General features: G+C 42.5%; 43 protein-coding genes and 2 riboswitches (1 of these 45 cut by a window edge). Of the genes, 16 read left to right on the top strand and 27 right to left on the bottom strand.

Annotation, left to right across the window (positions count from 1 at the left end):
* From torA to IHV77_RS08690, 8 genes are all read right to left on the bottom strand, one after another.
* On the bottom strand, nt 1-1,916 hold the 5' portion of the coding sequence (torA, locus tag IHV77_RS08725; RefSeq protein ID WP_194811582.1) for a trimethylamine-N-oxide reductase TorA. It extends 580 nt beyond the left edge of the window; only the first 1,916 of its 2,496 coding nucleotides appear in the window; it begins with the start codon at nt 1,914-1,916; its stop codon lies beyond the left edge, outside the window.
* A 16-nt stretch (nt 1,917-1,932) separates the two neighbouring features.
* Nucleotides 1,933-2,068, bottom strand: a riboswitch (molybdenum cofactor riboswitch).
* A gap of 6 nt (nt 2,069-2,074) precedes the next feature.
* Nucleotides 2,075-3,193: a NapC/NirT family cytochrome c gene (locus IHV77_RS08720; protein ID WP_194811581.1), complete on the bottom strand. Its 1,119-nt coding sequence runs from the start codon at nt 3,191-3,193 to the stop codon at nt 2,075-2,077.
* A 244-nt stretch (nt 3,194-3,437) separates the two neighbouring features.
* Complete coding sequence (gene fucP / locus IHV77_RS08715; protein ID WP_194811580.1) at nt 3,438-4,724, bottom strand: L-fucose:H+ symporter permease; 1,287 nt, start codon at nt 4,722-4,724, stop codon at nt 3,438-3,440.
* Nucleotides 4,725-4,769: 45 nt separating this feature from the next.
* Nucleotides 4,770-5,417 carry an L-fuculose-phosphate aldolase gene (gene fucA, locus IHV77_RS08710; protein ID WP_194811579.1) on the bottom strand — a complete coding sequence of 216 codons (648 nt, stop codon included), beginning with the start codon at nt 5,415-5,417 and terminating at the stop codon, nt 4,770-4,772.
* 18 nt (nt 5,418-5,435) lie between these two features.
* Complete coding sequence (gene fucU, locus IHV77_RS08705) at nt 5,436-5,873, bottom strand: L-fucose mutarotase (protein WP_194811578.1); 438 nt, start codon at nt 5,871-5,873, stop codon at nt 5,436-5,438.
* Nucleotides 5,867-7,330 (bottom strand): L-fuculokinase, encoded by a 1,464-nt coding sequence (gene fucK / locus IHV77_RS08700; protein ID WP_194811577.1) that lies wholly within the window; start codon nt 7,328-7,330, stop codon nt 5,867-5,869. Before fucK ends, fucU begins: the two co-directional genes overlap by 7 nt.
* A gap of 55 nt (nt 7,331-7,385) precedes the next feature.
* Nucleotides 7,386-9,155: an L-fucose isomerase gene (fucI, locus tag IHV77_RS08695; RefSeq protein WP_194811576.1), complete on the bottom strand. Its 1,770-nt coding sequence runs from the start codon at nt 9,153-9,155 to the stop codon at nt 7,386-7,388.
* Nucleotides 9,156-9,383: 228 nt separating this feature from the next.
* Nucleotides 9,384-10,133, bottom strand: a complete 750-nt coding sequence (locus tag IHV77_RS08690; protein ID WP_194811575.1) for a DeoR/GlpR family DNA-binding transcription regulator — start codon at nt 10,131-10,133, stop codon at nt 9,384-9,386.
* Between the two features lie 124 nt (nt 10,134-10,257).
* On the opposite strand from IHV77_RS08690, the gene glmU reads away from it, so the two are divergent.
* Nucleotides 10,258-11,628 carry a bifunctional UDP-N-acetylglucosamine diphosphorylase/glucosamine-1-phosphate N-acetyltransferase GlmU gene (glmU, locus tag IHV77_RS08685; RefSeq protein ID WP_194811574.1) on the top strand — a complete coding sequence of 457 codons (1,371 nt, stop codon included), beginning with the start codon at nt 10,258-10,260 and terminating at the stop codon, nt 11,626-11,628.
* A gap of 44 nt (nt 11,629-11,672) precedes the next feature.
* Here the strand turns inward: glmU and accC are convergent, their stop codons facing one another.
* From accC to menB, 5 genes are all read right to left on the bottom strand, one after another.
* Nucleotides 11,673-13,019 carry an acetyl-CoA carboxylase biotin carboxylase subunit gene (accC, locus tag IHV77_RS08680; RefSeq protein WP_194811573.1) on the bottom strand — a complete coding sequence of 449 codons (1,347 nt, stop codon included), beginning with the start codon at nt 13,017-13,019 and terminating at the stop codon, nt 11,673-11,675.
* Between the two features lie 61 nt (nt 13,020-13,080).
* A complete protein-coding gene (gene accB / locus IHV77_RS08675; protein WP_194811572.1) occupies nt 13,081-13,554 on the bottom strand; it encodes an acetyl-CoA carboxylase biotin carboxyl carrier protein in 474 nt (157 codons plus the stop codon).
* Between the two features lie 336 nt (nt 13,555-13,890).
* The gene (gene aroQ, locus IHV77_RS08670; RefSeq protein ID WP_194811571.1) at nt 13,891-14,340 is read right to left on the bottom strand and encodes a type II 3-dehydroquinate dehydratase; all 450 of its coding nucleotides are present in this window, start codon (nt 14,338-14,340) and stop codon (nt 13,891-13,893) included.
* A gap of 57 nt (nt 14,341-14,397) precedes the next feature.
* Nucleotides 14,398-15,387: an o-succinylbenzoate synthase gene (gene menC, locus IHV77_RS08665; RefSeq protein WP_194811570.1), complete on the bottom strand. Its 990-nt coding sequence runs from the start codon at nt 15,385-15,387 to the stop codon at nt 14,398-14,400.
* Nucleotides 15,388-15,610: 223 nt separating this feature from the next.
* Nucleotides 15,611-16,468, bottom strand: a complete 858-nt coding sequence (menB, locus tag IHV77_RS08660; RefSeq protein ID WP_194811569.1) for a 1,4-dihydroxy-2-naphthoyl-CoA synthase — start codon at nt 16,466-16,468, stop codon at nt 15,611-15,613.
* A 160-nt stretch (nt 16,469-16,628) separates the two neighbouring features.
* Here menB and IHV77_RS08655 point away from each other — a divergent pair, with 160 nt between their 5' ends.
* The 3 genes from IHV77_RS08655 (at nt 16,629) to IHV77_RS08645 (ending at nt 19,427) form a co-directional block, all read left to right on the top strand.
* Complete coding sequence (locus IHV77_RS08655) at nt 16,629-17,198, top strand: DUF5358 domain-containing protein (protein ID WP_408635265.1); 570 nt, start codon at nt 16,629-16,631, stop codon at nt 17,196-17,198.
* A gap of 177 nt (nt 17,199-17,375) precedes the next feature.
* On the top strand, nt 17,376-19,034 hold the full coding sequence (locus tag IHV77_RS08650) for a phospho-sugar mutase (protein ID WP_194811568.1): 1,659 nt from the start codon (nt 17,376-17,378) through the stop codon (nt 19,032-19,034).
* A gap of 63 nt (nt 19,035-19,097) precedes the next feature.
* A complete protein-coding gene (locus IHV77_RS08645) occupies nt 19,098-19,427 on the top strand; it encodes a DMT family transporter (protein WP_194811567.1) in 330 nt (109 codons plus the stop codon).
* A gap of 74 nt (nt 19,428-19,501) precedes the next feature.
* Here the strand turns inward: IHV77_RS08645 and IHV77_RS08640 are convergent, their stop codons facing one another.
* The 3 genes from IHV77_RS08640 to IHV77_RS08630 all read right to left on the bottom strand — a co-directional run bounded on the left by IHV77_RS08640 (nt 19,502) and on the right by IHV77_RS08630 (nt 23,015).
* The gene (locus IHV77_RS08640; protein WP_194811566.1) at nt 19,502-20,566 is read right to left on the bottom strand and encodes a 4-oxalomesaconate tautomerase; all 1,065 of its coding nucleotides are present in this window, start codon (nt 20,564-20,566) and stop codon (nt 19,502-19,504) included.
* Between the two features lie 56 nt (nt 20,567-20,622).
* On the bottom strand, nt 20,623-22,086 hold the full coding sequence (locus IHV77_RS08635) for an anion permease (RefSeq protein WP_194811565.1): 1,464 nt from the start codon (nt 22,084-22,086) through the stop codon (nt 20,623-20,625).
* Nucleotides 22,087-22,274: 188 nt separating this feature from the next.
* Entirely contained in the window at nt 22,275-23,015 is a 741-nt protein-coding gene (locus tag IHV77_RS08630; RefSeq protein ID WP_194811564.1) for a GntR family transcriptional regulator, read from the bottom strand.
* Nucleotides 23,016-23,138: 123 nt separating this feature from the next.
* Between IHV77_RS08630 and acnB the strand changes: the two genes are divergently transcribed.
* The gene (acnB, locus tag IHV77_RS08625; protein ID WP_194811563.1) at nt 23,139-25,745 is read left to right on the top strand and encodes a bifunctional aconitate hydratase 2/2-methylisocitrate dehydratase; all 2,607 of its coding nucleotides are present in this window, start codon (nt 23,139-23,141) and stop codon (nt 25,743-25,745) included.
* An 82-nt stretch (nt 25,746-25,827) separates the two neighbouring features.
* Here the strand turns inward: acnB and IHV77_RS08620 are convergent, their stop codons facing one another.
* Nucleotides 25,828-27,366, bottom strand: coding sequence for a YjjI family glycine radical enzyme (locus IHV77_RS08620; RefSeq protein WP_194811562.1), 1,539 nt, complete (start codon nt 27,364-27,366; stop codon nt 25,828-25,830).
* A 193-nt stretch (nt 27,367-27,559) separates the two neighbouring features.
* Between IHV77_RS08620 and yczE the strand changes: the two genes are divergently transcribed.
* A complete protein-coding gene (gene yczE / locus IHV77_RS08615; protein ID WP_194811561.1) occupies nt 27,560-28,225 on the top strand; it encodes a membrane protein YczE in 666 nt (221 codons plus the stop codon).
* Here yczE and IHV77_RS08610 read toward each other — a convergent pair.
* The 5 genes from IHV77_RS08610 to IHV77_RS08590 all read right to left on the bottom strand — a co-directional run bounded on the left by IHV77_RS08610 (nt 28,175) and on the right by IHV77_RS08590 (nt 33,663).
* Entirely contained in the window at nt 28,175-29,209 is a 1,035-nt protein-coding gene (locus IHV77_RS08610; protein ID WP_194811560.1) for a glycosyltransferase family 9 protein, read from the bottom strand. The genes yczE and IHV77_RS08610 overlap by 51 nt on opposite strands.
* Nucleotides 29,209-30,465, bottom strand: coding sequence for an O-antigen ligase family protein (locus IHV77_RS08605; RefSeq protein WP_194811559.1), 1,257 nt, complete (start codon nt 30,463-30,465; stop codon nt 29,209-29,211). The genes IHV77_RS08610 and IHV77_RS08605 overlap by 1 nt, the downstream gene beginning before the upstream one ends.
* 69 nt (nt 30,466-30,534) lie before the next feature.
* Nucleotides 30,535-31,614 (bottom strand): class II fructose-bisphosphate aldolase, encoded by a 1,080-nt coding sequence (gene fbaA / locus IHV77_RS08600; RefSeq protein WP_194811558.1) that lies wholly within the window; start codon nt 31,612-31,614, stop codon nt 30,535-30,537.
* 62 nt (nt 31,615-31,676) lie between these two features.
* Nucleotides 31,677-32,840 (bottom strand): phosphoglycerate kinase, encoded by a 1,164-nt coding sequence (gene pgk / locus IHV77_RS08595; protein ID WP_194811557.1) that lies wholly within the window; start codon nt 32,838-32,840, stop codon nt 31,677-31,679.
* 100 nt (nt 32,841-32,940) lie between these two features.
* Complete coding sequence (locus IHV77_RS08590) at nt 32,941-33,663, bottom strand: ribonuclease T2 family protein (RefSeq protein WP_194811556.1); 723 nt, start codon at nt 33,661-33,663, stop codon at nt 32,941-32,943.
* Nucleotides 33,664-33,746: 83 nt separating this feature from the next.
* Between IHV77_RS08590 and IHV77_RS08585 the strand changes: the two genes are divergently transcribed.
* On the top strand, nt 33,747-34,007 hold the full coding sequence (locus tag IHV77_RS08585) for a YfhL family 4Fe-4S dicluster ferredoxin (protein WP_194811555.1): 261 nt from the start codon (nt 33,747-33,749) through the stop codon (nt 34,005-34,007).
* A 9-nt stretch (nt 34,008-34,016) separates the two neighbouring features.
* Nucleotides 34,017-34,181 carry a DUF1232 domain-containing protein gene (locus tag IHV77_RS08580; protein WP_194811554.1) on the top strand — a complete coding sequence of 55 codons (165 nt, stop codon included), beginning with the start codon at nt 34,017-34,019 and terminating at the stop codon, nt 34,179-34,181.
* Nucleotides 34,182-34,227: 46 nt separating this feature from the next.
* On the opposite strand, the gene IHV77_RS08575 is transcribed toward IHV77_RS08580, so the two are convergent.
* Complete coding sequence (locus tag IHV77_RS08575; protein ID WP_194811553.1) at nt 34,228-34,518, bottom strand: YfcZ/YiiS family protein; 291 nt, start codon at nt 34,516-34,518, stop codon at nt 34,228-34,230.
* 11 nt (nt 34,519-34,529) lie between these two features.
* Nucleotides 34,530-35,534: a tryptophan--tRNA ligase gene (gene trpS, locus IHV77_RS08570; RefSeq protein ID WP_194811552.1), complete on the bottom strand. Its 1,005-nt coding sequence runs from the start codon at nt 35,532-35,534 to the stop codon at nt 34,530-34,532.
* 152 nt (nt 35,535-35,686) lie between these two features.
* On the opposite strand from trpS, the gene hflD reads away from it, so the two are divergent.
* The 7 genes from hflD (at nt 35,687) to IHV77_RS08535 (ending at nt 42,559) form a co-directional block, all read left to right on the top strand.
* The gene (gene hflD / locus IHV77_RS08565; RefSeq protein ID WP_194811551.1) at nt 35,687-36,304 is read left to right on the top strand and encodes a high frequency lysogenization protein HflD; all 618 of its coding nucleotides are present in this window, start codon (nt 35,687-35,689) and stop codon (nt 36,302-36,304) included.
* 29 nt (nt 36,305-36,333) lie between these two features.
* Complete coding sequence (gene purB / locus IHV77_RS08560) at nt 36,334-37,701, top strand: adenylosuccinate lyase (RefSeq protein ID WP_194813266.1); 1,368 nt, start codon at nt 36,334-36,336, stop codon at nt 37,699-37,701.
* Between the two features lie 304 nt (nt 37,702-38,005).
* A complete protein-coding gene (gene eno, locus IHV77_RS08555) occupies nt 38,006-39,316 on the top strand; it encodes a phosphopyruvate hydratase (protein WP_194811550.1) in 1,311 nt (436 codons plus the stop codon).
* Between the two features lie 315 nt (nt 39,317-39,631).
* Nucleotides 39,632-40,051 carry a DUF2251 domain-containing protein gene (locus IHV77_RS08550; protein WP_194811549.1) on the top strand — a complete coding sequence of 140 codons (420 nt, stop codon included), beginning with the start codon at nt 39,632-39,634 and terminating at the stop codon, nt 40,049-40,051.
* Nucleotides 40,052-40,756 carry an HAD-IA family hydrolase gene (locus IHV77_RS08545; protein WP_194811548.1) on the top strand — a complete coding sequence of 235 codons (705 nt, stop codon included), beginning with the start codon at nt 40,052-40,054 and terminating at the stop codon, nt 40,754-40,756.
* Nucleotides 40,753-41,376 (top strand): hypothetical protein, encoded by a 624-nt coding sequence (locus IHV77_RS08540; RefSeq protein WP_194811547.1) that lies wholly within the window; start codon nt 40,753-40,755, stop codon nt 41,374-41,376. The genes IHV77_RS08545 and IHV77_RS08540 overlap by 4 nt, the downstream gene beginning before the upstream one ends.
* 1 nt (nt 41,377) lies before the next feature.
* Nucleotides 41,378-42,559 (top strand): glutathionylspermidine synthase family protein, encoded by a 1,182-nt coding sequence (locus tag IHV77_RS08535; RefSeq protein ID WP_194811546.1) that lies wholly within the window; start codon nt 41,378-41,380, stop codon nt 42,557-42,559.
* A gap of 327 nt (nt 42,560-42,886) precedes the next feature.
* Here IHV77_RS08535 and IHV77_RS08530 read toward each other — a convergent pair whose 3' ends face one another.
* Nucleotides 42,887-52,849 carry a YadA-like family protein gene (locus IHV77_RS08530; RefSeq protein ID WP_194811545.1) on the bottom strand — a complete coding sequence of 3,321 codons (9,963 nt, stop codon included), beginning with the start codon at nt 52,847-52,849 and terminating at the stop codon, nt 42,887-42,889.
* Between the two features lie 439 nt (nt 52,850-53,288).
* Between IHV77_RS08530 and rhlB the strand changes: the two genes are divergently transcribed.
* Nucleotides 53,289-54,539 (top strand): ATP-dependent RNA helicase RhlB, encoded by a 1,251-nt coding sequence (gene rhlB / locus IHV77_RS08525; RefSeq protein WP_194811544.1) that lies wholly within the window; start codon nt 53,289-53,291, stop codon nt 54,537-54,539.
* Nucleotides 54,540-54,653: 114 nt separating this feature from the next.
* Here the strand turns inward: rhlB and raiA are convergent, their stop codons facing one another.
* Both raiA and IHV77_RS08515 read right to left on the bottom strand, forming a co-directional pair.
* Nucleotides 54,654-54,974 carry a ribosome-associated translation inhibitor RaiA gene (gene raiA, locus IHV77_RS08520; RefSeq protein ID WP_194811543.1) on the bottom strand — a complete coding sequence of 107 codons (321 nt, stop codon included), beginning with the start codon at nt 54,972-54,974 and terminating at the stop codon, nt 54,654-54,656.
* Between the two features lie 950 nt (nt 54,975-55,924).
* Complete coding sequence (locus IHV77_RS08515) at nt 55,925-57,292, bottom strand: alanine/glycine:cation symporter family protein (protein ID WP_194811542.1); 1,368 nt, start codon at nt 57,290-57,292, stop codon at nt 55,925-55,927.
* Between the two features lie 82 nt (nt 57,293-57,374).
* A riboswitch (glycine riboswitch) is annotated at nt 57,375-57,493 on the bottom strand.
* Between the last annotated feature and the right edge of the window lie 178 nt (nt 57,494-57,671).

The following is a 57,671-nucleotide window of genomic DNA, read 5'->3' as shown; positions in this document are numbered from 1 at the left end:
TTCAATAACGGATCTTCACGAAATTCTCCGTAACGTACCCATTTCTTCGCTTTTTCATTTGCGGTAAAAGTAATAGGTTTATTCTCTTCCCAGAATTTCTCAAATTTTGGCATTAACACTCGGTTTTTACGGGCTGCATTAAATGCTGATTGGTAAAAATATTTCAGCCAATCCATTTCTGTTTTACCTTCGGTAAATAGGTCTTCCACCCCGGCTCGTTTTGCCAATTCTGCGAACACATCGTAATCACTTCGAGCTTCAAATTGCGGTTCCACAACCTTTTTCATCGGGAGAATATGCATCATTGAATAATCTCCCGTCATTGTTAAATCATTACGTTCATAACTTGTCGTGATTGGTAATACGATATCCGCCATACGGGCAGTCGGTGTCCAGTTAACTTCATTAACAATTATGGTTTCCGGTTTTTGCCATGCTTTTACTAACGTATTGGTATCTTGATGGTGTACAAACGGATTACCTCCGGCCCAATAAATTAACTTAATATCCGGGTAGGTAATTTCCGTACCGTTAAATTCAATCGTTTTACCCGGATTTAATAACACATCTGAGATACGGGCAAGCGGGAAACTGAGTTTAGCCGATTTTGATAACCAAGATTGCCCTGTATTTGACGTATCGTTATCCAATGTCGCAGACATAGCACCGATTACCCCTCCGGTTGTTGTCGGTACGCCGCCGTTAGAATAATGATAACTTAATCCGAAACCACCGCCTGGCAAACCTATTTGACCTAACATAGACGCCAGAGTAACCAACATCCAATGAGTTTGTTCGCCATGGCGTTGACGCTGCATTCCCCAACCCGCCATTAACATCGTTCGTTTCGATGAAAAATCATTGGCTAATTGACCAATAACTTCCGCAGGTACGCCACAAATTTCGGCTGCCCATTGTGCATCTTTAACTTGACCGTCTTCTTTTCCTAATAAATAACGTTCAAACTTATCATAACCGGTCGTGTATTTTTTCAGGAATTCTTTATCATGTTTGTCAGCAGCAACTAAAGTATGTGCAATGCCTAACATTAATGCTACATCAGTCGCCGTATGAATAGGAATCCACTCCGCACCAAGATATTCGCAGCTTTCGCTTTTAACCGGATCAATACAAATAATCCGTTTACCGGATTCTTTTAATTTTTTGAAATATTCCAACCCCTTTTGATCGGTTGCCGTCCAAGCGATACGCATCGTTGTAATCGGATTAGCTGACCACAACACAACTAATTCCGACGTTTCTAAAATCGTTTCCCAACTGGTTTGTTGTTCATAAACCTCAATCGTACCGAGAACATGCGGTATTATGACCTGAGCAGCACCGGTAGAATAGTCGCCTTTGTGTCCTACGAATCCTCCTGTCGCATTTAAATAGCGGTGCAACAGCGTACGGCTTGAGTGTAAAGAACCCGAACTTTTCCAACCGTAAGAGCCTCCGAATATATTTTCGAAGCCCCCTTCGGCTCGAACCCGTTTAAACTCTTTATCCACCAAATCCAGTGCCTGCTCCCAAGAAACCCGCACCCATTCATCATGCCCACGCAGGGTGGTATCACTCTTTCCGGGATTTTCTAAATAACCTTTACGCACCATAGGATATTTAATGCGGGTTTCACTATAAAGTTGATCAGCCACCACAGATTGCAATTCATTTTCTAATGCAGGAACAATGGCAGGGCCGGATTTAACCACTTTACCGTTTTCAACGACAACACCGAGCGGTCCCCAATGTGCGGCGGTAACAACCGTTGTAGATTCGGCTGCGACTGCAGAGGCGGAAGCTAACGCACCAATAACACCACCGTCAATCGCTCCACTTAATGAAATTCCGGCAGCGCCTAGTGAGGAATTTTTCAAAAAGTCTTTACGCTTCGTATTGATTTTGTCTTTTTTCATAATAGACTCCAGGTTTAAAGTTAAAATAAAGACCCTTTCTAAATACGAGTGGATAAACAATTTCTTGCGTATCCATGGAATAAGCGGAGCCTATTCTGGCTTACTACCATATCTTTCGACTTAGGCATATAAGCTCGGTGTCTTATGATTAAAAAATATTAGTGAGATGAACCGACCATATCTTTCCCATTACGTTGTAAGAAAATCGTTAAAGTACGTACATCATCAGCACTCATTGATGTACGATCTTTCATCGAATTTACGATGCCGATCCATTGATTAGCCGTATAGTGATCCGCATCAATTACCGCATGACAACCGCTACAATGGGTTTGATTTAAATTATTACCAAAATGATTCAATGCGGAAATATTGGCTGTTACCGCTTCTTTTGGCGCAATGATTTCCATTGTGATCGCATTCCATTCGGAATCAGTGACCGAATCGTGCACCGTTTTCACAACCTGTGCTTTATCTTTTACCTCATCACTAAGTAATGCCACCGTAATTCGTTTACCTAAATCCATATACATCACACTTTCAGCGCCGACTTGTTGCCAACCTTTCAAAAGTGCGGTCAATTTTCCATTCGTTTCTTTCCAATCGGTTAATTCGGCATAAGGCATTAAACGCACCTCACCACCTTGTACCGATTGAACCGATTTCATCGCTAATGCGTAAAGTGTCTTATCATGATTAGAAAATTCGCCGCCATGTTTCGTTAACTCATCCGCAGCGGCTGCATTATCGACTTCCATTTCCGGCATAAAATGCACTAATCCCTTATGGCAATCAATACAGGTTTGATTCGTTTCTTGTGCCAATTTATGCATTTTCCGTGCTGCTTCGGATTGTTCACTCAATTCCATGGCATCTGCACTGTGGCAAGATTTGCAAGTGGCTGAATCAGTCTCCTTCATCTCTTTCCAAACCCGTTGCGCCATCTCTGATCGATATTTTTCATAAACATCTTGGTTCGGCAATTTATCTGTGATGGTGTACCACAAATCTTTCAAAGCAATAAATTTAGCCTTAACATAATGCAAGCCGTCTTGCGGAACATGACAATCAGCACATTCTGCCCGAATGCCTTTAGCATTGGAAAAATGTGAACTGGCTTCCCATTCCGCTTTAGGCTGTTCCATAGAATGACAACTCAAACAAAATTCAGTGGAATTTGTCGCCTTCATTACTTGTTGCACCCCCAAAAGCACTACTGCCCCCACCCCCACAAAAATAAGTGCGGTTAAAACCGAAAAACTTTTTAATTTAGCCATAATCACTTCTCACTACTCTAGCAAAATATATTGATACCTCTAATTGAGTATTGGGATGATAACAAGATAAGGGATTTTTTGTGGATGAATGTATTGATTTGAATCAATAAAATAACTATTAAATTTAACGTAGTTTAATTTAAATGCCGTTGAGTAATGTTTACCCATAAAAATCCGCACCTTAATTTGTCGGTTCGGTTATCCGACTTTTGGGGTGCAGATTAAAGTGCGGTCAAATTCAAGTTTATTTATGTATTTTCCAAGTTCTGAAACCGTAGATGGCAATCATTACGAAACAAAGGAGAGGTAAGATAAAGGAAACATTCACTGCCGGCATTCCCATTATTGTTCCTTGGTCGATAAGCATTCCTTGTAACGGTGGCATTAATGCGCCGCCGACAATCGCCATCACTAATCCTGCCGCACCGAGTGTGGATTCTTCTTTTAGGTCGTTGAGCGCGATACCGTAAATCGTCGGGAACATCAACGACATAAAGGCTGAAGTAAGCACTAAGCAGTATAACCCTGCAACGCCATCAATAAAGATAACCCCTACTATGCTGAAGAAACCTCCGATTGCAAATAAGGTTAAAATAAATTCCGCTTTTAGATATTTCATTAGTGCGGTACTGATAAATCGACTGATAATAAAAATCCCCATTGCAATGATGTTGTAGTGCTGCGCTTCGGCTTTGGTAAACCCTAAACGTTCCGCATACTGAATGATAAACGTCCACACCATAATTTGAACACCGACATAAAAGACTTGCGCAATCACCCCTTCGCGATATTTGGCGTTTGCCGCTAAACGTTTAACTGCGGTGGAAAACGGAATTTTTGCCTCTTCTTCGATTTTGGTGGTCGGCATTTTAAAAAGAGCGATAACAATAAAAATACCGATAACCACCAAACCGAGAATAACATAAGGGTTACGGATAACTTCTAAGTCATGAGTTTTGATGACCGCTTTTTCCGCCGCAGATAGGGTATTAAAAATTAAACTACCATCCGCATTACGCTTATCCGATTCCAAGGCGGTCAAGACAAATTGTGAGGCAATAAACATCCCGCTAATTGAACCTAATGGGTTAAAAGATTGAGCGAAATTAAGTCGGCGGGTTGCCGTTTTCGGATCCCCCATTGAAAGGATATAAGGATTTGCTGTGGTTTCCAAAAATGCCAAACCAAAGGTAAGGATATAAATGGAAAGTAAGAAGAAGATAAACTCTTCATAAATCGCAGCCGGATAAAACAATAACGCACCGATAGCATAAAGCCCTAAGCCCAACAAAATACCGGCTTTGTAGCTATAACGTCCGATAAACAACGCCGCGGGAATGGCCATTGTGCCGTAACCACCGTAGAACGCAAATTGAATAAGGGCTGCTTCAGCCGCCGGCATTTCCATCACCGTTTGAAACGCCGCCACCATCGGATTGGTAATATCATTGGCAAATCCCCATAATGCGAATAATGAGGTAATTAAAATAAAGGGAACAACATACTTTTTCTCTAATACTTTTGCAGTCATAGATCACTCCTTATGTAAAGGAAAATAAGAAAAGGGAAGCGAAAACTACTCTTCAATACGCAACCCATAGGATTTAAATTTGCCTAATACCACTGACATTTCTTGCTCGGACAACAACGGAATATCCAAACCCGTAGCAAGCAATTTGATATACCATTCGGCAAGCACTTCAACTTCATGTGCAAGCCATAAGGCTTTATCCAAATTGCTTTCAGCGGCAATCATACCGTGGTGAGCAAGCAAAATTGCCTTAGATTGTCGGATTCCTTCTCGCACATATTCCGCCAATTTTGGCGTACCGAACGTAGCATAGGGCACACAAGGAATGTGATCCGCCCCCCCTACCCCGATCATATAGTGAAACGGCGGAATGGATTTTTCTAAAATCGAAACTGCCGCACAATTTATGGCATGGTTATGTACTACAGCATTAGCATCTTGACGGGCTTGATAAACCGCAAGGTGGAAATGCCATTCACTGGAAGGCAATTTACCTTCTTCATGCTGTCCGTTATTATCGACAAACACAATTTGCTCCGGCGTAAGCAAATGGTAGGGAGTGCCGGTCGGGGTAATTAACATACCGTTTTGATAACGTACACTGACATTACCTGCGGTACCTTGATTTAACCCTAAACGGGTCATTTCCAAGCAAGTATCAATAATTTTTTGTGAAAGCTCGATTCTTGTCATAATAAAATTCCTTTATGGTTATAATGAAATCGGTGTAACGCCTTTTTTGAGAATAATATTGCCATATTTAGCGGTTTCACCGCTGATTACGACGGCATAAGCGGATTTCGCCCGCTCATAAAAAGCAAAGCGTTCGATTCGGGCTAAAACAGGACAATTTCCGACCGCACTTTTAATGGCGGCGGCATAGTTTTGTTCAACTTGCGGATCGAGCGTATCACCTGTGACCGCTTGCATCATTATTAACGGTGCATCCACATAAGTATCAAATTCAAATAACGGACTGATTGCGGTTAAGAGAGTGGCGACATTGACACCATCCGCCCGAATCACCTTATGATGAAGAGCATGTGCCGGGAAATGGGCATCTGCCAACACAATCTCATCGCCGTGCCCCATTTCGGCAAGTATTTTTAACAGTTCGGGGGAAATTACCGGGTGAATACCTTTTAACATAGACGCTCCTGATATTGCTGTAACCATTGTTGATAAGCGACGGATTGAGCCGACGGATAGATTCGTTGTGTTTTTGCCCGCATTTGCCGTTGGGCGGTTTCGACATTCGGATAAACTCTAAGCGCAGTAAAAACAAACATTGCCGCGCCTAACACCGTGCTTTCAGACACATCGACAATCTCTATCGGCAAATTCAGTACATCGGCACGAATTTGATTCCACAAACGGTTCTTTGAACCGCCGCCAACGCAAATCACACTTTCCGCTTGGAAATGGCTGACCTGTTGTAAAACCGTTAAGCCTTGTTTCAGCCGTAATGCCATATACTCCAACATTGCTCGATAGATCTGCCCCCGTTGACAGTGCATTGATAAGCCGTAAAGCGTGCCCTTGTGAAGTTCAGAAAAACATCCGCCGGCAAAAATACCACCGGAACCAACCGCTTGTTGTTCAGCTTCACGGATCATTGTTTCGTAATACCGTTCACTATTCATTACATCGGAGAAAAACATTCTGCCGACCCATTCCATTACACCCGAGCCGACCCACTGCACCGCCGGATTGAAACAATTAGACTGTGCATCAAATTCTGTGGTTAATCCTTGTGGTATAAAAGCAATGTCCGGTTCGGCTATATGAGTCCGGGCCATTAAAATTTCCCAAGTGCCGGAACTGAGAACCGGTTGATGTAATGCCGCCCCTGAGCCGAACACGGCAAATTGCGTATCGTGTCCGCAGGAAATAACAGGTATAGGCGATAAACCAAGTTGTTCTGTTAACGTCGCATTCAACACGCCGACTTGCTCGCCGGCATTTAACATTGGGGGAAAACGGTCGGGTGTTAAACCTAATACTTGCAGAACTTCCTGATCCCAATCACCGCTAGAAAGATTTGTCATCATTGATGTTCCCGCCATTGTACGGTCGGTGGTGAGATTGCCGGTCAAACGATAGGTAATCATTGATGAAATAAACAGGAACTTATCCATTCGGGCATAAAGTGTCGGCTGATTTTCTTTTAACCATAACAATTTGAATAAGGTATTAAACGCATATTGCCCGACACCGTTACGTTGATACAGTTTTTGTACATCAAGATAATGCTCAAGACGTTGCATTATCATTTGCGTGCGAGGACATTTCCACGAAATAACCGGATACAATTGTTTTCCCTGTTTATCAAACATTGTCCCATCTACGCCAAAAGTCGTAACGCCGATACCAATGACTTCACTTAACGGAATAGTCATTTCTTTCAAACGAGAAAGCGTTTGTTGAGTACAATGTAATAATTTTTGCCAAATTTCTTCAAAATCCCAAATATGATAATCGGGTGATTCTAAGCCTTGTTTGGTCTTATTCGGCAAATGATGTGCCGCCACAATTTTGCCGTATTGATCTATGGCAATGGTGCGTAAATTGGTTGCACCGCAATCAAAAATTAAGACAACGGACATAGCATTCTCCTAAAGTGCGGTCAAAATCAACCGCACTTTTTGGTTAAACTTGAGATTATCGGTAAAGCGGGCCAAAGTTGGCACAAGCACGATAATCCTGCCCTTCTTTATCTTGACCGAAGCCGTTCCACGCACTTGGGCGGAAAATCGCACTATCGTTCACATTGTGCATACAAACCGGGATACGTAACATTGAGGCAAGTGTAATCAGATCCGATCCGATATGCCCGTAAGTCGCAACACAGTGGTTTGCCCCCCAGTTCGCCATCACTGAATAAACATCGCTAAACGCCCCTTTGCCCGTTAGACGAGGTACAAACCAAGTGGTCGGCCAAGTTTCGTTAGTGCGTTTATTCAAGATATCATGGACGTGTTCAGGTAAATCGATTGACCAGCCTTCGGCAATTTGTAACACAGGTCCGATGCCTTTGATCAGATTAATACGGTGCATCGTAAATGGCATACCGCCTTTGGTGAGATATTGGGAAGAATAACCGCCGCCACGGAAATATTCGTGTACAGCCGGACACCAACGGGTATGTTCATAACAACGTTTGCCGTCCTGCTCCGTAACTTCCCACACCGGTTTCACCACCGGATTGCCCTGTGCATCGGTATGTTGCCCCGTGCCGTCCAAAGTTGCTGAACCGGAATTGATTAAATGAATAAACCCGCTTTCAGGTCGGAACCCGGTGACCCGCTCAACCGCATCTTCACTCCAATAAGTACGAACATCGGCAAAAATTTGTGCCTGTCCGGTAAGCAGATGACCAAATAGCATATTAACGGCGTTTAAAGAGTCGTTTTCAGTGGCGAGAATATAAGGCGGACGAATACCGTTCCAATCGTAAGTGGTATTTAATACCGCTTCCATAAAATCCCCGTTCGGCAGGTGATCCGTCCAATGACGTTGACCTTGGAAACCGGCAGCAATAGCGTTATGACCAAGAGCTTCTTCTCCGTAATTTAATGCCGCTAATTTTGGATTACCCACCATTAAATCACGGGTAATCAATGTCATTTTTACCACCGTTTCCCATAATTCGGCACGCTGTTCTGCAGAACGTTGGTGTTCCGGGCTATTGACATCAATGCCTTCTTGACAGTAGATTTTCACCCAAGATAAAGCCAAATCCAGTTCATCTTGATCGTAAATCTGGCGATCCAAGCGGCGTTTGATTTCAGTCATATCTACATATTCGTTCCGCATACCAAGATATTCCTGGAAAAATTGTTGATTCACGATAGAACCGGCAATGCCCATTGAAACCGAGCCGATAGATAAATAAGATTTACCACGCAAGGTTGCCACCGCAAGCCCCGCTCGGGCAAAACGTAACAATTTTTCTTTCACGTCATTCGGGATTGAAGTATCGTCCGCTTCCTGCACTTCCGTACCATAAATGGAAAATGCCGGCAACCCTAATTGGGAATGACCGGCTAATGCAGCCGCTAAATAAACCGCGCCCGGACGTTCGGTACCGTTAAAGCCCCAAATGGCTTTCGGCATATGCGGATCCATATCAATGGTTTCCGAGCCGTAGCACCAACAAGGAGTAACCGTAATCGTCAGTCCTACGTTTTCCCGTTTGAATTTTTCGGCACAGGCCGCCGCTTCTGCCACGCCTCCGATAGTGCTGTCGGCAATAATACACTGTACAAAATCACCATTGGTATGGCGGATATGGCTTTCCAACAACGTGGCGACAGCTTGTGCCATTCGCATCGTTTGCGCTTCCAAGGACTCCCGAACGCCCATTCTACGTCCGTCAATGGTTGGTCGAATGCCGATTTTTATGCGATTTGAATGAGAAACAAATGTCATAGTAACCCTCCTTTGTCATTGGGATTATTTATAAGAAATCGGTTGAGCGGGTTGCTTATCAACTTAACTTGATAACATTTTTGATTAAAATGATGGGGGAAGACAGGGAGAAAACGGATTTTGTTTTGGATTTGTGAGTAAGATCACAATAATCAGTCATTTTTTATGAAATTTAATGACCGATTAGTCTATCTTTTAAAACATATCGGTCAATTCGGTCATTTATTTTTATAAAACAGTCATTACATCTGCACTTTCACAATAGTTTTGAAGTTCATAGGGCAGATCGGAGTCCGTAAAAATCGTATTAATTTTTCTCAATTCAGCTAATTGTATAAGGCTTTTTTTCTCAAATTTGGAATGGTCAACTAAGAGGTAGCATTGTTCCGAGGCATCCATCATTTTTCGCTTTATAGAAGCATTAAGCTCATTTGACTCCCAAATTTTTCCTTGGCTATCAATACCCGAACAAGAGAATATAGAAAAATTAATGTGTAAACGTTGGAGTAAATATTCGGATAAAGGACCATAAAAGGCTTCATATTTTGAAGAATAAACACCGCCGGTAACAATTGTCTTAATATTAGGTTTATTCACTAAGGCATTGATATTAAACATCGAATTAGTCACTACCGTACAGGGAATATCAGGCATTAAATGGGCAAAATACCAACTTGTAGAACTCGCATCCAAACCAATAACCGCATTTTCATAGAGTAATTCAAGCGCATTTTTGGCAATATAACGTTTGGCTGCCGCGTTAATATGCTGACGTGTTTGAAAAAAAGCACCCAGATCTGTGGTTTTCTTGCTGACTGCACCGCCGTGTGTTCGATAAAGCAATCCTTTCTTTTCAAGACGATTTAAATCACGTCGAATAGTTTCCACCGACACAGTACACTGTTTCGCCAGCTCTAACACACCAACTCTTCCTTGCTGATTAATTAATTGTAGAATGATTTCATCTCTATTGCGCATACTCGCCTCTAACCGGTTAAAATTAATCGACTCATTATATGTCTTCTTAGAAAAGATAAACAACTTATCATCTCTCGTGTTCTACGTTAAAATAACCTCATTTTTTGATCTCAAGAGAACATTTATGACAAATAAAACATTAAGTGCGGTCATTTTGGCGGCAGGAAAAGGCACACGTATGTATTCTGACTTACCGAAGGTGTTGCATACCATTGCAGGTAAACCTATGGTGAAACACGTCATTGATACGACAAATTCACTGGGTGCGGAAAATGTACATTTAATTTATGGTCATGGCGGCGAATTGATGCGTGAACGCCTTGCGAACGAAAAGGTAAATTGGGTGCTGCAAACGGAACAATTGGGAACAGCCCACGCCGTGCAACAAGCCGCACCGTTTTTTAAAGATGATGAAAATATCCTCGTACTTTACGGTGATGTGCCGCTTATTTCAAAAGAAACATTGGAAGAATTAATTGCTGCGAAACCTGAAAACGGCATTGCATTATTAACGGTTAATTTAGATAACCCTACAGGCTATGGGCGCATCATTCGTGAAAATGGTAATGTCGTGGCGATTGTTGAGCAAAAAGATGCCAATGAAGTGCAATTAAAAATTCAAGAAGGGAATACCGGTGTAATGGTATCAGACGGAGCCAGCTTAAAAAAATGGCTTGCCCGTGTAGATAATCACAATGCCCAAGGCGAATATTATTTAACGGATTTAGTTACCTTGGCAAATCAAGAGGGCTGCCAAGTCACTGCGGTGCAAGCTTCAGATATGATGGAAGTGGAAGGGGCAAACAATCGTTTACAACTTGCCTCACTTGAACGTTACTATCAACGCAAACAAGCGGATCGTTTATTGCTTGAAGGCGTAATGTTATTTGATCCTGAGCGTTTTGATTTAAGAGGAACACTTGAACACGGTAAAGATGTGAAAATTGATACGAATGTCATTATTGAAGGCGATGTACGTTTAGGTAATCGAGTAAAAATCGGTGCCGGCTGTGTGCTGAAAAATGTTGTGATTGGTGATGATGTAGAAGTGAAACCTTATTCGGTATTGGAAGATGCGGTCATTGGTGAAAAAGCCGCTATCGGTCCTTTCTCTCGCCTACGCCCCGGTACGGAACTTGCCGCCGAAACCCACGTAGGCAACTTTGTTGAAATTAAAAAATCCGTTGTCGGCAAAGGTTCAAAAGTGAATCATTTAACCTATGTTGGCGATAGTGAAATCGGTGCAAACTGTAATATCGGCGCAGGGGTCATTACCTGTAACTATGATGGCGCAAACAAGTTTAAAACTATCATTGGCGATAATGTATTTGTAGGCTCGGATACGCAACTTGTCGCCCCGGTTACTGTTGAAGACGGAGCAACTATCGGTGCCGGTTCAACCATTACCCGCAATGTGGACAAAGATGAGTTGGTTATTACACGTGTACCGCAACGCCACATTCAGGGCTGGCAACGTCCGGTTAAGAAAAAGTAAATCAGCTATAAAAAACGGCTCGCTTTTATGTGAGCCGTCTTTAATTAATCATGTAAACCTAATTTCTTCTCAAGGTAGTGAATATTTGTACCACCTTTTTGGAAGTTCTCATCTTCTAAAATCAATTCATGTAACGGAATATTGGTTTTAATGCCATCGATGATCGTTTCGGCCAACGCATTCTGCATACGGCGAATTGCAACGTCACGGGTATCACCATAAGTGATAAGTTTTGCGATCATAGAATCATAGTGCGGAGGCACGGTATAACCGCCATAAATATGAGAATCCCAACGCACGCCTAAACCGCCTGGCGAATGTAAGTGATTCACTTTGCCCGGTGAAGGTAAGAAAGACTTCGGATCTTCCGCATTAATACGGCACTCAATCGCATGACCTTTCACTTTAATATCTTCTTGCTTGATAGAAAGCGGTAGTCCCGCTGCAATGCGTAACTGCTCTTTAACCAAATCCACACCGGTGATCATTTCCGTTACCGGATGTTCCACTTGGATACGGGTATTCATTTCAATGAAATAAAACTCACCGTTTTCATACAAAAACTCAAACGTACCAGCACCACGATAACCGATTTCCACACAAGCATTGGCACAACGTGAGCCGATATCACGGCGCACTTCTTCAGAAATGCCCGGAGCCGGCGCTTCTTCCACCACTTTTTGGTGGCGACGCTGCATAGAACAATCACGTTCGGCTAAATACACCGCATTGCCATGCGTATCCGCCAATACTTGAATTTCCACATGGCGCGGATTTTCCAAGTATTTTTCCATATAAACCATATCGTTATTAAATGCGGCTTTCGCTTCGGCTTTTGTCATTGCGATAGATTCTTCAAGCGCATCTTCGTTACGCACCACACGCATACCACGACCGCCACCGCCACCGGATGCTTTGATGATAATCGGATAACCTATACGTTTTGCAATTTCTTTATTTTTCGCAATATCATTGCCTACCGGACCATCAGATCCCGGAACACAAGGTACACCGGCTTTTTTCATCGCTTTAATCGCAGAAACTTTATCCCCCATCAAACGAATCACATCTGCCGTCGGACCGATAAAAATAAAGCCGGAACGTTCCACCTGCTCTGCAAAATCAGCATTTTCAGACAAAAAACCATACCCCGGGTGAATGGCATCCGCCCCGGTGACTTCCGCCGCCGCAATAATTGCGGGAATGTTTAAGTAACTTTTTGTTGAAGGAGCAGGGCCGATACAAACGGTTTCATCTGCCAATAAAACATGTTTTAATTCGCGGTCTGCAGTGGAATGCACCGCAACGGTTTTAATGCCCAACTCTTTACAGGCGCGTAAGATACGTAACGCAATCTCACCACGGTTGGCAATCACAACTTTTTCTAACATAAGAAATTCCACTTGTTAAAAAATGGCGGACAAGCCCGCCATTTTGGATAATAGATAAAGATTATTCGATAACAATTAACGGTTCGTCAAATTCCACCGGTTCGCCGTCATTAATCAGAATAGCTTTCACCACACCAGCTTTATCTGCCTCAATGCGATTCATCATTTTCATCGCTTCAACGATACAAAGCGCATCACCGACTTTTACAGATTGTCCGACTTCAACGAAAGCTTTTGCTTCCGGGCTTGGGCTACGATAGAAAGTCCCCACCATCGGCGAACGAACAATATGACCGGATAACTCATCGGAAGCCTCAGGAGCCGCTGGAACCGAAGCCTGCACCGCAGGGGCTGAGGCTGGCGCAACAATAGGAGCCGGCGCTGCAACAGGTGCGGCATATTGCACAGCCGCAGGCGCTACAACCGGAGCCGCACGACTAATACGCACCGTGCCCTCTTCTTCTTGCACTTCTAATTCGGTAATACCGGATTCTTCCACTAATTCGATAAGTTTTTTGATTTTACGAATGTCCATATATTCTTCCTAAAATAATGAGATTTTTAACCGCACTTTTCTCACCGCCAAAAATACCCGATATGATGCAGCAGTTGCACAAATTATCGTAGGATGTCGTTAGGCGAAGCCGTAACGCACCGACAGATAAAATGGTGCGTTACGCAAAGCTCAACACACCCTACTCAAATTAAATATTGGATATAAAATTCTCTTTTTGCGACTGATACACAATACCGAAAATGTCCAAAAGTGCGGTCAGTTATAAACTTGTTTTCTGCGCCGCAGAGATTACCCTAAATTTAGCGAAAATGCGACAAAATTCTATAAATCTAGCCCAAAATACAGGATTTTTTATTATTTCTTCGCTAAATAATTCAAGGCGAATAAAAAAGCGAACTCGTAACCTTGCGCCCCCAGCCCACAAATCACGCCCTCCGCCACATCACTAAAATAAGAATGATGACGGAACGGTTCACGCTTGTGAACATTAGATAAGTGAATTTCCACGAAAGGAATCGAAACCGCCAACAATGCATCACGCAAAGCAACACTTGTATGAGTATAGGCGGCGGGATTGATTAAAATAAAATCAACCTGTTGGAAACTTTGATGAATTTTATCAATTAATTTTTCTTCACTGTTCGCCTGAAAACATTCAAGCTCCACATTGTGTTTCTCTGCCAACGCATTGATATTTGCTTCTATCGAAGCCAAAGACAAACTACCGTAGTGTTTCGGTTCACGGGCGCCTAACATATTCAGATTCGGGCCATTTAACAGCAAAATTCGGGTTTTTTGCGACATATTTTTTCCTTTTTGAAGAGGGGAATTATACTGATTTTATGATGAGCGGTGGTCGAATCAGATAATTTTTGTAATAAATTCGGCATTTAAACCGATAAGCGGTAAATCAGACCCCGGCCATGGGCGAAGCACTTGATAATCCATTAAATCCAAAGTATCTAACCCCGGCGTAACATTAGGTGTATATTGCTGCGACATACGTGCAAGTTGTGTTAAACCAAGGCTGCTTTCAATACTTGAACTTATTACGGCGGTTAACCCTAAAGCCTTAGCCCGTTCAATTAACGCAACACAGCGTTCAATCGAGCCGATTAAAGTTGGTTTTATGACAATAGCGGATAAGTGCGGTTCTTTTTGAAGCTGAAAATTGGGTTCTCGTATTGATTCGTCCCACGCAATAGCAATACCGGTTTGCACGGCAAATTCACGACTGAGTACCGGTGTTTTACAAGGTTCTTCTAAAAACTGAATACGGGAACGGTGTGCAGGTTTTACTTTTGCAGCAAATTGTAACGCTTTTTCCAGTGTCCAACGCCGATTCGCATCTAAACGCAATCGCAAATCGGGGATCGCTTCTAAAAACATATCCGCAATTAATCCGTCACGATTGGCCTCGTACATACCGACTTTAATTTTTGCGACTTTCTCTCCCGGAAGATTGGCTAATTCCGCATAAAGCTTATCAGGATCACCATAACATAGCGGTGCGGCTTGATAATTGCCCTCTTCTTTTAAAGTGCCTTTCATTTCATTCATTGCACAGCTGATACCAAACGCCACGGAAGGGTAAGCATCCTCAAGGGAAAGCTGCGGTACATCACAACCTCTTTCACGCCATTTTTCAAGCCATTCTATCGCTTGTGTTTCGGCTTGCTCGAGTGTTTCTTCACTAAAACCGGGCAAAGGGGCTATCTCTCCCCAGCCATCACGATCACAATTTACCCGCACGATTAATCCTTCACGGCGTTTTAAAAATCGATCACGTAAAATCAGTTGGCTATCAACAGGAATGGCGTAACGGTAAAGATTGAAAGATCTCTTTTCCATATTTGCTTTCATACAAAAAAGTGCGGTTAAAAATCCATGAGAATTTTCGGTATTTTTATCAGTCGCCCAAAATGAAAAGTAGGGTGGGCAAATTTTTGCCCACCGATTTAAAAAGAGAATTTCAATGGTGGGCAAAAATTTGCCCACCCTACAACATCGTTATTTAACAATATTTGTGCAACTGTTAATAATGAGAATTCTAACCGCACTTTACGGTAATAAATTAAGGATTACGTCTAAATTTACTGAAGTCCGGTGCGCGTTTTTCATTGAATGCATTACGCCCTTCCTGACCTTCTTCCGTCATATAGAATAGCATCGTTGCATTACCTGCCAATTCTTGTAAACCGGCCTGACCGTCACAATCCGCATTTAGTGCAGCTTTTAAGCAACGAATAGCGATTGGGCTATTACGCAACATTTCACGACACCAACGCACGGTTTCTTTTTCAAGATCCGCATAAGGCACAACCGTGTTCACCAAGCCCATATCTAAGGCTTCTTGCGCATTATATTGACGGCATAAAAACCAAATTTCGCGCGCCTTTTTCTGACCGACCAAACGCGCCATATAGCTTGCCCCCCAACCGCCATCAAATGACCCGACTTTCGGACCTGTTTGACCGAAAATCGCATTTTCGGCGGCGATGGTTAAATCGCAAAGCATATGCAATACATGGCCGCCACCAATGGCATACCCCGCCACCATTGCCACAACCGGTTTTGGACAGGTGCGAATATCACGTTGAAAATCCAACACATTTAAGTGATGCACGCCGCTTTCATCTTTATAGCCGCCGTAGTCGCCGCGAATTTTTTGGTCACCGCCGGAACAAAACGCTTTTTCCCCTTCTCCGGTTAACACAATCACGCCGATTTTTTCATCAAAACGCGCATCGGAAAATGCGTGGATCATTTCTTTTACCGTTTGCGGGCGGAATGCATTGCGAACTTCAGGGCGGTTAATCGTGATTTTTGCGATACCGTCGGTAGATTTGTGATAACGAATGTCGGTATAACCTTCGCTATGTTCAACCCACTCAACCGGCGCATAAAGTACATCATCTTTTGGATTTTGCATGAGAATACCTTCTAAATTGAGACAAAAGTGCGGTCATTATAGCGGAAGTTTTTGTAATCGGGAAAACTAAAATTTAATTGCTCCTTTATCTTCTTGGCGGTTATTGCTAGAATTTTCCCCGTTTGCCACAGATATTGATAAAACATAAAAGGAATCAACGGTGAAATATATTCTTACTTTTAGTATGGTGTTTTTGCTCGGTGCTTGCAGTTTATTCGGCACACCGCAATCTCCTATTCCCGCAGAATTTGCCGGTGCGGATTATCAACTTTCGGATAAAGATGCAAAACAATGGGCAATAGCCAGTAAACAAGCCGAACAATGTATTTATCCGAATCTTACCCGTATTCAGCAACAACATTTTAAGCAAGAAGACAGCTATATTCATTCTCAATATGTCTTTTTCTATCCGCTTGAAAAAATCATTGGTGAGGATTATGTCGCCATGATCCAAAAAGATGAAAAATCAATGAATTATGCTACTTATCAATTTAAAAAATTCCGTACTCAATCCGGCGAGATTGCGCCTTTAGAAAATAAAGCCTGTCAACTATTACGCACACAAGCCCGTGATGATTTGGATGTGGTGAAAGGTCAATATAAAAACGGTATGGTTGATGAAACAAAAAACGAAGACGGCACGCCGAAGAAACCTGAAGACGGCATTGCAACCAATCAAAACAAATTCTTCTTTGATATTATAAAATGGGGTTCGGCATTATTATTGTGATGTTAAACCCGATTTAAACGGTATTCGAGCTAAAATCAAATACCGTTTTTTTATGCAAACGATGATATAAAGAAAAAATATTAAGTAGATCAAGTTTTTAATAAATACCCCTTTGAACTTTAATTATTTTCCGCTAGTCTATCCAAGGTATTTATTTAAACTCAAGAAGGTGAAATTATGGCAAATATTTTTGATCTCGCACAAAATTGGTTAAGCCAAGATCCCGATACAGAAACTCACGCAGAATTGACCGCACTTTTAAATGCAGCCAAAGGTGGTGATAAAAAAGCGGAATCTGAATTGCACGCACGTTTTGACGGTCGTTTACAATTCGGTACCGCCGGATTACGCGGTCGCTTACAAGCCGGTTCGATGGGAATGAACCGCGTGCTTGTTTCTCAAGCGGCAGGCGGATTAGCCGATTATTTAAAAAATTATGATAAAACACCTTCTATCGTAATCGGTTACGATGGACGTAAAAATTCTGATGTATTCGCACGTGACACCGCTGAGATTATGGCAGGTGCCGGCATAAAAGCGTATTTATTACCGCGTAAATTGCCAACTCCGGTATTGGCTTATGCGATTCAATATTTTGACACCACTGCCGGGGTAATGGTTACCGCAAGCCACAACCCACCGGAAGATAACGGATATAAAGTTTATTTAGGTAAAGCAAACGGTGGCGGGCAAATCGTTTCTCCGGCAGATCAAGACATTGCGGCATTAATCGATAAAGTGGCTGCCGGCAATATCAAAGATTTACCACGCCGCAACGATTATGTTGTGTTAAACGATGAAGTTGTTGATGCTTATATTGCGAAAACCGCCTCTTTAGCAAAAGAACCTCAATGCGATATTAACTATGTTTATACGGCAATGCACGGCGTTGGCTATGAAGTCTTAAGCAAAACCTTGACAAAAGCCGGTTTACCGCAACCTCATATTGTCGCAGAACAAGTATGGCCGGACGGTACTTTCCCAACCGTGAATTTCCCGAATCCTGAAGAAAAAGGCGCGTTGGATTTAGCTATTAAAGTAGCAAAAGAAAACAACGCCGAATTTATTATCGCAAACGATCCGGATGCCGATCGCTTAGCCGTTGCCGTGCCGGATGCGGAAGGTAACTGGAAACCATTACACGGAAACGTGGTAGGCTGTTTCTTAGGCTGGCATTTGGCGAAACAATACCATGCACAAGGAAAACAAGGGGTGCTTGCTTGCTCTTTAGTTTCTTCCCCGGCACTGGCCGAAATCGCGAAAAAATACGGTTTTCAATCAGAAGAAACCCTAACGGGTTTTAAATATATCGGTAAAGTTCAAGGGCTCTTATTCGGTTTTGAAGAAGCGCTCGGTTACCTGGTTGATCCGGATAAAGTACGCGATAAAGACGGTATTTCTGCAGCAATTATGTTCTTAGACCTTGTACGGAATTTGAAAAAACAAGGTAAAACCTTGGCTGATTATGCCGATGAGTTTACCAAAGAATTTGGTGCTTATGTCAGCGGACAAATTTCTATTCGTGTGAATGAGCTTTCAGAAATTGCAAAATTAATGACCGCACTTCGCAACAATCCGCCGACTGAAATCGCCGGTGTGAAAGTAGCGCAATTTATCGATCACACCAAAACTAATCGCCAAAGCGACATCTTAGTATTCGTACTTGAAAATGGTAGCCGTTTAATTTGCCGTCCTTCCGGTACGGAGCCTAAAATTAAGTTCTATCTTGATGCACGCGGCACGGATCCGAAAAATGCAGAACAAGTCCTCGCTGATTTTGATGAGGGTGTTCGCAATATTCTTCGTCAAGAGACTTATGGTAAACAAGATTGCTAATTAGATTTTAATAACCAGAAAAGAGGTGCATACTTGTGCCTCTTTTTCTTTAACGAGGTATAAATGAATCCTTGGATTTTACTCGCCATTTCAATTTGCTTAGAAATCGCTGCAACAAATTTACTAAAACTGAGTGACGGCTTTACTAAGCTCACTCCAACTATCGGCTCATTAACACTCTACGCAATTGCTTTTTATTTGCTTTCCATTATTTTCCGCACCTTACCCGTGGGATTGGTTTACGCCATTTGGTCCGGTGTAGGGATTATCTTAACCGCTGTTGTTGCCTACTTCGCTTTTGGACAGAAAATTGATACGGCAGGATTAATCGGAATCGGATTAATTATTGTCGGTGTCTTGATTATTAATTTGTTTTCTACAACGGCACATTAAAAAAGAGCGGAAATTGACCGCTCTTTTGCACCGCCTCTATCTCAGCATTGTAAATTTACGGCACAATACCTATATTACGCTGTTTCATCGTAATAGACTTCCCCCATCATTAACGGTTTAGCGGTACGCACAAGTGCTGCTCGGGTAAATTTATAATCCCCGTTAGCTTTCTCACAAAGCATATCAACGCTGATAAAACCGGACGGATGTTCAATCGTAACGACACTACCTGTATTTTTATAAAGCGGGCGCGCTACCGTGCCTTCAATATTACATGCCGCCGCAACACAAATCGAACCGGTTACCGCGTGGCTTGCATGGCATTTATCCGGTACAAAATAACGGGAAGTAATATTTCCCTTGCCTGCCGGAGCAGATAAAATTCCTATCTTTGGAATCACTTTTTCAGATACATCGCCCAATCCCATCATTTCACCCGCTTTACGGCGAATAGGTTCGATAATCTCAAACAACGTATGCTTTTCATCTAACTCCGCTTTTGTTTCTTTACCGGTTAAACCGAGATCTTGTGCATTAAATAATACCATCGGCATAGCGACATCAATACAGGTGACATTATAGCCGTTGATATTATCTTGTTTATTTCCGGTTGGGAAAACTTTGCCGGTTTTCGCCCCCTCTATCTTGCTAAAATTAAGGTTGACAGGTGATCCTGTTCCCGGCACACCGGATACTTCTGCATTACCCGTATATTTCAGCCGTTTATTCGGTGATTCAGCAGAAACTTCAATAATACTGTTAGTATTGATATTGTTAACTACAACACGGGTAATGCCATCTTGTAATTCAATCAATCCTTTCTCGCTCGCAAAACAAATAATACCCGATAAAATATTACCGCAAGAAGGTGCCGTATCCACCACTTTTTGACCGATACCAACTTGTGCGAATAAGTAATCTAAATCGATACCTTCTTTTTCGGATTTAGAGACAATTGCAACTTTACTGGTTACACTTGTTGCACCGCCTAAACCGTTAATTTGGGTCGGATCTCCTGATCCCATAATCGTCATTAAAAATTTATCACGTTCGGCAATGTCTGTCGGCAAATCCTCTTTTAAAAAGTAAACGCCCTTTGACGTACCGCCGCGAATAATCATACAAGGAACTTTTTTCATTTTGCCTCCTAAATACATCAACCGCTTTTGCGATAACAAGCGGTCGTTTTTCCACATTAATTTGCAAAGACACCTATTGATTGAAGCATTGCCCACCACGCAAAACCGATAGTAGTATGAATAAATAGCGTTACAACTGCACATACACCACCCGTGATCCAAAATGATTTAATATCGTGATAACCTAAACCGTAAATAACCGCCGCAGGTGCAGAGCCATAGTGAGTAATCATACTGCCGTAGCTATTTGAGAATAATAAGCCTAGAGCAAGGAAAAGCGGATCAGCACCTGCTGCCATACCAACGGCTGAAAACACCGGTACCATTGATGCAACATAAGCCGCACCGGAAGCAAATAAGTAACGAACGAGTACACTTAGTATTAAAATAAAGATCGTGATCACTATAGGGTTCGTATCGCCTGCCGAGATTAATCCGCTCATGGTTGCCGATAACCACTCAAAGAATTTCGCTTGGCTAAGTACCGCCGCAATACCCAATAAACCACCGTACCACGTTAGCGTTGTCCAACCCGCTTTATTTCTAAGTACATCTTCCCAACTTAATACTGACGTTAAGACAATGAGCGCCATAGCGGCAATAGCAACGGTAAATTCGGACAAATTAAGTACGCCTGAGAATACCCAACCTAACACAGCGGATACGAATAACAAGGCAAGCGTTTTTTCTTTACCGCTCATCGGCCCCATTTCTTCCAAACCTTTACGAGCAATGTCTTTGTTATCGACATTTTTAAGTTCGGGCTTGTAGAGAACATAAGTAACGAAAGGTAATAGAATTAATGCCACTAAACCCGGAATTGAGGCGGCAATAAACCATTGTGTCCAGTTAATATCAATATGTAGAATCGGGCGCATTAACTCTAACGCCACCGCATTCGGTGCCATACCGGTTAACGTGATATAACCGGTTGTTTTTACCACCATATAAGTATTAAGTAAGAGATAATGTCCTGCTTTACGCGGTGATTTTTCCGGTTCTGACCCCAAAGATACCGCTATAGATTGCATAATTGGTGCCATAATACCGCCGCCACGAGCCGTGGTTGAAGGCATAGCCGGAGAAATCAATAAGTCCAGCATCGCATTGACATAACCTAAACGCAATGTCGTGCTACCGAACGCACCAATCATTTTATACGCAATACGGCGACCTAAACCGGTTTGCACAAATGCCGCACTCATAGCAAACGCCGCAAAGACAAGCCAAGTCGTACCGGATTTATAGCCGTCAAGTACGGATGATTGCTTTAATAGAATTTTGGTTCCGTTAAGCGTTTCCGCCGGCGTATTACCAATAATCATTGCAGAGAGTGCAACAGCGGCGAGAAGTATAGGAGGAGCAGGAAAAGGTTTAAGAATGAGAGCAAGAATCGTACCGATATAAACCCCTAATATATGCCAACCGATCAATGATAGACCTTCCGGCGCCGGAAATAGATAGGTGGCTATCGGACACGCTAAAATAATAACGTATTGCAAAAGTTTTTTAGGATTCATAAAAATACCTCGTTATAAGTATAAATTCATCTAGTCATATATATAACCAGTTGTATTCATACTTGCAAGCAGCGATCTTACAAAAGTTTGAGATAAATCATAAAAAAGGCAAAGATTGCTCTTTGCCTATCGTTTATTTACATTTGCACTTTTTTGTAAAATTCGACCGCTCTTACTCGGCATATCATTTAGGTGATTATTGTTTCATAGTAAAAATCTTCCGCTAAACCATAAGACTCACGATACTCGATAATACTACCGTCCAACCCTTTTGCCGCGCGGCAAACCTTAATGACGGTTTTTTCTTGTCCGTCCGTTAAATAAGTATCGCTATGATTTAATAAAATCGTCATTTGTTCTTTTGCCGAAACCACCAACTGCCCACATCGTTTAAAATAGAACGGATAGAGCAAATTCTCAAATTGTTCGGGCTTCAATCCTTTCAATTCGCTGAATTTTTCCGGAGACAACCAAATTTTATCGCTGACAATTACTTTCTGATCTACCGAACGAATACGTTCAAGATAAATAAGCTCCCGTTCATCCGGCACGCCTAATAACCGATTAATCTTCGGATTCGCTTTTACGCTTTTGACACACTTAACTTCGCCGACAGGCGTTTCCGGTTTACCTTCTTTTGCATTGCGTAAATAAAAGCGAACAATTGATGATTCAACGAATGCCGGATGTTTTAAAAACGTTCCTTTGCCTTGATGTTTAATCAATACACCTTCTTCCACTAAGCCTTCCACCGCTTTACGTACTGTTCCGATAGATACGTCATAAGTGCCGGCAAGTTCCTGCTCGCTGGGAATTGCTTTCTCAAAGCTCCAGTTATTTTCCGCTAAAAATTTTTGTAATTCGTATTTAATTTGCAAATAACGGGGAATTTTATTTAATTCGATATATTTTTGATCATGGTTAAACATTAATCTATTTCTCTTAAAACAAATTGACTCACTACCGAAAAATAAGTAGCATCTTCACATATAGTCATCTATATGTTTATAGGTGTTTTTTAATACATTCTAATTTATTGTGGGGTGACAACTATGTCTCAATTTCTTCAAACGTATTATGAACACGTTGCCGAACGTGCAGCAATAGGGATTGTACCAAAAGCTCTGGATGTTCAACAAACTATACAATTAATTGACTTACTGCAATCGCCAATCGTCGGTAAGGAAAAGGAGCTGCTTGAATTATTCGAAACCCGCATCCCTGCCGGCGTAGATGAAGCGGCAAAAGTAAAAGCGGAATTTCTCACAAACGTGGCTAATGGTAACATAACCAGCCCACTGATTTCTGCTGAACACGCTGTAAAATTACTCGGAACAATGAGCGGGGGCTACAATGTATCTCCTCTGATTGAGTTGTTAGAAAATACCGAATTAGCACCGCTTGCAGCAACAGCACTCTCTCATACTCTCCTTATTTTCGACAGTTTCAAAGATATTGCAACGAAAGCACAACAAGGCAATCCTTATGCTAAGCAAGTCCTTCAATCTTGGGCGGATGCCGAATGGTTTAGCTCTCGCCCGACACTTGCGGAAAAAATTACGCTGACCGTATTCAAAGTACCGGGAGAAACCAATACCGATGATCTTTCTCCGGCACAAGATGCTTGGTGTCGTTCCGATATTCCGCTACACGCTAATGCAATGTTAAAAATGAAACGTGAAGGTATTGAACCGGATCAAGAAGGCGTAGTCGGGCCTTTAAAACAATTAGCCGCATTAAAAACAAAAGGTTTTCCGTTAGTCTATGTCGGTGATGTTGTGGGTACGGGTTCTTCTCGTAAGTCTGCAGCAAATTCCGTGCTATGGCATATGGGAACGGATATTCCCTATATTCCGAACAAGCGTACCGGTGGTTTTGTTTTTGGTGGCAAAATCGCACCGATTTTCTTTAATACGGCGGAAGATTCCGGTGCATTACCGATTGAATTAGACGTAACCAAGCTAAATATGGGCGATGTTATCGACTTTTATCCCTATGCCGGCAAAGTATGCAAACACAATTCCGATGAAGTGATCAGCACGTTCTCATACAAAACCAACGTATTATTAGATGAAGTACGGGCAGGCGGTCGAATTCCGCTTATTATCGGTCGTAGCCTCACCGCTAAAGCCCGTGCTGAATTAGGACTGGCGGAAAGTGATGTTTTCGCCAAACTCGCCGAGATTCCCGATTCCGGCAAAGGCTATACCCTTGCACAAAAAATGGTTGGTAAAGCCTGTGGCGTACAAGGTGTACGCGCAGGACAATATTGCGAACCGGCAATGACTTCGGTAGGTTCGCAAGATACTACCGGTACCATGACCCGTGACGAATTAAAAGATCTCGCTTGCTTAAAATTCTCCGCACCGCTTGTTATGCAATCTTTCTGTCACACCGCCCCCTATCCGAAACCGAGTGATGTCGTCACTCATCAAACATTGCCGGAATTTATCACTCGCCGTGGCGGTATCGCATTACGCCCCGGCGACGGTGTCATTCACTCTTGGTTAAATCGTATGCTGATGCCTTTTACCGTAGGAACGGGTGGTGACTCACATACCCGTTTTCCAATAGGGATTTCATTCCCTGCCGGTTCCGGTTTAGTCGCTTTTGCCGCAGCCACGGGAATGATGCCGCTTGATATGCCGGAATCCGTATTAGTTCGCTTTACCGGCACTATGCAAAAAGGGATTACATTACGCGATTTAGTACACGCCATCCCTTATTACGCCATCCAAAAAGGTTTGCTCACTGTCGAAAAGGCAAATAAGAAAAATGTATTCTCCGGTCGAATCCTTGAAATCGAAGGTCTCGAACATCTCACCGCAGAACAAGCTTTTGAACTTTCCGATGCAACGGCGGAACGTTCGGCTGCGGCTTGTACGATTAAGTTAAGTCAAGCTTCAATTGAAGAATATTTACGTTCAAACATCGTCTTGCTGAAAACAATGATTGCAGACGGCTACAGCGACGCGCAAACCATCGAAAACCGTATAAAAGCCATGCAGGCATGGTTAACAAATCCTGAAATGTTAGAAGCGGATAGCGATGCAGAATATGCTGAAGTGATTGAAATCAACTTAGATGACATCAAAGAACCGATTTTATGTGTACCGAACGATCCTGATGACGCACGCTTATTATCCGAAGTACAGGGTAACAAGATTGATGAAGTATTTATCGGTTCTTGTATGACCAATATCGGACACTTCCGTGCTGCCGGTAAATTACTCAGCCGAGTAAACGGAGAAATCAACACCCGCTTATGGCTTGCTCCACCAACCAAAATGGATGCGGCACGCTTATCTGAAGAAGGTTATTACAATATTTACGGACGCTCCGGTGCACGTACCGAAATGCCGGGCTGCTCGCTCTGTATGGGTAACCAAGCACGTGTACGACCAAATTCATCGGTTGTTTCAACCTCAACGCGAAACTTCCCGAATCGTTTGGGGCAAGGCGCAAACGTCTATCTCGCTTCGGCAGAACTTGCCTCTGTTGCTGCTATTTTAGGGCGTTTACCAAGTGTTGAAGAATATTTGGAAGCGGTTGCAACCCTTGATGAACAACACCGTGAGATTTATCGTTACCTCAATTTTGATCAACTACCGAATTATGTTCAAAAAGCCGAAAATGTAATTTTACGAACCCTAATTTAGTTCGGAAGATATATAATTTGTGAGTCTATGAAAACAAAAAAAGAGCGGTTGATTTTCCGCTCTTTTTTTACATTCATCTCCTTTAAGCCTTCACATCTTGTTCATCACGCAATTGCCGATCAAATACATTGGCGCAATCATCCGTTCCTGCGCCATACCAAGTCGTATCACGCAGCGCCACTTCACCTTTACGATATTTTTCGACCTCACTTTTTTTCACCAAATAACCGGTTACGCGAATTAAATCGGTATTTTTCAGATAAGTGGTGATGTAACGATAGCCCAAAGCAAATGCACCATCAATAATATCGACAACGGCATCACAGTGATCCACATAGGTTTGATCAAAAGCGAATAAATCGCCAGTGCCGGATGGAAAATATTTATGAAAAGGGGCGGATTGTTTTAAATGAGCCAATAAAGTCGGCTCTTCCCCGACACGAATACGGTGTGCCGGTGTATTACGTTTATCTTCTTCGTGATTACTTGCCCCCACTTGTGCGTGTAATAAATAACGATTGTCGGTGCGTTCTGCATACAAACCTTCATGGGTATCGGTGATTTCTTTTAATTTATCCATAATTGCGCTGGCGATTTCATCTCCACGTTTACTTTTACCAAAGGTTTCATTTAAACCTTCACACTGTAATAAGTGGTTCGTTGCATCTGCTAATCCGACAATAGCGAACATTCCGGTAAAATTAGTACGTTTGATAAAACCTTCTTTTTCTAAAAATGAGCTGTCAAAAAAGTGACTTTCTTCCACCACAAATTTATGGCGTTTATCCATTGTCGAGAGTGCACATTTTGCTACCTGCGGTAATAATGTATTTACCATTTCATCCGCACTTTTGCAGGTGCGTGCAATCGTGCCAAGACGCAAACGGGTCAAAGTATAAGCGCCGCCACATTCCGGCAAAGCGTTGTAACAACTCGCCACGCCGTATTCTTCACCAAGATCGGAAATATAGTAGGCATCATTGGCAAAAGAAGGTTTAGATACTAACAAGCAGGCTTTCGCAGCAAGCTCGGCAAATTCACGGCTCGTTTTGGTTTTATCATATCGGATTGTCATATTCGGTGTCGGGGCTTCCAACTCAATAACCGCACGTAAAATTAAACGACCGGCTTTTGTGTCGTAAGGGCCGATATTCGCATGGCAGAATGAATCCGGCACCGTTTTATCGATATGATTTAAAAAACGTTTGATTTTGATGTAATCTCTCTCTTCATCCGTAATAAAAGGATCAAGTAACACATCAAGGCGACCGATATACACCGGATAGGTCGTAATTGACGGCACGTGAGAATAAAGAATCAATAAACCGTCCAAGGCTTCATCAAGATCTTTCGGCGGCGGTAATTCTAAAAATTCACAGCCTTTTTGAATATACACATTGTAATCGGGCAAAATATAGCGCGGTCGATAAATCGCATAGCCTTCACATAAATCACAAATCATCTGATTTTGTAAAAATCCCCATTCTTCATCGGTATAACCGAGCAACTCTCGGGGATCGAATAAGCGTTCCGCAATATTACCTAGAGTCATTAATTTTTGATGATAAGTCAAATTATCGGCTTTGACGGTGTTGAGAATATCTTCAAGCGTGGCGAGCATAAAATGTCCCTCATAAAATAAGATGAAACATTGTAATGTTCCCTTTGAGGCAAGGCAATTTCCATAATGTGATATTGATCACATTTATCTAAAATTTATATCGTTAATTATGCAATATAATATGCCACTAAAATATTTTGGCTTTATCGCATTTATCCTTATGATAGCCATATATCATCAAAACAGGTCATTTATGAAAAAACCACGAGTAATTCCCCATACCGCTTGGGCAGCCGATTCCTTATGGTCGGTTGAAACGAAAACGATAAGCCTGTTGTTATCCGCTTTAGCGATCCTGGGGATCGGTGACGGATTAATCCTATTATCCGATTTCGGTTCATCTCCTTGGACAGTGCTGTCTCAAGGTATCGCATTACAAAGCGATATGAGTATCGGTTGGTCATCGTTTCTTATCAGTGCGGTTGTTATGGTTGCTTGGCTACCGTTAAAACTACGTTTTGGTTTAGGGACAATCCTGAATATCATTATCATTGCCCTTTTTTTAGATCTCACCACAAAAATTTTGCCTGAACCGACCGCACTTTTCTCGCGGATTGGATTTGGTCTTCTTGGGCTCTTTCTATACGGCTTAGGCACTGCACTTTATCTTACTTGCCATTTGGGCGCGGGCCCAAGGGACGGGCTTATGGTGGGGATTTGTCAACGCTTTCATTTGAAGGTGGGCATTGTTCGCACCGCGATTGAAGTGTTCGTTTGTGTATTGGGCTTTTTTCTTGGCGGCACGGTGGGAATCGGCACCGTCATTTTTGCCGCCGGAATCGGTTGGATTGTACAAGCCTGCCTTAACTTAATTGCCCGCTTGCCACCTATTTCTCACGAAAGGAATAATCTCCCCTAAAGCATGCCGAATTGAGATAAGTGTTAAATTCATTTGTGTATCCTTACCGGCAGGCGGACAAAAAGCCAGATGCTTATCCGCCTCATTAATCGGCTTCCAGCGTCTTGGTTGGGAAGAACGACTATTCGGATAAAAACCAATGGTTGGAATATTAAATGCGCTGGCTAAATGCAATGGTCCGGTTGAACCTGCAATGAATAAATCGGCACAAGCAAGCGAACGGGCAAAATCCACCAAGCCGTTATTTTTGTCATAAATCACCACTCGCGAATCATTCACTAATTGCGCAAGCTCATTCGCTTTTTCACTTTCACCCGGACCTGCGGTTAGCACGATATGACAATCAAATTCAGCTAATAAACCTTTAATTAATTCCGCATATTGTTCAAGTGAAAGATTTGTTGCAGAACCGCCCGAACCGCTGTGTACGAAAACCCATTTTTTCTCTCTTGAAATCTTCAAAGCATCTTGTAAAAAAACACGCTGATTTTCAACCGCACTTTCCGTAAAGGTTAAATAAGGCGGCTTCACTTCAACTATCGGCATCGCTTGTTTTGTCAAAAATGCCCGAACTAAATCCTGATTATATTCCGCTTCCGATTTTTCCGAACGGGAACGTCTTTGCGTAAGGCGATGGTTATAGAGAAATTGTACCCATTTCGTTGCAGGTGCAAGGCGATATTTAATCCCGCTTTTCCAAGCTAATTTTCCATTGTGAGTATTTGAGAAAAAACTGATCATTCCATCAAAATTTTTCGATTTCACCTCGTTTACAAGGCGATTAAAATCCGCTTTATCGCCTTTTGCGCTATCAATAATAACATCATCTAAATAAGGGCAGATCTCCGCTAACGGGGCGGTATAACTCGGCACAAGTGCGGTCAATTTTAATGAAGGATTAGAGGCTTTCAACATTGCAAACGCCGGCCAGGCTTGCATAAAATCACCGAGTTTGTCGTTACGAATCACTAAGATTTTTTCCATTATCGCCCCTCCAAAGTCAGCGGCTTCTCCGTTTGTTTCAACATAGCGTAAAACACAACGGTTAAGAAGAAGTAAAAAAGATTGCCCGAATTATGTGTAAAAAAACCTTGGCTTAAACAATAAATCATCACGGAAAGAATATGCACCGTTCCCAATGTTGCGAGCAACTTTACCTCTGAAGATGAACTGTTTAATCGCCGGCTAAATTTACGCAATGGCACAAGTAAAATCCCGAGGAAAGCGATAAATCCAATCATTCCTCTCTTAGAAAAATCATCAAGATATTGGTTATGCGCGTGATCAAATTGTCCGATATTGCCGTTTACCGCTTTTACCTTAACATCCTGCTTACGCTTTTCAGTTGCGCCATCTGCCCCCCAGCCCAAAATCGGTTTTTCTTTTATCATTGAAATCGCACTTTTCCACATATCAAAACGCAAGCCAAGGGAGGTATTCGAATTGTTCTTTTCATAGTTCTTTATATCATATTGGATGAAAGACAGGCGCTCCATCACCCGACTATTCGGCATATTCACTACGCTGACAATCGCAATAACGAATACACTCGTCACTACAAAGAAAAAACCTTTTGAAAGTAAATGACGATAAATCCACAATACAACGACAAAGATGATAGGTAACGCAACCCACCCACCACGAGCCGTTGAAAGGATACTCCCCAATATGCCAAAGAGCGAAGTAATAATGCAAAGTGCGGTTATTTTACGTTGTGATTTTTGCCAGTAATAAAGCCCGACTACCAAACTAAATAACCCGAACGACATCGATATATCGCCGGCTTGGATATACAGTGTACGTAGAGAATAGGCAGCTTCACTATGCAAAATAAACTTATCGTAAAGAGCTACTAATCCTGCGATGACAGAACCTAGCGGAATCATGTAAATCAATGCGCACAGTTTTAACGGTATTCTTAATAAAAGTATTAAAGCCGGAATTAACAGTACTGCGCGGCTTGGATTGTCTAATTCTCTGCCTCTTCCGTCATTCATCAATAATGAAAGCAAAAAAACGGTAAAATAAAAAATATAACTAAAAATTAACCACTTATCTTCTTTTGATAAATTCCATTTAAATTTCTTAAATAACCCGTAAATACCGTAACCAATCCCCAATACAATAAGAAAAAACGGCGCAACATTGTGCCCGCCTTTAAATGTCAAAACGGACAAAAAGAAAAAACTGATACTAAAATTAACAAGAAACGGGAGAAGATTTTGTTTAGATATTTGCATAGATAATCACTCGAAAAATAAAAAACCGCACCCAAAAAGTGCGGTCGTATTTTATGCTATTTTTGTGGATTATAAAACATCAACACAGTTTAAGTCTTCGAAAGATTGCTCTAAGCGTTTAGACATAGATTCTTCCATTTTGCGTAACCAAACACGTGGATCGTAGTATTTTTTGTTCGGTACATCTTCGCCTTCAGGATTACCTAATTGACCTTGAAGATACGCTTCGTTCGCTTTGTAGAAGTTTAAGATACCATTCCAAGCTGCCCATTGTGTATCCGTATCAATATTCATTTTGATTGCACCATAGCTGATTGCTTCGCGAATTTCTTCACGAGAAGAACCTGAGCCGCCGTGGAATACAAAATCAATTGATTTGGCCGGGAGATTACGCTCTTTAGAAACGAATGCCTGTGATTCACCTAAGATAGACGGTTTTAATTTTACATTACCCGGTTTGTAAACGCCGTGTACGTTACCGAATGCTGCCGCCACCGTGAAACGCGGGCTTACCGGATGCAATTGGTCGTAAACGTATAATACATCGGAAGGTTGGGTGTACAAGCGGGATTCATCTACATCAGAATTATCTACACCGTCTTCCTCGCCACCGGTGATACCGATTTCGATTTCAAGGGTCATTCCCATTTTGCTCATACGTGCAAGGTATTCACGACAGATTGCCATATTTTCTTCCATCGGCTCTTCAGATAAATCAATCATATGAGAAGAGAACAGCGGCTTACCGGTTTCAGCAAAATGTTTTTCACCTGCATCAAGTAAGCCGTCAATCCACGGAAGTAATTTTTTTGCCGCGTGGTCCGTGTGAAGAATAACCGGCACACCGTATTCTTCAGCAAGTGCGTGAACGTGTTTCGCTCCCGCAATTGCGCCTAAAACGTCTGCACGGGCACCTGAAGCCGGTTTAATGCCTTTACCTGCGTAGAATGATGCACCACCGTTAGAGAACTGAATGATAACCGGTGCTTTTACACGTGCGGCGGTTTCCAATACTGCGTTTACAGAGTCAGAACCCACGCAGTTTACCGCCGGGATTGCAAAATTGTGTTCTTTCGCATAAGCGAATACTTTTTGAACATCATCACCGGTTAATACGCCCGGTTTTACGATATCTAATAATTTAGCCATTTTTATGTTTCCTTTGAAATATTGAAAATTTTTTAGATATATGGAGTTTAATTTCTATGAAATTAGCCGTTTGCACGTTTTTCAAGAATTTCTACCGCCGGTAATACTTTACCTTCTACAAATTCTAAGAACGCACCGCCACCGGTTGAGATGTAAGAAATTTTATCCGCAATACCGAATAGATCGATTGCCGCTAGCGTATCACCGCCCCCTGCAATAGAGAATGCTTCGCTATTTGCAATGGCGTGAGAAATAATTTCCGTTCCTTTACGGAAGTTAGGGAACTCAAACACCCCGACCGGACCATTCCATAATACGGTTTTTGCGTTTTTGATGATTTCCGCTAATTGTTCCGCCGATTTATCACCGATGTCGAAGATAGATTCGTCATCTTTCACTTCTGTGACGGGTTTTTCAATTGCCGGTGCGTTTTCAGAAAACTCGGTGCCTACACGTACATCAACCGGAACAGGAATATCGGTGCTTGCCGCTAATTCTTTGGCAACCGGAATCAAATCTTCTTCGTATAAGGATTTACCCACATTGTGACCTGCCGCCGCAATGAAAGTATTTGCGATACCGCCGCCCACGATAATTTGGTCAGCGATTTTAGAAAGAGAATTTAACACTTCTAATTTGGTTGAAACTTTAGAACCGCCAACGATTGCCACCATCGGACGAGCCGGTTCTTTTAATGCTTTACCTAATGCGTCTAATTCAGCGGCAAGTAACGGGCCGGCACAAGCAATCGGCGCAAATTCCGCCACACCGTAAGTTGAAGCTTGCGCACGGTGAGCCGTACCGAATGCGTCCATCACAAAGACATCGCAAAGTGCGGCATATTTTTTACCCAATTCAGGATCATTTTTCTTTTCACCTTTATTGACACGAACATTTTCTAAAACAACGATCTCACCTTCTTTCACTTCTACGCCACCAAGGTAATCACGCTCTAAACGCACAGGAACATCGAGATGTTCATTCAAATAATCAACAACGGGCTGTAAAGAATCTTCAGGTTTAAATTCGCCCTCGGTAGGACGACCTAAATGTGAAGTCACCATCACTTTAGCACCTTTCTCAAGTGCCAATTTTAAAGTAGGAATGGTAGCACGAATACGCGCATCGGAAGTCACTTTACCGTCTTTTACCGGCACATTAAGATCTGCACGGATAAACACACGTTTTCCCGCTAAATCCAGGTCGGTCATTTTGATTACTGACATAATCTATCCTCTTTTAGTTAGTTAAAGTTAAAAATCAAAACCTTGCGTATTATACCCAGATCTCGCTAGGTTGTAACGATTTAGATCAAAGAAATCCTCGTTACCTTTGGCAATCAATCACTTGCCATTGCTTGTTATAACAGATGAACAATTCATTACGACTTGCACCAAGATAGGCATTTTTGAGCTGCGGATTATTCTGTTTCATCCAGCGAAATAACTCACTTCGGCTTAAATTTTCTTTCGGTAAGCTCAACGTGCGAAATAACGCCTGCATTTTGGCAAAATATTGTTCGGCAGAATCAAAGGCACAACTGCCGTGTTTTTCCCATTCGCCTTGTAATAATTTTGCCCCCGGCGACATCGTTAAATAAGGTTCAATCGTAGCTTTCGACAAGGCAGGTAAATCACCTTGACAAAAACGCGGATGATCCGCAACAGAACGCGCCTTGGCATTTTGTGGCCACAAACCATGAACAACCCAACCGAAAGCACGGTTAATTCCGCATTGATATTGTGCGGATGAGGGGAGCTGATTAGCGTATTTTTCACGTTGCGAATCACAAAACCCGGGCGACCAAGAGAGTACCAACATATAATAATCCACCGCGGCACTGGCATTTTGTCCGATAGGATCATCGCGCATACTTACGTCATAATCAGAAAAAACATCATTATTTTTAACCGCACTTTTACTTGGTTGGGAAAAGGTTGTTTGCGTAGTTTGCTTAGAAGAGGTGGATTTTTGCCCTTCGGCAAAATATTGCCAAATACTCAATGCAACAAGGGCGAGAATGGAAAGTGTCGAAACCTGTTTTTTCATAAAATCCGCTTATTTTTGTCAATTTTACATTTGTCGGCTATAATTCGCCGCTTTCTATTTTCTGATACATTCGAAGGATCTCCATGGCGTTACTCATCACAAACAAATGCACAAACTGCGATATGTGTTTGCCGGAATGCCCGAACGAGGCGATTTCCATCGGCGATGAGATCTATGTCATAGATCCCGTACTTTGCACGGAATGTGTCGGGCATTATGATACGCCGACTTGCCAAAAAGTTTGCCCGATCACAAACTGTATTAAACCTGATCCTGAGCATCAAGAAACGGAAGAGCAACTTTGGGAACGTTTCGTTATGATCCACCACGCAGACAAACTCTAAGGTAATCTTATGTTTGTCCGAATAAATAAAGCCAAATTAATCAAAATCGCCGTGATTTTGATTTATCTGTGCAGCCCCTTTGATATTCTGCCGGAAGCCATACTTGGCCCTTTAGGCTTGGTGGACGATGCGGCGGCGGTTTGGTTGTTGCTCAAAATATTATTGTCTAAATAAAGTGGGGTCGAAATTTAATGAGAAAATCAACCGCACTTTCATTCGCTTACGCAGTCTTCATTTGAAAAATCACGAGTTCAGCCTGACAACAAAATGTAAATTCTGCTTTTAACAAATAGCCGTTTTCCGCTTTGCTAATTTCAGCCTGAATATCACAAGGTTCACTTTCCACTTCACGGGCTTTTTGGGTAAAAAAGTCTAACGCCGTTTGTGCCTGTTCCTGCGTATCGTAAAGATAATTGATTTCTTGTGTACAATCGCGATTATCAAATAACGATTTCATATCAAAAGTATTACAACCGACACATTCAATCGGTTTCTCAGTTTGGATAGCCATTTTTCGCTCCTTTATTTTGCGGCGACAAAACCGACCGCTTCATACACTTTTGTTAATGTCTCTTGCGCCTTCGCGCGTGCCTTTGCCGCACCTTGACGAAGTACATCATCAAGTAAGGCTTCATTATTGCGGTATTCGTTAAAACGTGTTTGTAACCCGGCAAGCAAGTTAGAGACTTCATCCGCCACAGCCGTTTTCAAATGACCGTACATTTTACCTTCAAATTCTTGCTCAAGCTCCGCTACCGATTTGTCGGTTACCGCCGAAAGAATATCTAATAAGTTCGATACACCGGCTTTATTTTTCACGTCATAACGCACGACAGGCGGTTCATCGGAATCCGTTACAGCACGTTTGATTTTTTTCGCCACCGATTTCGTATCTTCTAGAAGGGTAACAACATTATTACGATTGTCATCCGATTTCGACATTTTCTTTTCCGGATCTTGTAATGACATAATACGTGCGCCGGCTTTTCCGATAAAAATTTCCGGAATAGTGAAAACATCGCCATAGAGGGCATTGAAACGATTTGCGATATCGCGCGTAATTTCTAAATGTTGTTTCTGATCATCTCCCACCGGCACGCTTTTTGCCTGATAAAGCAAAATATCCGCCGCCATTAACACCGGATAATCAAATAATCCCACATTGATATTTTCCGCATAACGGGCGGACTTATCTTTAAACTGAGTCATTCGGCTCATTTCGCCGAAATAGGTATAACAATTTAACACCCAACCTAATTGAGTATGCTCCGGCACGTGAGATTGTACGAAAATCGTCGCTTTGTTCGGATCAATACCACATGCCAAATAAAGCGCCACCACATCAAGCGTTGCTTTACGAAGTGCGGCGGGATCTTGGCGAACCGTAATGGCGTGTAAATCCACCACGCAAAAAATACATTCATAATCATCTTGCATTTTCACCCAATTACGCAACGCACCTAAATAGTTACCGATGGTCAATTCACCGGAAGGTTGCACACCACTAAAAACAATTGGTTTTGTCATAAGTTATCCTTTTCGTTTTAAAGCAAATTGTCGCTATCATATCAAAAGATATAGGCTTTTTTAATGAGAGAGTTCAAAACAAGCCGTAAAAATGCTATATTGCGTGCCAATTTAACCATTTATTGATCACAATTCTCACATTGACGCTATCTATGAAAAATTATCACGATATGGCACTGGCTCTCGCCGGTGTTTGCCAATCCGTCGCCCTTATCAATCAACTTGCAATGGAAGGCGATATTGTTCATAAAGATGCTTTTCAAACCTCAATTCAATCGCTTCTGCAACTCCAACCGAAAGATCCCCTTGACGTTTTTAATGGAGATGCCCGCCATCTTAAATTGGGTTTAGAAACCTTAATTGAGCAATTAACCTCAGTAAATGACCGCAATATCGTGAATTATTGGACGGGTCTGCTCAGCTTAGAAAATCACCTACAGAAAAATGCAAAAGCCAAAAATCAACTGGCACAGCGTATCCAACGCTTATCGGAACAAATGGAATATTACGATTTATTTTCGCCAAATATGATTTCTATTATTGCGAATATTTACATCGACCTGATCAGTCCTTTAAGCAACAAAATTCGCATTATAGGCGTTACCGATTATCTGCAACAGCAAGAGGTTCAAGACAAAGTTCGCGCTTGCTTACTCGCCGGCATCCGTTCCGCCGTATTATGGCGGCAAGTCGGCGGCAGCAAATGGAAAATACTATTCTTCCGCAACAAAATAATCAATGCGGCAAAAGAAATTTATTCAACGATTTAATTAACCTTCCTTATATACCGGAGTATTTTATGCAACTTTCCGCACTTACTGCGATTTCCCCGATTGACGGACGCTATCAAGACAAAGCGACCGCACTTCGTGATATTTTCAGCGAATTCGGTTTACTCAAATTCCGTGTCACCGTTGAAGTTCGTTGGTTACAAAAATTGGCGGCGACAACGGAAATTTCAGAAGTTCCAGCTTTATCTAAAGAAGCAAACGATTACCTCAATAACATCGTCAGCGAATTTAACCTAAAAGATGCCGAGCGTATCAAAGAAATCGAACGCACCACCAATCACGATGTGAAAGCGGTTGAATATTTCTTAAAAGAAAAAAGCGAAGCCTTACCGGAACTGGCAAAAGTTGCCGAATTTATTCACTTTGCCTGCACCTCGGAAGACATCAACAACCTCTCTCATGCGTTAATGTTAAAAACCGCACGTGATACCGTTATTCTTCCCGAATGGCAAAAACTCATTGATGAAATCAATCGTCTTGCAAACGAATACAAAACCATTCCGTTACTTTCCCGCACGCACGGGCAACCGGCTTCACCTACGACTATCGGGAAAGAAATGGCCAATGTGGTTTATCGCTTACGTCGCCAATTCAAACAATTACAACAAAATGAAATCCTCGGAAAAATTAACGGTGCGGTGGGTAACTACAATGCGCATTTATCTGCCTATCCAAACCTTGATTGGCATAAATTCAGCGAGGAATTTGTTACCTCGCTCGGTTTAAACTGGAACCCGTACACCACGCAAATCGAACCGCATGATTACATTGCCGAATATTTTGATGCGGTAGTGCGTTTCAACACAATCATTATCGATTTCGACCGTGATCTTTGGGGTTATATCGCCTTAAATCATTTCAAACAACGTACTATCGCAGGTGAAATCGGCTCTTCCACTATGCCGCACAAGGTGAACCCGATTGATTTTGAAAATTCTGAAGGAAATCTTGGTCTGGCAAACGCCGTAATGACTCATTTGGCACAGAAATTACCGATTTCCCGCTGGCAACGTGATTTAACGGATTCTACCGTTTTACGTAACCTCGGCGTGGGCGTAGGCTATTGTTTAATCGCTTATGCGGCAACACGTAAAGGCATCAGTAAATTAGAAGTGAATGAACAGCACTTACGTGATGAACTCAACCAAAACTGGGAAGTCCTTGCCGAGCCGATTCAAACGGTAATGCGCCGCTATGGTATCGAAAAACCTTATGAAAAACTCAAAGAACTCACCCGCGGCAAACGTGTGGACGAATCTGCGATGCGTGAATTTATCGAAAAACTTGAAATTCCGGCAGAAGAAAAAATCCGCTTACAACAACTCACACCGGAAACTTATATCGGTGCGGCAATCGGGCTTGTAGAAAAGCTTTAATTTGAAAGGATTAAGTGCGGTCAAAATTCACGGTATTTATGCGACACTTGCACAAAAAGAATTTGATTATGGTGGTATAGGGTGCGTTATGGCTTCGCCTAGCCGCACCTACAATGATTTGTGCAACTGGTACGGAATACCGTGAATATTGACCGCACTTTGTTTTTTATAAAAATCAAAAATTAGACGAAGATCAAAGCAAGCGCATTTTTTGCAAGACAAAATAGCAAAATACCTTTATCATAAGACGCAATTTTAGGCTTGCCTAATACGCATTTTTATTAACTTAAAGAGGAAAACAAAAATGGCAAAAATCGTTAAAGTGATTGGTCGTGAAATCATCGACTCACGTGGTAACCCAACCGTAGAAGCTGAAGTACATTTAGAAGGCGGCTTCGTAGGTCTTGCAGCGGCTCCATCAGGCGCGTCAACCGGTTCCCGTGAAGCATTAGAATTACGCGATGGCGACAAATCCCGTTTCTTAGGTAAAGGCGTATTAAAAGCGGTATCTGCGGTAAATGGTCCGATTGCTGAAGCGTTGGTCGGTAAAGAAGCATCAAACCAAGCTGAAATCGACCGAATTATGATCGATTTAGACGGCACGGAAAACAAATCTAACTTCGGTGCAAACGCAATCTTAGCGGTTTCTTTAGCAAATGCAAAAGCGGCAGCGGCATCTAAAGGCTTGCCACTTTACGCTTACATTGCCGAATTAAACGGCACACCGGGCGTATATTCTATGCCATTACCGATGATGAATATCATCAACGGTGGCGAACACGCAGATAACAATGTTGATATTCAAGAGTTTATGATTCAACCGGTTGGTGCAAAAACATTACGTGAAGCACTTCGTATCGGTGCGGAAGTATTCCATAACTTAGCGAAAGTATTAAAAGCAAAAGGTATGAGCACTGCTGTGGGTGACGAAGGCGGTTTCGCACCAAACCTAGCTTCTAATGCAGATGCGTTAGCATGTATCAAAGAAGCGGTTGAAAAAGCAGGTTATGAATTAGGTAAAGACGTAACCTTAGCAATGGACTGCGCTTCTTCCGAGTTCTATAACAAAGAAACCGGCAAATATGAAATGAAAGGCGAAGGTCGTTCATTCACTTCTGAAGAGTTTACTCACTACTTAGAAGAATTAACCAAACAATATCCGATCGTATCTATCGAAGACGGTCAAGATGAGTCTGACTGGGCAGGTTTTGCATATCAAACTAAAGTATTGGGCGACCGTGTTCAATTAGTCGGTGATGACTTATTCGTAACCAACACCAAAATCTTAAAAGAAGGTATCGAGAAAGGCATTGCAAACTCAATCTTAATCAAATTCAACCAAATCGGTTCTTTAACCGAAACATTAGCCGCTATCAAAATGGCGAAAGATGCAGGCTATACCGCAGTAATCTCTCACCGTTCAGGTGAAACCGAAGATGCGACTATCGCAGACTTAGCGGTTGGTACTGCGGCAGGTCAAATCAAAACCGGTTCTATGAGCCGTTCTGACCGTATCGCAAAATACAACCAATTAATCCGTATTGAAGAAGCATTAGAACGCGCAGGTACTCCTGCTGCATTCCCGGGCTTAAAAGCGGTTAAAGGTCAAGCTTAATCTTCGCCAGCTAATTAAAACGCACCGCACTTTTGAAAGAAAGTGCGGTATTTTTTTAAGACATTTTCGGTATTATGTATCCCTTACACAAATCATCGTAGGGTGGCGTTAGGCGAAGCCGTAACGCACCGTAATGAAATTTATTGATAAAAAGGTGTGTTACGCCTACGACCAACACACCCTACCTCAAAATATCAAATATAAAATTCTCTTTGTGCGACTGATACATGATAACGGGCGTTTTCACTATTTATAGTGTAAGCATTGTGGGACATATCACATACGCCCTTAAAATTAACTTTATTAGGAAAACCTATGCTTCACCTAACCCTTGAAGACGAACTCTTTCTCGGCACACCGAAACAAGTCGGCACTCACTCCACCTTGTATGATCACCTTGCCGTCATGTTTGAAGATGACGGTGAAACCGGCTATTTTTACGCTCTTGATATGCGCCAAAACGGACAACCGATTGTAGATGTGCTTCACGTATATAATGTGGATTCCACCTCAAATCATCACGAAGCACGCAAATTAGAAATCTGTTGGGATGAAAGCGGCTATTTAGCTCTCCTCTTAATTAACGGTTATCCGCACGCCGTATTTGATTTTGCCCGTTTAGTCGGTTATAACAGTAGCAAATATCCACAACCGGATTTAATGAGTATGTGGACACGTGAAGAAATCACCAATGACAAAGCCGAGCAATGGCTAGGCATACCGACCATCAAATAAATGAAATTTTATCGCAATCTGCAACCTTTCAAAGTCATCAGCTTTGATTTAGATGATACGCTTTACGATAACCGTGAGGTGATTACCACTGCGGTTACACGCTTTATTCAATACGTACAAAATCTCACGCAATGCCCAAGTTTTAAAGAAGAATGGGTGGGATTAAAAGATCAAATTGCACGGCAAAATCCTCGTTTAAGCGAAGATGTAACGGAATGGAGAAAAGAAACCTTACGCCAATTTCTACGCCAAAAAGGCAAAAACGCAGAAGAAATTGACCGCACTTTAACGCTCGCAATGAATGAATTTTTGCATTGGCGACACCGAATTATCGTACCGGAAAAAACGGTCAGCGTTTTAAATTCATTGAAAACAGGTTATAAACTTAGCGTGATTACAAATGGAAATGTCGACCCCTCACGTATCGGTTTAACCCAATTTGATCTTATTTTACGCGGTGGCGAACACGGCAGAGCAAAACCGCACGAGGATTTATTCCGACAAAGCGCTCGTTATTTCAATATTGCACCGCAAGAAATTTTACATATCGGCGATAACTTAATCACTGATGTACAAGGTGCGATTCAAGCCGGTTGCCAAGCAGTATGGATTAATTTATCGGGAAATACGCTTAGCGATTTTTCCGAAACAACTCTTTTACCCACTTTAGAAATCAATCAATTAACCGAACTACTTAAGCTATGAAAAAACAAAATCAAATTCTTGTCACACTTTCCATTGTTGCCTTACTTGGCGGCTGTTCGGAAGAAGAAGTACAACGTGATGTTTATCATTCCCTTGAAGACTGCCTTGCCGATTGGAAAAAAATCGAACTCTGTGAGGCTGACAAAAACACGGAAAATACACAAACCGCCCCGATTAACGAAAATCGTCAAACCACAGCATCTAAAAATAACAATTCCCTCTCAGGTTTAGGTTTACGCAATAATGGAGAAAACACCGCTACTGCCAATCAAGAATGGCAAAACGCTCAAAACCGTCAAGCGAACGGAGAACAAAATAATACCAATAGTGAATCCACTGCCAATGCGGAAAGCAATGATCCTTCTTTAGGCGCAGCCATTGCCGGTGGTGTGATGGGTTATATGGCTGCACGTGCAATCAGCAACTTTTTAGGCCCAAGTTATCATCCGAGCAATCGTGCGGTTTCCACCCCGACAGGGCAAGTTATCCAACCGCAAACTAACCGCTCCGTAGGCAAACCGATGTTAGTAAAAGGCAAAGCTGGCAGTGTGAATAGTAAACCGGTTTCACGTGGCGGTTTCACTGCACCAAGTAATTCAAACCGTAGCAGCGGAGGCTAAAATGAAACGCGTTACCGGTTTCCCCACCCGCCCCGATATGGCGCAGCAGCTCTTAAACGTAGGGTTTGATTATTACAACTTACCTTCAAGTGATGGTTCTCATTATTGGTCGGACAATGTTGCTTATGAATTTACCTTGGCAGAAATCGATCGCATTGAAGACACCACGAATGAACTCCACGCCATGTGTTTGGACTTTGTTGCAAATGAAATCAAGCAAGGGGATTATTCCTATTATCGTTTTAGCGATTTACAAAAACAGCTCATTGAAGATTCATGGCGTAAACAAGCCCCTTATTTATACGGACGCTTTGATTTCGGTTATGACGGTGAAAATTTAAAAATGTTTGAATATAATGCCGATACCCCCACTTCTTTACTTGAAGCAGCCGTGGTGCAATGGCAATGGTTAGAACAAATCGAAGGGTTACGACACCGAGATCAATTCAACTGGATTCACGAAGAATTACTCAAACATTTCACCTTTCTTAAACAGCAAAGCGGCAAATCCGACTTCCATTTTAGTGCAATGCAAGAGGCAGGGCGTGAAGATTGGGGCAACGTGGATTATCTGGCAGATGTCGCTTACAATGCGGGTTGGAACATTCACCAACTTGCCGTGGAAGATATCGGCTATAACAAAGAAAACCAAGAGTTTATCGACTTAAACGATGCCCCTATCGAAATGCTGTTCAAACTTTATCCGTTAGAATGGTTAAGCGGCGCAGAATTTGCTCCGTATATTCCTACCGCTAAAACAAATTTCATTGAACCGGCTTGGAAAATGCTATTAAGCAACAAAGCGTTATTGGCAAAATTATGGCAACGTTATCCGAACCACCCGAACTTGCTCCCAGCATATTTCAATAAATTTGATATTACCGACAGAAAAGCCATTTGGGTGAAAAAACCATTACTTGGTCGCGAAGGCGCAAATGTGTTCTATTATGAAAAAAGTAACGGGGTAGAATTTGCCGCCAAAGGTAGTGAACATTCGGCATTCTACGATACCGCCGGTTATATTTATCAACAAAAATTCGAACTCCCGAATTTTGACGGAATGTATCCGGTTATCGGCTCATGGGTAATCGGCGATGTAGCATGCGGTATGGGGCTACGGGAAGATTTCACTGCAGTAACAGGTAATGACAGCCATTTCGTACCGCATTATTTTGTGCCGTAAAAAATATTGTAGGGGAGTATTGCATACGCCCAATCTCGTAAGAGAGCTTATCAAACTATGCTGTAGCAACTGCTACACAAAGCGAATCTTATATTCAATATTTTGAGGTAAGGTGCGTTAGCCTTAGGCGTAACGCACCTTTTTATCAATAAATTTCATTACGGTGCGTTACAGCTACGCCTAACGCCACTCTACAACGATTTACCCACCTTACAAAGCCTAAAATTCTTTTTATTAACCATTTTGTCCATTACATAATATCCGATAAAAAAACCGCAGCTAAATGCTGCGGTTTAATTATTTTAGCGAATGTTCGCCGGTATTAAATTACCATTGGTAACCGATACCTACCGAACCACCCACATCGCCTCGACTATTGGTATTACCTTGAAGTTTCAAGATTAATTTACCGTTATCGCTCGCACGTGAGTAACCTACCGCTAAGGCATTTTCACCTTTGAAGTGACCTGCAGATGCGGCAACCATTGATTTACCCGGTAGATAAACCTGTGGTAAGCCTGCTGCAGCATTAGCGCCTGCAATACCCGCACGTAAGCCCTTATCGACTTTATTAATGCGATTATTGATATTATTCGCAACACCTTTTAATTGGCTTACGTTAACCGCATCGTTAGGCTCTGTACCCGGAGCAACATTTTTGATCTGGGCTGGAGCAAGGTTACCGTTTGCATCCGCTTTACCGATAACGACATTACCGTTCTTATCACCGGTGATAGTCGGGCCGGTATTACCGCCGACTTGAACGGTATTGACGGAAATATCGTTACTTAACCCGTAAGTCACGGTGCTATCGCCATTTGCATTAACGGTAATATTAGCCTCTAGGTTTTTACCTGCCTGGTAAGTCACGGTTTTACCCGGATTGACTTTAGCCGTACCATTATTTGATGTCACTAAGTCATTGGTTTTCGCAGCTTTAATGTTGTGTCCTGCGCTATTAATCGCATTCACAACCGTTGTGCCGTTCACCAAATTACCGCCGTTTCCTGCCGGATCAACACTTACCGTACCGTTCGGGTTAGCCACGATATTTGTCGTATTCGCAACCAAACCTTTATTCGGATCGATCGTGATCGTAGTGCCATCAGTTTTCGCTGTTACAGTGATAGTACGTACACCATTTTCTGTCGAACCGGTCACATTGATCGCATTATCACCCTTGAAGTTTACACGGTTAGCATTCTTCACGGTATCCGCATAACTGTTACCGCTTGCTTCAACAATCCAACCCATATTTTGTAGATCACGGACTGTTGCCGCCGAATCAGGTTTTGTCGGGTTGCTTAAATCCACTAACACATTACTTGAAGTATTGGTTGTCGGATTAATTACATCTCCACTCGCCGTATTCGGAACGGTTGTTGTGTTCAAGGTTGAACCTACGCCGGTAATTTGTGTCGGTTTACCGTTCGTTGTGATGTTCAATGCGAAATCCGGTTGTGTCGGATTATTCGTTGCAGGCGTAGCATTATCCGAATTGAAATCCACTTTCGGCGCAGTCGGGTTAGATACATTACCCACTGTCAATGTTGTGGTATTCACATTGCTCACCGTAATATCTTTCGATAAACCGTAAGTAATAGTGCTACCGTTTTGGTTGATCTCCAAGTTCTTACCTGCAACATAGGTCAAGCTATCGCCGGCTTTCACTTTTGTACCTGTGGCATTCGGATTACTTTCCACTTGGTCATTATTACTACTTGTATTGACGGTATGGTACACCGAATTAATGGTGTTAGCGACATCTTCAACAGTTGCTAACGGTTTGCTACCGTTCGCATTATTGTACTCGGCTTTACCTGTTGTCGCATTAGCTGAAACATTACCAGCAGCCGCATTCGCAATGTTGGTTGAATTCGCCGATAAGTTACCGTTAGCATCGAGTGTAATGGTTGAACCATCATATTTCACATTAACAGTGATATTAGATTTCGTGCCATCACTGTCAATTTTCACCTCAGTACCGCTGCCATTATTAAAGTTCACGGTGTCGTAGGCTGCGACAAAGTCTTTCGCCTTGCCGTTTTCTTGCAAGTTCCAGCCGGAATTCAATACATCTTGAACCGTTGCCCCTTCAGTCAAGTTGTTGCTGATATTAGCCGGTGCAGTTGAATTAACAACATTTGTTCCACCGGTCAAACTACTTGCGTTATTAAAGTGACTGTTTAATCCACTGATCGTGCCATTGGTAATGCTTGTATTACCCACAGTAACACTCGTTACATTGATATCTGAGGATAAACCGTATTCCACAATGTGATTACCATTGCCATCCGTACTTTGATTCACAACAAGGTTTTTACCTGCTGAGTAAGTTACGGTATCGCCAGCTTTCACACGAGTTTGGTTTGAACCTGCTACCGTTTGTACACCATCTTTGCCACCATTAGCATTAGACGCAGTGATGTTATGTGAAACATTATTCAATGTATCCACTAACGTACTTGCATTCACAAATGACGCACCTTGAGCAGGATCATCCAACTTCGCCGTACCGTTTTCATTGGTTGAGGTTGAAGTGGTGTTGATATCAAAGCCGACATTTAACGTGCCGTTGTTAATGGTCACATTCGGTGTTGTACCCGTACCATTTACGTAGTTAACGTTGTTCACCGTGCTTTGGTTCACCGGTGTCGTAGCGTTAGGAATAGTTTGGTTATTCACTGTGTAGTTGACTTCTTTACCTTTAATGGTAATCGTACGAACATCACCGTTATCCGAACCTTCTACCGTTACACCGCCTGCGCCGACAAAGTTCACTTCGTTGGCATTCTTAACCGTGTTGCTGTAATTATTGCCGGTTGCTTTAACAACCCAACCCATATTCACCAAATCACGTACTGTCGCTGCTGAATTTAACGTACCTTCCGGTAAGTTGGTTAAATTCACTAACTGTTTGGTCACATCAGGTTGTCTTGCACCATCCTTATCACCCGGATTCGTTGTTACATCGGTTAAGTTTAATACCGAACCTACACCGGTAATTTGTGTCGGTTTACCGTTGGTCGTAATATTCAACGCAAATTCCGGTGCATTACTTGCATTATTGTTAGTCGCAGGTTTCGCATTTTCCGCATTGAAGTCCACTTTCGGTGCTGTCGCATTAGACACGTTACCGATAGTCAACGTCGTGGCGTTCACATTATTGAATGTGACGTTTTCAGCGGTTGCAAAGGCAATTCTGCCACCGGTTTGGTTAACCACTAAGTTTTTACCCGCCACAAATTCTAGCTCGCTACCGGCTTTCACTTGGGTCGTACCGTTTGCTGCGGTTACCGCTTCACCCGTGTTGGTTGCATTTACGGTGTGGAACACGCTGTTAATAGTGTTCGCCACATCGGTTACCGTTGCAATCGTACCGTTAGTTACGTTCGATTCGGCTTTACCTGTCGTGCTGTTCGCAGTTACATCACCGGTTTTTACCGTCACTGTGCCGTTGGTCACGTTGGTTGTGGTGTTATCACCTTTCACAATATTAGAAGCATTCGCCACTAATTTGCCATCAACCACTTTGATGGTGGCGTCATCAACATTCACGTTGTATTTCACCACGCTCACTTTGCCGTCATCATCGGTTGTGATGTTTGCTGTGGTTGCCGTGCCGTTAACAAAGTTCACCGTATCATACGGTTTCACGAAGTCTTTCGCCGTGCCGTTTTCTTGTAAGTTCCAACCTGAATTCAGGATATCACCTACTGTTGCTGCGTTGGTTACGTTCAAGTTCGTTGGTAAGGTTTGCTCTTTGGTAACCGGCTCATTCTTCGTGTTGTACACATCGTTATTGTACGTCGGCGGTAAATTGCCGTTTAAACCACTGATTGTGCCATTGGTGATCGTTGTGTTACCTACGGTAATACTTGTTACATTAATATCTGTGGATAAACCGTATTCCACAATGTGATTACCATTGCCATCCGTACTTTGATTCACAACAAGGTTTTTACCTGCTGAGTAAGTTACGGTATCGCCCGCTTTCACACGAGTTTGGTTTGAACCTGCCACCGTTTGTACACCATCTTTGCCACCATTAGTATTAGATGCTGTGATGTTATGTGAAACATTGTTCAATGTATCTACTAACGTACTTGCATTCACAAATGATGAACCTTGAGCAGGATCATCCAACTTCGCTGTACCGTTGTTATTGGTTGAGGTTGAAGTGGTGTTCACATCAAAGCCGACATTTAATGAACCATTGTTGAGGGTCACATTCGGTGTCGTACCCGTACCATTTACGTAGTTAACGTTGTTCACCGTGCTTTGGTTTGCAGGTTCACCATTCGTGCCGTTGGTGACGGTTTGGTTGTTTACCGTGTAGTTGACTTCTTTACCTTTTACGGTAATTGTACGAGCACCACCCTCAGTTTTACCTTCCACCGTTACACCGTTTGTGCCAACAAAATTTACTTCATTTGCATTTTTAACTGTGTCACTGTAGTTATTGCCTGTCGCTTTAACAACCCAACCCAGATTTTGTAAATCACGAACTGTTGCCGCTGAATCAGGTTTTTCAGGATTACTTAAATCCACCAATACATTACTTGGTGTATTGGTTGTCGGATTAATTGTATCCCCGCTTACCGTATCCGGAACTGTTTTCGTATTCAAGGTTGAACCTACACCGGTAATTTGTGTCGGTTTACCGTTGGTCGTGATATTCAAAGCAAAATCCGGTTGTGTCGGATTATTCGTTGCCGGTGTTGCTTTTTCTGCATTGAAATCTACTTTCGGTGCAACCTTATCAGACACATTACCCACGGTTAAGGTGGTAGTGTTCACATTATTCACAGTGATATTTTCTGATAATCCGTAAGTAATGGTGCTACCGGTTTGATTGATTTCGAGGTTTTTACCCGCTGCATACGTTAACGTATCGCCTGCTTTCACTTTCGTACCGGTCGCATTCGCACCAGTAACCACTTGTTCATCACTAGTGCTTGTGTTTACAGTGTGGAACACATTGTTAATAGTGTTCGCCACATCGGTTACCGTTGCAATCGTCCCGTTAGTTACGTTTGATTCAGCTTTACCTGTCGTGGTGTTCGCAGTTACATCACCGGTTTTCACACTCACTGTGCCGTTGGTCACGTTGGTTGTGGTGTTATCACCTTTCACAATATTAGAAGCATTTGCCACTAATTTGCCATCAACCACTTTGATGGTGTCATCATCAACATTCACGTCGTATTTCACCACGCTCACTTTACCGCCATCATCGGTTGTGATGTTTGCTGTGGTTGCCGTGCCGTTAACAAAGTTCACCGTATCATACGGTTTCACGAAGTCTTTCGCTGTGCCGTTTTCTTGTAAGTTCCAACCTGAATTTAGAATGTCGCCTACTGTCGCTGCATTGGTTACGTTTAAGTTTTCCGGCAACGTTTGAGATGTAGTCACATCTTTATTTTCAGTGTTGTACACATCTTTATTATATGTCGGCGGTAAATTGCTATTTAAACCGCTAATCGTGCCATTGGTGATGGTTGTGTTACCCACGGTAATACTTGTTACATTGATATCTGAGGATAAACCGTAAATAAGCGTTGAACCGGTTTGGTTAATCTCAAGGTTTTTACCTGCTTTATACGTGATGGTATCACCCGCTTTCACTTTAACCGGATCGTGTCCGCCGGATTTAACTTGCGTCTCTTCTTTCGCTGTAGTGATGTTGAACGAGGAGTCGTTCACCAAGTTCGCCACTTCCGTTGCGTTCAAGAAAGCCTCACCCTTAGTGACTGAAACCGTTCCGTTCGGGTTCACCGTGCCGTTTGTGGTGTTGATATCAAAGCCGACATTTAATGAACCATTGTTGAGGGTCACATTCGGTGTCGTACCCGTACCATTTACGTAGTTAACGTTGTTCACCGTGCTTTGGTTTGCAGGTTCACCATTCGTGCCGTTAGTAACGGTTTCGTTGTTCACGGTGTAATTCACTTCTTTACCGGTTACGGTAATGTCGTAAATACCCGTTGTTGCATTCGCCTCACCTGTTACGTTCACGCCGTTTTTACCGATAAAGTTTACAGTGTTGGCGTTACGTACCGCTGCCGTGTAGTCGTTGCCGTCCGCTCTTACAACCCAGCCGTAGTTTTGCAAATCACCCACTGTAACGACCGCACTTGGGTCTGACGGATTCGTTAAGTTGATAAATTTGTTTTTGTTATCGCCTGTGTTGCTATCCGATGTGGTTTGGATAGTCGTGTTATTCAACGCTGTGCTGACGTTAGTGATCTTATCGCCGCCAATGTCTAAACCTTTATCCGTTGAGCTGATATTGGTTGTCGGTGCAGTAGGGTCTGACACGTTACCGATAGTCAACGTCGTGGTGTTCACATTATTGAACGTGACGTTTTCAGCGGTTGCAAAGGCAATTCTGCCACCGGTTTGGTTAACCACTAAGTTTTTACCCGCCACAAATTCTAGCTCACTACCGGCTTTCACTTGGGTCGTACCGTTTGCTGCGGTTACCGCTTCACCCGTGTTGGTTGTGTTTACGGTGTGGAACGCATTGTTGATCGCATTGGTTACGGTGGTTGCATTGACTAAGTTGCTACCATTGCCGCCATCAACCACTTTAATTGTACCGTTTGGATTCGTTGTGAGGTCGGTTACATTCGCTTTCACTTCTCCAGTATTCGGATCTGTTGTGATCGTGCTGTTATCCACTTTCACATTCACTTTCACAGTGGAAACATTACCGTTAGTGGTATCAATCTTCACTTCCGTGCCGGTACCATTGACAAAGTTCACAGTATCATAAGCTGCCACAAAATCTTTTGCCGTGCCGTTTTCTTGTAAGTTCCAACCTGCGTTTAATACATCGTTCACTGTTGCTGCATTGGTGCCGTTTACGGTTGTCGGTGCGGTTTGTGAAACCTTATTATCATTACTGTTGGTTGCAACATTGTTGGTCGGTGCAAGTTCGTTATTTAACCCGCTGATCGTGCCATTGGTGATTGTTGTGTTACCCACGGTGATGTTATTCGCCGTGATGTTATTTACGCTGATGTTTTCTGATAAACCATAAGTGATGGTTTTACCATTCTGGTTGATATTGAGGTTTTTACCCGCTTTGTAAGTGAGGGTATCACCTGCTTTAACCTGTGTACCAGTGCCATTCGGGCTGTCCGTTACTTGCGTATCATCACTGCTTGTATTCACCGTGTGGAACGCATTATTGATCGCGTTGGTCACAGTGGTTGCATTGACAAGTTTATCTCCCTCAATCGGGGCTGCGACTTTACCGTCTGTGCCAACAGTTAAGCTGGTATTTGCCACGTTAGCGGTTGCATTAAAGGTGTAATTCACAACGCCATTAGCCACAGTACGATTAATGGTTACGCCTTCACCGCCGATAAAGTTTACCGCTTCGCCCGGGTTAATCACTTGTTCGGTAAGGTTTGCTCCGGCTGCCGTGTTACCTGCCGCATTGGTGCGCCAGCCAGCGTTGCTTAATGCGTTGTAAAGGGTTGTGGCATTAACAAATTTGCTACCTTCAACGCCTGCCGGTTGATTAAATGCTCCTGTGTTGGAGTTTGTAGTGAAGTTAGTGATTGCAGTTGAAACATTATAAGTGATTGAACCGTTCGTATTTGTTGCCGGTGTTACCGTAATGCCGGTACCTGCAGCCACGGTTGGCATTGCATCTTTTAAGCCTGAGGCCACCATATAGAGCTGTGAGCCGTTGATGGCATCGGTAGAATCTGCCGAAATTTTACCTGCCGCGACATTTTGGATTTGGCGTTCGTTGCCTACTGTTCCTACGGAAACAACACGGTTGAGTGTGTTAGCCGTTAAAGCACCTTTAAAGCCACTATAGGTAATATTATTAACTGTTGCCGATGTTACCGCAGTACCATTTGATGTTTCGGATTTAGAACCTAATGCCACAGAATCTTGTAGATGTGATTTTGATCCATTACCAATTGCGACCGCACTTTGTCCCGTAACATGAGTATCTCTCCCCATACCGATTGCATCTACACCGGTGACCAGTGTGCTGTAACCAATAGCAATACTTTGTAATGCATTAGTTGTCGCATTACGACCTAGAGAAATAGAGTCGTTTTTATAGGCTTTGGATTGCGAACCCAATACGATACTGGCTTCGCCAGAGGCATTCGCCTGCCAACCCATAGCAACCGCTGCATTATCGCTTGCTTTCGCATCCCAGCCGATAGCAACGGTTTGGTGATGAGAGGCATTAGCATTCGTACCAATCGCAATTCCATTATTGCCTAAGTCACCTCTCGAAGCTTGAGCACCGAAACCTATCGCAATACCTTGGTTCTGACTAGAAGATGAATTTTCACCGATTACAATACTACGGGTACTTGATGCATTAGCGTTTAATCCCATTGCTATACTGTTTACACCTGAAGCGCTGGCATTAAAGCCTATTGCCATACTGTTTGCACCGCCTGCTTTCGCATTTACGCCACCGGTAATCGCATATTTACCCGTTGCCCCACCTTTGGCATCCACTGTGCCTTTATTGGTGTCAGGGTTGCCTGCCGCTTGGTTAGCCGTACTATCATTCACATGAAAATAGTTTTCCGCTGTGCCACCGCTTGAAGAACCGCCGGTAGCGGAAATCGTAATATTACCTGTGTTTGGATCTGTTGAAAAAGTGATCCCTGTGCCGTTCACATAGGTAGGCGTTTTAATTTTGACAATCGTAGCTGTGTCCGGTGCATTACCCGGGCCTTTCGAAACCGTTACTGTTGCCGAACCTTCGCCGACAAAATCCACACGATCGCCAAAATGTACATTATTCACAGCAGTGCCGGAACTGGAGCTACTGTTGCCAATACGCCAAAAACCTTGGTTTACCGCATTTTTCACATCCTGCACCGTAGCAACACCATCAAGTGCTGTCGTTGCATTTAGTTGACCTGAAGCAGTAACAGGGGCAAAAGTGCCTTTTTTCACATCAAAGGTAACATTTGCACCACTTGTTGTGGAAGCAACTTTTGCTGTAGTGTAATTACCATCAATAAAACGAACATTATTACCGCTACTAATCGTTTTTACTGTTTGTGAAGTATTATTTCCTACATTAAAGGAATAAGCACTCGTACCATTATTATTTAATTTTGCCATCACGGCATAAAGCTGTGAACCGTTGATTGCATCGGTTGATGAGAGTGAAATGTTACCAGCTGCCACATTTTGGATTTGGCGGTATGGGACTGTTGCATTTCCCCCAACCGACACAACATGATTAAGCTGATTCACCTCCAATACGCCAGCAAAGCCACTATAAGTTACGCCATTTACCGTAGCGGAGTTTTCTACTGTGCCTGCTTTGGTGGTAGCAAATGAGCCGAGTGCTACTGAGTTCTCTAAGTTTGCTTGAGATAATTGCCCTAATGCCGTTGCATTGGCTGCACTTGCCCTAGCCTTTATACCTAAGGCAGTCGCTTGATTTGCCGTTGCATTAGCGTATGCCCCAATAGCAGTCCCTTGCGCATTCGCTGCATTAGAGTATGCCCCAATAGCAGTCGTTCTTTCTGCTAAAGCCTTAGCCATTCCCCCCATTGCGAGGGCATGGTTATGAGTAGCGTTAGCCATTACACCATTGGCAATACTCCAATTGCCCAGTGCTTTTGCAGTGTCACCCATAGCAAGAGAATTTCCACCTCCAGCTTCTGCGTTAGGTCCGATTGCCACGGCATTACCTTGATCGTCACCATTTACTATTCTTTGCCCATAGGCTTTTGCACCGATACCAAGGGCAATACTATTGGTGGTATTCGCAATGGTATTCACCCCAATCGCTGTAGTTTGAGAACCTGTTGATTGTGCGTTAGCTCCAAATGCAACAGACCATTCTCTGGTTGCTTTAGCACTTGCCCCTAAAGCAGTAGAGTAATTCTCATTTGCTGTCGCACCTTGCCCCATTGCTGTTGCAAAATTCTTAACTGCAGTGGCATCGTGTCCAATAGCGACGGCACCTTGCCCAGTTGCATTTGAATTTGTCCCAATTGCAATAGCCATTCCGCCAGTCGCGTTCGCAGGATAATTAGTATCATTGGAAACGGCCATATCCCCTCCGTCTGTAACCCAACGCCCATTTCCAGATGAGGCAACTGCCAACGCTTCTCCACCAATCACCGTTGAACTCGCAGCAATAACGGAAAGTGCGATGGTTGATAGTTGCGGTTGTTTATTCGAAGAAGATTTTGTTTTCCCCTTCGCTCGGTTCAATTCGGATACCGCCACCCAAGTTTGTGTAGCGTGATTCCAAATTACCTTGAATATTTTATTCATAGTTTTTTTGTTCCTAATTGTTTACTATTTATAAAACGCTTCGTCATTTATCCGAATTTTATGCTGATACATATTTCAGATAAAATCTTTTGCATTCTATCTGTAATTACGGACTTTGAACATCGTCTCTACCCAACATTTTTGTCAAGAATATGTAAATTTGGCAGCTTCTGATGGAATATTTGAGGTGGGTGTTTGAAGTTGGTTTTGGGAGTAAATATGGTGGTATTATGTAGAGGTTGCACAATGTAATGGTGCGTTACGCCTTACGGCTAAGACACCCTACCTCTATTATTTTTTTATTCACATTCAAAGTGAGGTCGAAAAAATCAATAATTTTTAAATATTGATTAAGAGCTTTCAAAGATCCTGTATATTCTTTGGGGAATTTTTCCGTTCGTGCTATGCTAGGCAAAATTTTTTAAAAGATGTCTTTTTTATGCAACAAAATTATTTAAGTCAGCAACGTTTCGCTGATTTTCCTCTCCACCCTAAGGTTCTGAGAGCCTTACAAAGCAAGGGTTTTGAATATTGTACGCCTATTCAGGCACTTTCTTTACCGATCACCTTACAAGGTAAGGATATTGCCGGTCAAGCACAAACCGGCACGGGCAAAACTATGGCGTTCTTAACGGCAACTTTTCATCATTTACTCAGCCATCAAGCCGAAAATCATAATTCCAAACAACCACGTGCTTTAATTCTCGCTCCAACCCGTGAACTTGCGGTGCAAATCAGCAATGATGCGGAACTAATGGTAAAAACAAGCGGGTTAAAAACCGCACTTGCTTACGGTGGGGACGGTTATGATAAACAATTACAAGCGATTGAGCGTGGCGTAGATATTTTAATCGGCACGACCGGGCGGGTGATTGACTATGTAAAACAAGGGGTGATTCGTTTAGATCAAATTCAAGTTGTGGTGTTAGACGAGGCGGATCGTATGTTCGATCTTGGGTTTATACGTGATATTCGTTATTTACTACGTAAATGCCCTGCTCCACAAGAACGCTTAACTATGCTTTTTTCCGCAACTTTGTCCTACAAAGTGCGTGAACTCGCCTTTGAAGATATGAATAATCCTGAATATATCGAAATCGAACCGGAGCAAAAAACCGGACATCGAATTAAAGAAGAATTATTTTATCCTTCTAATCAAGACAAAATGGCTCTCTTACTCACTCTAATGGAAGAAGAATGGCCTGAACGCTGTATTGTGTTTGCTAATACAAAGCACCGTTGTGAAGAAATTTGGGGGTATTTGGCGGCAGACGGGCATCGTGTCGGTTTACTCACGGGCGATATCGCACAAAAAAAACGTCTCGCCTTGTTAAAACAATTTACTGACGGCAATTTAGATATTTTAGTGGCAACGGATGTAGCCGCCCGCGGTTTGCATATTTCAGATGTTACCCACGTGTTTAACTATGATTTGCCGGATGATCGTGAAGATTACGTTCACCGCATCGGGCGTACGGGACGAGCCGGTGAGAGTGGTGTTTCAATCAGTTTTGCTTGCGAAGAATATGCGATGAATTTGCCTGCTATTGAGGAATATATTGCTCATTCCATTCCTGTTAGCCAATATGATCCGGCATCTTTACTGAGTTTGCCAAAACCGTTGCGCTTAAAATCACGTAGCAATAATTTCCGACCAACGATGAAAAATCGTTCCTCTCACCAAAGATAAATAAAAACGGCTGATCACTCAATAAGGATCAACCGTTTCTCCGATATTATTTAGCCGTTTTGTAGGGTGTGTTAGCCGTAGGCATAACGCACCTTTTATCTTTCAATAAAAGAGTTATTCAAAAGAATCTTTCAAACGTTCGTCAGCTCGGCGGGCTTCGCCTTTGTGTTGTAATTTATTAAGCTGACGTTCTAATTTTTCTTCCACTTCATTGATGGCTTTGTACATATCATCGCTTGTGGCACTGGCAAGCAGATTGCCAATCGGTGTGCCGATAGATGCCTCGACAGTAAAACCATTCGGTACTTTATTCAGTACAAAATGCGGACTAATCAACTGTGTATGCCATTTTTCTAGTTTTGCTAAACGGCTTTCCACATGCTCACGAATTGCAGGAGTGATTTCCATTTGTTTACTGGTAATATTTAATGTCATAGCATTTACCTCTTCGCGTTGTTAGAACCTTTCGGTTCGGTTTGATTTAATACCAAAATAGTCTTAGCGAGGGGCTTTTTCAAGTCATTTTTTAGTAAATTTTTAAAAATATGATCTAGCTCTAATTTCTGAACATTGGTGATTTTCTTTTTAAGAAAAGTTGTTATTATGGCGAATTGAGCAAAGATAAAGCCTTAGATGTGGAATCCAAAATTGCATAAACTAAAGTCATCTTCATAATTGACATTCTTACCTATAAGCCATACTCCATGGATGTGGCGCTAGAGCATGCCCACAATAAAAAAACACATAGCTCAATAGGTATGTAGTTCTTATGGGTTAAGGGGTTTTCTATAAGGAAAATAAATGCTTAATATAACTGCACTGGATTTTGAGTTAAGATACCTATCAGATGAGTTTTATAGAGAAATCGCTCCAAATTTAACTGAAATTTTAAAAAAGTTACTAGGCCTTACTGTGTACTGTTGGTAAGAGTAAAAGGATTAAATTTTGCCCGACCTTTAAGATCAAACTTACCTGAATGTGATGGAGTAGAAATCAAAACAATAGAAAATGAGGATAATAAAGGACGTTTTAAAGAAATCGATTTTTCTAAAGCGAGACTAATCACTGATGAAAAATACTTAAAGGATGACCGTGTAATATTAAAAAAGACAGAGGAATTCTTATTCATTAAAGCACAGGACAAAAAATTCGCCGAGAATTTAAGAAGTATGTAGATACATATATTGCACAAGTTAAATACAAAAAGATTTTAGATGCTAAATATAAACTTACAATATTAAAGAATTATCATCAGGAATTAAAAATTTAATTCCTTTACGTGACAATTTCTAATATAAAAGCCACCGATTTCAGTGGCTTTTTCCATTTTTGCCTCCACAAAAAAGGGCTGCTTCCAGCCCCAAATGAATAAAGTATATTCGGAATCAAATTACCTCATCCTGATCGTGATGATTAATTTTTAAACGGGCAAAATAGTCTTTTGTTTCTTCAATAACGACTTTACGCAATCCGATTAAAGCAATCAAGTTCGGGAATGCCATTAAACCGTTCACAATATCCGCAAGAATCCAGATTAAATCCAGTTTTAAGAACGAGCCGATTCCCACCAGTATAATAAATACCAAACGGTATAAACGAATACCGCGTGTGCCGACTAAATAAACAAAGCAACGTTCACCGTAGTAGCACCAACCTAAAATGGTGGTAAATGCAAAAAATAATAAGCCGATCGTTACGATAGTCGCCCCTATCGGAGAGCCTAAACCTTGTGAAAACGCCGCATTCGTTACCGTTGCGCCGGCAAGTGTCGGATTACTCCATGCACCGGTAAGCACTAACACGATTCCAGTCATCGTGCATACAATGATCGTGTCTAAGAAAGTGCCCGTCATAGAGATTAAGCCCTGACGAACAGGTTCTCGGGTTTGGGCGGCGGCAGCGGCAATCGGCGCACTTCCTAACCCTGATTCATTCGAGAAAATCCCCCTTGCCACCCCCGATTGAATCGCTTTCATCACGGTAAAACCTAATGCGCCACCTAAAGCCGATTGCGGATTAAATGCGCTATGGATAATCAACCAAACAGCGTCCGGTACCTTTTCCCAGTTGAGTAAAATAATGATAACGGAAACAAGCACATAAGAAATCGCCATAAAAGGAACGATAATAGAGGATGTTGTCGCAATACGTTTTACACCGCCCAAAATAATCATCGCAACCAATACCGTTACGATAATCGCAGTAACAACAACCGGAATATGAAAGGTATCTTCCATTGCGTGCGTAATTGCGTTCACTTGCGGAAAGGTGCCGATGCCGAAAAATGCCACCAACACGCCGAATACGGCGAACATTTTTGCCAACCATTTGATGCCTAACCCCTGTTCAATATAGTACATTGGCCCGCCGGACATAAACCCACGGCGATCTCTCACACGATATTTCACCGCAAGCAAACATTCGGCATATTTGGTCGCCATTCCAAGCAATGCAACGAGCCACATCCAAAAGATCGCCCCCGGCCCCCCGGCTTGAACAGCGGTTGCCACACCAACGATATTGCCCGTACCAATTGTTGCCGCCAACGCCGTGCAAAGTGCGGCAAAGGAAGAGACGTCCCCTTTTCCACCACGATCTTTTTTAAATAAATAACCGAGTGCACGTGGTAAATAACGAATTTGAATAAATCCTAAACGCAAAGTGAGATAAAGCCCCGTACCGGATAACAAAATTAATAACGGTGGGCCCCAAATGAAGCTATCAATAGCTGATAAAATTGTCGTCAATGACATTTTGATTCCTCGTCGTCTGAAAAACAATAAAACGCGACAAGGAGACGAAAAGAATCCGTGAGAAAAGAAAAATACAGATTGTCTTTTAGCCCCTGTCCTTTTGCCTGAGCGTTTGAAAAACGGCGTTAAAAACGACCGCTCTTTTGCGCCTTCGGCGTCCATTCACACATTTGTGCAACGGATCTCTCCAAGGGTTCGTCCAGTAACAGTCCCTGCGCTTACGCGCGCCTGAAAGATTTTACATCGTCGGCGTGGGGTCAATTCCCCACTCTCCAGCTACCTTCATCCGAACTCATTTTTCACTGATATACCAGAAAAAACGGGGCGAATTCTAGCAAAATTAGGAGGGGTTATCAATATTATCAGGGGGATGGAAAAT

Source organism: Rodentibacter haemolyticus, assembly GCF_015356115.1.
GTDB lineage: Bacteria > Pseudomonadota > Gammaproteobacteria > Enterobacterales > Pasteurellaceae > Rodentibacter > Rodentibacter haemolyticus.
Note: the sequence above shows the minus strand (reverse complement) of the source record. Positions and strands in the feature narration are given on the sequence as shown.

Bases quoted from the DNA above. Each gene is read 5' to 3' on its own strand.
- pgk (WP_194811557.1), bottom strand. From the start codon at position 32,840: ATGTCAGTAATCAAAATGACCGACCTGGATTTAGCGGGAAAACGTGTG.
- IHV77_RS08540 (WP_194811547.1), top strand. From the start codon at position 40,753: ATGAAAAAACAAAATCAAATTCTTGTCACACTTTCCATTGTTGCCTTA.
- glmU (WP_194811574.1), top strand. From the start codon at position 10,258: ATGACAAATAAAACATTAAGTGCGGTCATTTTGGCGGCAGGAAAAGGC.
- fucP (WP_194811580.1), bottom strand. From the start codon at position 4,724: ATGACTGCAAAAGTATTAGAGAAAAAGTATGTTGTTCCCTTTATTTTA.
- IHV77_RS08640 (WP_194811566.1), bottom strand. From the start codon at position 20,566: ATGAAAAAAGTTCCTTGTATGATTATTCGCGGCGGTACGTCAAAGGGC.
- IHV77_RS08605 (WP_194811559.1), bottom strand. From the start codon at position 30,465: ATGCAAATATCTAAACAAAATCTTCTCCCGTTTCTTGTTAATTTTAGT.
- IHV77_RS08580 (WP_194811554.1), top strand. From the start codon at position 34,017: ATGTTTGTCCGAATAAATAAAGCCAAATTAATCAAAATCGCCGTGATT.
- IHV77_RS08545 (WP_194811548.1), top strand. From the start codon at position 40,052: ATGAAATTTTATCGCAATCTGCAACCTTTCAAAGTCATCAGCTTTGAT.
- menB (WP_194811569.1), bottom strand. From the start codon at position 16,468: ATGCAAAATCCAAAAGATGATGTACTTTATGCGCCGGTTGAGTGGGTT.
- rhlB (WP_194811544.1), top strand. From the start codon at position 53,289: ATGCAACAAAATTATTTAAGTCAGCAACGTTTCGCTGATTTTCCTCTC.
- IHV77_RS08630 (WP_194811564.1), bottom strand. From the start codon at position 23,015: ATGTTTAACCATGATCAAAAATATATCGAATTAAATAAAATTCCCCGT.
- aroQ (WP_194811571.1), bottom strand. From the start codon at position 14,340: ATGTCGCAAAAAACCCGAATTTTGCTGTTAAATGGCCCGAATCTGAAT.
- hflD (WP_194811551.1), top strand. From the start codon at position 35,687: ATGAAAAATTATCACGATATGGCACTGGCTCTCGCCGGTGTTTGCCAA.
- IHV77_RS08635 (WP_194811565.1), bottom strand. From the start codon at position 22,086: ATGAATCCTAAAAAACTTTTGCAATACGTTATTATTTTAGCGTGTCCG.
- fucA (WP_194811579.1), bottom strand. From the start codon at position 5,417: ATGACAAGAATCGAGCTTTCACAAAAAATTATTGATACTTGCTTGGAA.
- raiA (WP_194811543.1), bottom strand. From the start codon at position 54,974: ATGACATTAAATATTACCAGTAAACAAATGGAAATCACTCCTGCAATT.
- fucU (WP_194811578.1), bottom strand. From the start codon at position 5,873: ATGTTAAAAGGTATTCACCCGGTAATTTCCCCCGAACTGTTAAAAATA.
- menC (WP_194811570.1), bottom strand. From the start codon at position 15,387: ATGGAAAAGAGATCTTTCAATCTTTACCGTTACGCCATTCCTGTTGAT.
- IHV77_RS08550 (WP_194811549.1), top strand. From the start codon at position 39,632: ATGCTTCACCTAACCCTTGAAGACGAACTCTTTCTCGGCACACCGAAA.
- purB (WP_194813266.1), top strand. From the start codon at position 36,334: ATGCAACTTTCCGCACTTACTGCGATTTCCCCGATTGACGGACGCTAT.
- accB (WP_194811572.1), bottom strand. From the start codon at position 13,554: ATGGACATTCGTAAAATCAAAAAACTTATCGAATTAGTGGAAGAATCC.
- IHV77_RS08515 (WP_194811542.1), bottom strand. From the start codon at position 57,292: ATGTCATTGACGACAATTTTATCAGCTATTGATAGCTTCATTTGGGGC.
- fucK (WP_194811577.1), bottom strand. From the start codon at position 7,330: ATGTCCGTTGTCTTAATTTTTGATTGCGGTGCAACCAATTTACGCACC.
- IHV77_RS08720 (WP_194811581.1), bottom strand. From the start codon at position 3,193: ATGGCTAAATTAAAAAGTTTTTCGGTTTTAACCGCACTTATTTTTGTG.
- fucI (WP_194811576.1), bottom strand. From the start codon at position 9,155: ATGACATTTGTTTCTCATTCAAATCGCATAAAAATCGGCATTCGACCA.
- IHV77_RS08575 (WP_194811553.1), bottom strand. From the start codon at position 34,518: ATGGCTATCCAAACTGAGAAACCGATTGAATGTGTCGGTTGTAATACT.
- IHV77_RS08530 (WP_194811545.1), bottom strand. From the start codon at position 52,849: ATGAATAAAATATTCAAGGTAATTTGGAATCACGCTACACAAACTTGG.
- eno (WP_194811550.1), top strand. From the start codon at position 38,006: ATGGCAAAAATCGTTAAAGTGATTGGTCGTGAAATCATCGACTCACGT.
- yczE (WP_194811561.1), top strand. From the start codon at position 27,560: ATGAAAAAACCACGAGTAATTCCCCATACCGCTTGGGCAGCCGATTCC.
- accC (WP_194811573.1), bottom strand. From the start codon at position 13,019: ATGTTAGAAAAAGTTGTGATTGCCAACCGTGGTGAGATTGCGTTACGT.
- IHV77_RS08645 (WP_194811567.1), top strand. From the start codon at position 19,098: ATGAATCCTTGGATTTTACTCGCCATTTCAATTTGCTTAGAAATCGCT.
- trpS (WP_194811552.1), bottom strand. From the start codon at position 35,534: ATGACAAAACCAATTGTTTTTAGTGGTGTGCAACCTTCCGGTGAATTG.
- IHV77_RS08585 (WP_194811555.1), top strand. From the start codon at position 33,747: ATGGCGTTACTCATCACAAACAAATGCACAAACTGCGATATGTGTTTG.
- acnB (WP_194811563.1), top strand. From the start codon at position 23,139: ATGTCTCAATTTCTTCAAACGTATTATGAACACGTTGCCGAACGTGCA.
- fbaA (WP_194811558.1), bottom strand. From the start codon at position 31,614: ATGGCTAAATTATTAGATATCGTAAAACCGGGCGTATTAACCGGTGAT.
- IHV77_RS08535 (WP_194811546.1), top strand. From the start codon at position 41,378: ATGAAACGCGTTACCGGTTTCCCCACCCGCCCCGATATGGCGCAGCAG.
- IHV77_RS08610 (WP_194811560.1), bottom strand. From the start codon at position 29,209: ATGGAAAAAATCTTAGTGATTCGTAACGACAAACTCGGTGATTTTATG.
- IHV77_RS08590 (WP_194811556.1), bottom strand. From the start codon at position 33,663: ATGAAAAAACAGGTTTCGACACTTTCCATTCTCGCCCTTGTTGCATTG.
- IHV77_RS08650 (WP_194811568.1), top strand. From the start codon at position 17,376: ATGGCAAATATTTTTGATCTCGCACAAAATTGGTTAAGCCAAGATCCC.
- IHV77_RS08620 (WP_194811562.1), bottom strand. From the start codon at position 27,366: ATGCTCGCCACGCTTGAAGATATTCTCAACACCGTCAAAGCCGATAAT.
- IHV77_RS08690 (WP_194811575.1), bottom strand. From the start codon at position 10,133: ATGCGCAATAGAGATGAAATCATTCTACAATTAATTAATCAGCAAGGA.